Annotated in this window: 52 protein-coding genes and 1 pseudogene (1 of these 53 running past the window's edge); 24 read left to right on the forward strand and 29 right to left on the reverse strand. The window is 63.4% G+C overall.

What is annotated here, in order from left to right; translation table 11 throughout:
- The 3 genes and pseudogenes from ACCD03_RS16140 to mltG all read right to left on the reverse strand — a co-directional run.
- Window positions 1–353: pseudogene (locus ACCD03_RS16140) on the reverse strand (DNA polymerase III subunit delta'); the annotation flags it as partial.
- An 81-nt stretch (window positions 354–434) separates the two neighbouring features.
- Complete coding sequence (tmk, locus tag ACCD03_RS16145; protein WP_325649856.1) at window positions 435–1052, reverse strand: dTMP kinase; 618 nt, start codon at window positions 1050–1052, stop codon at window positions 435–437.
- Complete coding sequence (gene mltG / locus ACCD03_RS16150) at window positions 1049–2047, reverse strand: endolytic transglycosylase MltG (RefSeq protein ID WP_325649858.1); 999 nt, start codon at window positions 2045–2047, stop codon at window positions 1049–1051. Before mltG ends, tmk begins: the two co-directional genes overlap by 4 nt.
- A 133-nt stretch (window positions 2048–2180) precedes the next feature.
- Here mltG and ACCD03_RS16155 point away from each other — a divergent pair, with 133 nt between their 5' ends.
- From ACCD03_RS16155 to ACCD03_RS16165, 3 genes are all read left to right on the forward strand, one after another.
- Window positions 2181–3221, forward strand: a complete 1041-nt coding sequence (locus ACCD03_RS16155; protein WP_325649860.1) for a folate-binding protein YgfZ — start codon at window positions 2181–2183, stop codon at window positions 3219–3221.
- 14 nt (window positions 3222–3235) lie between these two features.
- Window positions 3236–3526: a DUF4936 family protein gene (locus ACCD03_RS16160; protein ID WP_260802457.1), complete on the forward strand. Its 291-nt coding sequence runs from the start codon at window positions 3236–3238 to the stop codon at window positions 3524–3526.
- A gap of 128 nt (window positions 3527–3654) precedes the next feature.
- Window positions 3655–4470, forward strand: coding sequence for an NRDE family protein (locus tag ACCD03_RS16165; RefSeq protein ID WP_325649863.1), 816 nt, complete (start codon window positions 3655–3657; stop codon window positions 4468–4470).
- Window positions 4471–4482: 12 nt separating this feature from the next.
- Here ACCD03_RS16165 and ACCD03_RS16170 read toward each other — a convergent pair whose 3' ends face one another.
- The gene (locus tag ACCD03_RS16170) at window positions 4483–5391 is read right to left on the reverse strand and encodes a sterol desaturase family protein (protein ID WP_413412279.1); all 909 of its coding nucleotides are present in this window, start codon (window positions 5389–5391) and stop codon (window positions 4483–4485) included.
- Window positions 5392–5491: 100 nt separating this feature from the next.
- Here ACCD03_RS16170 and ACCD03_RS16175 point away from each other — a divergent pair, with 100 nt between their 5' ends.
- The gene (locus tag ACCD03_RS16175) at window positions 5492–6397 is read left to right on the forward strand and encodes a LysR family transcriptional regulator (RefSeq protein ID WP_325649867.1); all 906 of its coding nucleotides are present in this window, start codon (window positions 5492–5494) and stop codon (window positions 6395–6397) included.
- Here ACCD03_RS16175 and ACCD03_RS16180 read toward each other — a convergent pair.
- The 3 genes from ACCD03_RS16180 to ACCD03_RS16190 are packed head-to-tail and all read right to left on the reverse strand — an operon-like array spanning window position 6387 to window position 8289.
- Window positions 6387–6839: a GNAT family N-acetyltransferase gene (locus ACCD03_RS16180; protein ID WP_325649869.1), complete on the reverse strand. Its 453-nt coding sequence runs from the start codon at window positions 6837–6839 to the stop codon at window positions 6387–6389. The genes ACCD03_RS16175 and ACCD03_RS16180 overlap by 11 nt on opposite strands.
- Window positions 6840–6848: 9 nt before the next feature.
- Window positions 6849–7286: an acyl-CoA thioesterase gene (locus ACCD03_RS16185; protein WP_024975656.1), complete on the reverse strand. Its 438-nt coding sequence runs from the start codon at window positions 7284–7286 to the stop codon at window positions 6849–6851.
- 22 nt (window positions 7287–7308) lie between these two features.
- Window positions 7309–8289, reverse strand: coding sequence for an alpha/beta hydrolase (locus tag ACCD03_RS16190; RefSeq protein WP_045206330.1), 981 nt, complete (start codon window positions 8287–8289; stop codon window positions 7309–7311).
- 109 nt (window positions 8290–8398) lie between these two features.
- Between ACCD03_RS16190 and ACCD03_RS16195 the strand changes: the two genes are divergently transcribed.
- The gene (locus ACCD03_RS16195) at window positions 8399–9547 is read left to right on the forward strand and encodes an iron-containing alcohol dehydrogenase (RefSeq protein ID WP_325649873.1); all 1149 of its coding nucleotides are present in this window, start codon (window positions 8399–8401) and stop codon (window positions 9545–9547) included.
- A 13-nt stretch (window positions 9548–9560) separates the two neighbouring features.
- On the opposite strand, the gene ACCD03_RS16200 is transcribed toward ACCD03_RS16195, so the two are convergent.
- The 12 genes from ACCD03_RS16200 to ACCD03_RS16255 form a co-directional block, all read right to left on the reverse strand.
- A complete protein-coding gene (locus ACCD03_RS16200) occupies window positions 9561–10487 on the reverse strand; it encodes an alpha/beta hydrolase (protein ID WP_325649875.1) in 927 nt (308 codons plus the stop codon).
- A 36-nt stretch (window positions 10488–10523) separates the two neighbouring features.
- The gene (locus tag ACCD03_RS16205) at window positions 10524–11426 is read right to left on the reverse strand and encodes an SDR family oxidoreductase (protein ID WP_413412280.1); all 903 of its coding nucleotides are present in this window, start codon (window positions 11424–11426) and stop codon (window positions 10524–10526) included.
- A gap of 56 nt (window positions 11427–11482) precedes the next feature.
- Window positions 11483–12439: a glutathione S-transferase family protein gene (locus tag ACCD03_RS16210; protein ID WP_413412281.1), complete on the reverse strand. Its 957-nt coding sequence runs from the start codon at window positions 12437–12439 to the stop codon at window positions 11483–11485.
- Between the two features lie 27 nt (window positions 12440–12466).
- Window positions 12467–13315, reverse strand: a complete 849-nt coding sequence (locus ACCD03_RS16215) for a class II aldolase/adducin family protein (RefSeq protein WP_045206325.1) — start codon at window positions 13313–13315, stop codon at window positions 12467–12469.
- A gap of 97 nt (window positions 13316–13412) precedes the next feature.
- Window positions 13413–14423, reverse strand: a complete 1011-nt coding sequence (locus ACCD03_RS16220; protein WP_413412282.1) for an NADP-dependent oxidoreductase — start codon at window positions 14421–14423, stop codon at window positions 13413–13415.
- A 45-nt stretch (window positions 14424–14468) separates the two neighbouring features.
- Window positions 14469–15872 carry a serine hydrolase gene (locus ACCD03_RS16225; RefSeq protein WP_325649884.1) on the reverse strand — a complete coding sequence of 468 codons (1404 nt, stop codon included), beginning with the start codon at window positions 15870–15872 and terminating at the stop codon, window positions 14469–14471.
- Window positions 15873–15953: 81 nt separating this feature from the next.
- Window positions 15954–16388, reverse strand: a complete 435-nt coding sequence (locus ACCD03_RS16230; RefSeq protein ID WP_413412283.1) for a PaaI family thioesterase — start codon at window positions 16386–16388, stop codon at window positions 15954–15956.
- A 32-nt stretch (window positions 16389–16420) separates the two neighbouring features.
- Window positions 16421–17203, reverse strand: coding sequence for an SDR family oxidoreductase (locus ACCD03_RS16235; protein ID WP_024975647.1), 783 nt, complete (start codon window positions 17201–17203; stop codon window positions 16421–16423).
- 25 nt (window positions 17204–17228) lie between these two features.
- Window positions 17229–19097: an acyl-CoA dehydrogenase gene (locus ACCD03_RS16240; RefSeq protein WP_413412284.1), complete on the reverse strand. Its 1869-nt coding sequence runs from the start codon at window positions 19095–19097 to the stop codon at window positions 17229–17231.
- 307 nt (window positions 19098–19404) lie between these two features.
- A complete protein-coding gene (locus ACCD03_RS16245) occupies window positions 19405–20583 on the reverse strand; it encodes an acetyl-CoA C-acyltransferase (RefSeq protein WP_045206319.1) in 1179 nt (392 codons plus the stop codon).
- A gap of 66 nt (window positions 20584–20649) precedes the next feature.
- Complete coding sequence (gene pncA / locus ACCD03_RS16250) at window positions 20650–21288, reverse strand: bifunctional nicotinamidase/pyrazinamidase (RefSeq protein WP_316675148.1); 639 nt, start codon at window positions 21286–21288, stop codon at window positions 20650–20652.
- 36 nt (window positions 21289–21324) lie between these two features.
- Window positions 21325–23406 (reverse strand): 3-hydroxyacyl-CoA dehydrogenase NAD-binding domain-containing protein, encoded by a 2082-nt coding sequence (locus ACCD03_RS16255; RefSeq protein ID WP_045206317.1) that lies wholly within the window; start codon window positions 23404–23406, stop codon window positions 21325–21327.
- Between the two features lie 359 nt (window positions 23407–23765).
- Here ACCD03_RS16255 and ACCD03_RS16260 point away from each other — a divergent pair, with 359 nt between their 5' ends.
- Both ACCD03_RS16260 and ACCD03_RS16265 read left to right on the forward strand, forming a co-directional pair.
- Window positions 23766–25301 carry an amino acid permease gene (locus ACCD03_RS16260; RefSeq protein ID WP_045206316.1) on the forward strand — a complete coding sequence of 512 codons (1536 nt, stop codon included), beginning with the start codon at window positions 23766–23768 and terminating at the stop codon, window positions 25299–25301.
- A gap of 77 nt (window positions 25302–25378) precedes the next feature.
- Window positions 25379–26905 carry an amino acid permease gene (locus ACCD03_RS16265; protein ID WP_045206315.1) on the forward strand — a complete coding sequence of 509 codons (1527 nt, stop codon included), beginning with the start codon at window positions 25379–25381 and terminating at the stop codon, window positions 26903–26905.
- A 68-nt stretch (window positions 26906–26973) separates the two neighbouring features.
- On the opposite strand, the gene ACCD03_RS16270 is transcribed toward ACCD03_RS16265, so the two are convergent.
- From ACCD03_RS16270 to ACCD03_RS16295, 6 genes are all read right to left on the reverse strand, one after another.
- Window positions 26974–27693, reverse strand: coding sequence for an ABC transporter ATP-binding protein (locus ACCD03_RS16270; RefSeq protein ID WP_045206314.1), 720 nt, complete (start codon window positions 27691–27693; stop codon window positions 26974–26976).
- Window positions 27693–28481: an ABC transporter ATP-binding protein gene (locus tag ACCD03_RS16275; RefSeq protein ID WP_045206313.1), complete on the reverse strand. Its 789-nt coding sequence runs from the start codon at window positions 28479–28481 to the stop codon at window positions 27693–27695. Before ACCD03_RS16275 ends, ACCD03_RS16270 begins: the two co-directional genes overlap by 1 nt.
- On the reverse strand, window positions 28478–29812 hold the full coding sequence (locus tag ACCD03_RS16280; RefSeq protein ID WP_413412285.1) for a branched-chain amino acid ABC transporter permease: 1335 nt from the start codon (window positions 29810–29812) through the stop codon (window positions 28478–28480). The genes ACCD03_RS16275 and ACCD03_RS16280 overlap by 4 nt, the downstream gene beginning before the upstream one ends.
- On the reverse strand, window positions 29813–30760 hold the full coding sequence (locus ACCD03_RS16285; protein WP_045206413.1) for a branched-chain amino acid ABC transporter permease: 948 nt from the start codon (window positions 30758–30760) through the stop codon (window positions 29813–29815). It abuts the gene before it with no gap.
- 126 nt (window positions 30761–30886) lie between these two features.
- Entirely contained in the window at window positions 30887–32143 is a 1257-nt protein-coding gene (locus ACCD03_RS16290; RefSeq protein WP_413412286.1) for a branched-chain amino acid ABC transporter substrate-binding protein, read from the reverse strand.
- Window positions 32144–32361: 218 nt separating this feature from the next.
- The gene (locus ACCD03_RS16295) at window positions 32362–33990 is read right to left on the reverse strand and encodes a 3-(methylthio)propionyl-CoA ligase (RefSeq protein ID WP_413412287.1); all 1629 of its coding nucleotides are present in this window, start codon (window positions 33988–33990) and stop codon (window positions 32362–32364) included.
- 344 nt (window positions 33991–34334) lie between these two features.
- On the opposite strand from ACCD03_RS16295, the gene ACCD03_RS16300 reads away from it, so the two are divergent.
- The 9 genes from ACCD03_RS16300 (at window position 34335) to ACCD03_RS16340 (ending at window position 42537) form a co-directional block, all read left to right on the forward strand.
- On the forward strand, window positions 34335–35924 hold the full coding sequence (locus ACCD03_RS16300) for a protein adenylyltransferase SelO (RefSeq protein ID WP_413412288.1): 1590 nt from the start codon (window positions 34335–34337) through the stop codon (window positions 35922–35924).
- Window positions 35925–36082: 158 nt separating this feature from the next.
- Entirely contained in the window at window positions 36083–36469 is a 387-nt protein-coding gene (gene msrB / locus ACCD03_RS16305) for a peptide-methionine (R)-S-oxide reductase MsrB (protein WP_045206308.1), read from the forward strand.
- Between the two features lie 34 nt (window positions 36470–36503).
- A complete protein-coding gene (locus ACCD03_RS16310) occupies window positions 36504–37076 on the forward strand; it encodes a septation protein A (protein WP_045206307.1) in 573 nt (190 codons plus the stop codon).
- Window positions 37076–37348 carry a BolA family protein gene (locus ACCD03_RS16315; protein WP_045206306.1) on the forward strand — a complete coding sequence of 91 codons (273 nt, stop codon included), beginning with the start codon at window positions 37076–37078 and terminating at the stop codon, window positions 37346–37348. Before ACCD03_RS16310 ends, ACCD03_RS16315 begins: the two co-directional genes overlap by 1 nt.
- A gap of 42 nt (window positions 37349–37390) precedes the next feature.
- Window positions 37391–38188, forward strand: a complete 798-nt coding sequence (locus tag ACCD03_RS16320; RefSeq protein WP_045206305.1) for a peptidylprolyl isomerase — start codon at window positions 37391–37393, stop codon at window positions 38186–38188.
- 288 nt (window positions 38189–38476) lie between these two features.
- Entirely contained in the window at window positions 38477–39457 is a 981-nt protein-coding gene (locus tag ACCD03_RS16325; protein ID WP_413412289.1) for an ABC transporter substrate-binding protein, read from the forward strand.
- 175 nt (window positions 39458–39632) lie between these two features.
- A complete protein-coding gene (locus ACCD03_RS16330; RefSeq protein WP_316675125.1) occupies window positions 39633–40541 on the forward strand; it encodes an ABC transporter permease in 909 nt (302 codons plus the stop codon).
- 1 nt (window position 40542) lies between these two features.
- The gene (locus tag ACCD03_RS16335; RefSeq protein ID WP_413412290.1) at window positions 40543–41337 is read left to right on the forward strand and encodes an ABC transporter ATP-binding protein; all 795 of its coding nucleotides are present in this window, start codon (window positions 40543–40545) and stop codon (window positions 41335–41337) included.
- 99 nt (window positions 41338–41436) lie between these two features.
- Window positions 41437–42537 (forward strand): J domain-containing protein, encoded by a 1101-nt coding sequence (locus ACCD03_RS16340; protein WP_413412291.1) that lies wholly within the window; start codon window positions 41437–41439, stop codon window positions 42535–42537.
- An 84-nt stretch (window positions 42538–42621) separates the two neighbouring features.
- Here ACCD03_RS16340 and ACCD03_RS16345 read toward each other — a convergent pair whose 3' ends face one another.
- Entirely contained in the window at window positions 42622–43686 is a 1065-nt protein-coding gene (locus tag ACCD03_RS16345) for a porin (protein ID WP_413412292.1), read from the reverse strand.
- A gap of 207 nt (window positions 43687–43893) precedes the next feature.
- Between ACCD03_RS16345 and ACCD03_RS16350 the strand changes: the two genes are divergently transcribed.
- The 6 genes from ACCD03_RS16350 (at window position 43894) to ACCD03_RS16375 (ending at window position 50866) form a co-directional block, all read left to right on the forward strand.
- The gene (locus tag ACCD03_RS16350; RefSeq protein WP_024975617.1) at window positions 43894–44586 is read left to right on the forward strand and encodes a response regulator; all 693 of its coding nucleotides are present in this window, start codon (window positions 43894–43896) and stop codon (window positions 44584–44586) included.
- On the forward strand, window positions 44583–46001 hold the full coding sequence (locus ACCD03_RS16355) for a sensor histidine kinase (RefSeq protein WP_045206298.1): 1419 nt from the start codon (window positions 44583–44585) through the stop codon (window positions 45999–46001). Before ACCD03_RS16350 ends, ACCD03_RS16355 begins: the two co-directional genes overlap by 4 nt.
- A 440-nt stretch (window positions 46002–46441) precedes the next feature.
- Window positions 46442–47530 carry an ABC transporter ATP-binding protein gene (locus ACCD03_RS16360; RefSeq protein ID WP_413412293.1) on the forward strand — a complete coding sequence of 363 codons (1089 nt, stop codon included), beginning with the start codon at window positions 46442–46444 and terminating at the stop codon, window positions 47528–47530.
- 71 nt (window positions 47531–47601) lie between these two features.
- On the forward strand, window positions 47602–48642 hold the full coding sequence (locus ACCD03_RS16365) for an ABC transporter substrate-binding protein (RefSeq protein WP_092970280.1): 1041 nt from the start codon (window positions 47602–47604) through the stop codon (window positions 48640–48642).
- Between the two features lie 103 nt (window positions 48643–48745).
- Window positions 48746–50014 carry an ABC transporter permease gene (locus tag ACCD03_RS16370; protein WP_413412294.1) on the forward strand — a complete coding sequence of 423 codons (1269 nt, stop codon included), beginning with the start codon at window positions 48746–48748 and terminating at the stop codon, window positions 50012–50014.
- Between the two features lie 15 nt (window positions 50015–50029).
- On the forward strand, window positions 50030–50866 hold the full coding sequence (locus ACCD03_RS16375) for an ABC transporter permease (RefSeq protein WP_045206296.1): 837 nt from the start codon (window positions 50030–50032) through the stop codon (window positions 50864–50866).
- A gap of 631 nt (window positions 50867–51497) precedes the next feature.
- Here the strand turns inward: ACCD03_RS16375 and ACCD03_RS16380 are convergent.
- Window positions 51498–52589, reverse strand: a complete 1092-nt coding sequence (locus ACCD03_RS16380) for an ABC transporter substrate-binding protein (protein ID WP_413412295.1) — start codon at window positions 52587–52589, stop codon at window positions 51498–51500.
- A gap of 283 nt (window positions 52590–52872) precedes the next feature.
- Between ACCD03_RS16380 and ACCD03_RS16385 the strand changes: the two genes are divergently transcribed.
- The gene (locus ACCD03_RS16385; protein ID WP_253542070.1) at window positions 52873–53670 is read left to right on the forward strand and encodes an AraC family transcriptional regulator; all 798 of its coding nucleotides are present in this window, start codon (window positions 52873–52875) and stop codon (window positions 53668–53670) included.
- A gap of 30 nt (window positions 53671–53700) precedes the next feature.
- Here the strand turns inward: ACCD03_RS16385 and ACCD03_RS16390 are convergent, their stop codons facing one another.
- On the reverse strand, window positions 53701–55008 hold the full coding sequence (locus ACCD03_RS16390) for an ATP-binding protein (protein WP_325653265.1): 1308 nt from the start codon (window positions 55006–55008) through the stop codon (window positions 53701–53703).
- A gap of 3 nt (window positions 55009–55011) precedes the next feature.
- Window positions 55012–55743, reverse strand: coding sequence for a response regulator transcription factor (locus ACCD03_RS16395; protein ID WP_045206826.1), 732 nt, complete (start codon window positions 55741–55743; stop codon window positions 55012–55014).
- A gap of 202 nt (window positions 55744–55945) precedes the next feature.
- On the opposite strand from ACCD03_RS16395, the gene ACCD03_RS16400 reads away from it, so the two are divergent.
- A protein-coding gene (locus ACCD03_RS16400; RefSeq protein ID WP_413412296.1) for a MipA/OmpV family protein crosses the window boundary here: on the forward strand, window positions 55946–56138 show its beginning. Its footprint extends 605 nt past the window's final position; only the first 193 of its 798 coding nucleotides appear in the window; it begins with the start codon at window positions 55946–55948; the stop codon falls past the right edge of the window.

Raw genomic sequence — 56138 nt, forward strand, 5'->3', positions numbered from 1 at the left:
ACCCCCACCCCCTCGATCAGGTTGCGGACCTGCTCCATGCGGATGATCTTGCTCGGTGCCTTTTTCTTGCCGTCGGCGTCTTTCTCGGTCTCGGGCGCGTCCTCCATCGCTTCAGGGCGCACGAGGTGGAAATCCGGATGATTGCCCTGCGCAAACCAGTTGCAGGCCGCGCATGTGCCACATGGCTGGCCGTCAGCGACGGGCGTATCGCATAAGAGGCCTTGCGCGAAATGCATGGCGAAATCGCGCTTGCCGGTGCCTGCCTGGCCGTTGAGCAGAATCGCGTGCGGCAACTTGGCCCGCATGGCCTGCAGGCGGGACCAATCAGCGGATTGCCAGGGATAAAGCATCATGAATCAATAGGTTGCGTCAGATTGTTGATGCAAAAACTTGCCGTGAAACCATTATTTCCGTATCCGAAATTGCCTGCAAAATCAGAGCGTTGCAAGCAGATTCTCTAAGTTTTTCTGGATATCGGTCCGCTCCCGGTTGGCATTGAGCACCACAAATCGATCCGGCTCGGCTGCCGCGCGGCGCAGGTATTCGGCACGCGTGCGCAGGAAGAACTGTGCGGACTCGGCTTCGAACTTGTCTGGCGTGCGGGCATCGGCCAAGCGCGCGGCGGCAATCTCAGGGGCCAGATCGAACAGGATGGTCTTTGTCGGCTGCAGACCCTGCTGCACCCAGCGCTCCAACGCCTCCAGCCGGTCGATTGCCAAGCCCCTGCCCCCGCCCTGATAGGCGAACGTGGCGTCGGTAAAACGGTCGGAAATGACCCAGTCACCCGCGTCAAGCGCGGGTTGAATCACCTCGGCGATGTGCTCGCGACGGGCGGCGAACATCAGCAGCGCTTCAGTTTCCAGGTGCATGCGCTCGTGCAGGAGCACTTCGCGCAGTCGCTCACCCAGCGGCGTGCCGCCCGGCTCACGGGTGATGACCAGCTTTTTGCCCTGGGGAGCGAGCTTCGCTTGCAGCTGCTGGGCAAACCACGCCAGGTGCGTGCTCTTGCCCGCCCCGTCGATCCCTTCGAATGTGATGAACTTGCCGGTCATGGTTGGCCGCGCTGATATTTGTTGACGGCCCGGTTGTGGTCCGTCAGGTTGGTCGAAAACTGGCTGCTGCCGTCGCCGCGCGCCACGAAATACAGCGCATCCGACGGTGCCGGGTTCAGCGCCGCCTGCAGCGACGCCATGCCCGGCAACGCGATCGGCGTGGGCGGCAGGCCCGTGCGCGTGTACGTGTTGTACGGCGTGTCGGTCTGCAAGTCGCGCTTGCGCAAATTGCCGTCAAAGCTGGCACCAAGGCCATAGATGACCGTCGGATCGGTCTGCAGCAGCATGTTCTTTCGCAGCCGGTTGACGAACACGGCGGCAATCATTGAGCGCTCCAGCTTCTGGCCAGTCTCTTTCTCAATGATGGAGGCCATGGTCAGCGCTTCGTACGGCGTCTTGTAGGGCAGATCCAGCGAGCGCTTCGCCCAGGCGTCATTCAGGCGCTTCTGCATCGCCTGGTAGGCGTGGCGGTATAGCTCCACATCGCTGCTGCCGCGCGCAAAAAGATAGGTGTCTGGAAAGAACAGGCCTTCCGGGTTGGTTTCGGGCGCGCCGATCTTGCGCATCAGGTCTGCGTCAGACATGCCGGCCGTGTCGTGCTTGAGCGCAGGTTCTGCGTCAACCACTGCCCGCATCTGCCGCATCGACCAGCCCTCGATGACGGTAACGACGTAATGCGTCACCTCGCCACGCGCCATCTTGTCGAGAATGGACATGGGCGTTGCGCCGGTTTCCAGCGCATAACCGCCGGCTTTGAGGCTCTTAGCGTTGCCCGTGGCGCGCGCCAGCACCGAAAACAACTGCGGCTGCACGCCGACGCCGGCGTTGGCAAGCTGCTTGCCGACCGAGATCACGCTCGAGTTCGGTTTGATCACCACCTCCAGCGGCGAGGCCGATAGGCTCACCGGTTGCTGGGCCCACCACACCACACCGCCTACTGCTGCCAGCACAATCAGGATCGCCAGCAGGATCAAGCGTTTGAGAAAAGAGAACATTCTGTTGCGAATCTGCGTGCGGAGCCGGCCGACACCGGCGATTTCCGCACTCTTGAAATGGATAGACAGGGCACAAGCTGCCCTTTAGACAGCCCAATATAATACCGGTCTATCCAAGGCCGCCCCGCACACCATGAACGATGTCTTCCACGATTTTGTCGATACGCTGAGCTTTCCGCCGCTCGACGTGCAATTTGACGCTGCCACGCGCGGCAGCGTGCTCTGCGCACCTACCGATCTTGCGCGCATCGCCGTCGAAGGCGCAGATGCGGCCGAGTTCCTGCATAACCAACTCACCAACGCCGTTACAGGCCTTGGTTTGAACCAGGCACGTCTGGCCGGATATTGCTCGCCCAAGGGCCGGCTGCTTGCCACGCTGTTGATGTGGCGTCAGGCCGATACGATCGTGCTGCAGACAGACAAGGCGATCGCTCCGGCGTTGACCAAGCGCCTGTCGATGTTCGTGCTGCGCGCCAAGGCCAAGCTGCGCCCGATGGACGAGTTCATCGCCATCGGCGTCGCCGGGCCCGATGCGGCGGAAGCGCTGCGCGAGGCCGGTGCCGTGTTGCCTGAACCGGACACCGTCAACGCGGTGGCGCAGCAGCCCGCCACGGTGGGCCAGCAATTCGGCGCGGTCGTCCGCCTGCCGGATGCTGGCGGACGCCCACGCTATCAATGGATGGTCCATGCCGAGCATTTTCAGGAGGCCTGGAAGACGCTGTCGTTGCGCCTGTCGTTGGTCGGCACCGAAGTGTGGGACTGGCTGAGCCTGCAAGCAGGTGTGCCGCACATCACCCTGCCCACGCAGGAACAGTTCGTCCCGCAGATGGTCAACCTGGAATTGCTGGGCGGCGTCGATTTCCGCAAGGGCTGCTACCCGGGGCAGGAAATCGTGGCGCGCAGCCAGTATCGCGGCACGCTCAAGCGGCGCATGCAGCGCGCGCACGTGAATGCACCCACGTCGGCCGGTGCCGAGGTCTACAGCGCAACCGACCCGAACCAACCGTGCGGCATGGTGGTCAACGCAGCCATGGCGCCGGATGGCGGCACCGATCTGCTGGTCGAGCTGAAGCTGGACGCGCTCGACACCGTTATCCACCTGGCCACGCCGGACGGCCCAGTGCTGACGTTGCAAAACCTGCCGTACGTCATTCCCGTTTCGGAAAACGCCTGACACCGGACCCCATCATGGCCGACCACCTGTTCGTCTACTTCCGCATCGCTGAGCATGACGCTGCCGCTGCGCTACCGCGCTGGCAACGTTGGCTCGATACCGTGGAAGAAGCGACAGGCGTCGCAGGCGCCTTGATGCGCCGCCCCGAAACACGCGACGGCCAAGCCACGTGGATGGAGTCTTACGACGACGTCCCGCCCGCCTTTGCGGCCACGCTGGCGGCCCTGTGGGAAACCGGCGGCCCGCGTGAATTCGTCGCGGGCGAACGCCATGCAGAGCTGTTTGTCGATCTAGAAAACAGCTGACGGCGCCCTGCCGCAATCGCCATCGCAAAAATCCGGCAGGCTGCTATGCTTGGCCGAAGCCCGCGCCACACAGGTCGTCACATTGACTATTGGACGTTCGTTGCGCGGCATGTTCAAAGGAAGTGCTCATGTGTTTGATTCTCACGGCCTGGCACGCCCACCCCGACTACGCGCTGGTGGTGGCCGCCAACCGGGACGAATTCTATGACCGCCCTGCCGCGCCGCTGGCGTGGTGGAGCGACGCGCCCAACGTGCTGGCCGGGCGTGACATGGCCCAGGTGGTCGGTCACGCAGGCACGTGGATGGGCATGACGCGCGATGGCCGTTTTGCCGCGCTGACGAATTACCGTGCGCCGTCCGAGCGCCGACCCGATGCGCGCTCGCGCGGGGAACTCGTCTCGAGTTTCCTGACGGCGGACGATATGTCGGTGCCCGCCTATCTCGATAGCCTCACCGCCCGCGACCGGGCATACAACGGCTACAACCTGCTGACCGCCACACGCGACGAACTCTGGTGGACGAGCAACCGCGCCGAAGCGCCGCGCAAGCTCGCGCCCGGCCTGTACGGACTGTCCAACGCATTGCTCGATACGCCGTGGTTCAAGGTGCGGCATCGCATGGCCGCCTTTGCCGAGGCCCTGGCCGCAGATACGGGCCGGCACGGCAATGCGCTGGATGTGGCGCGCTATCTCGATCTGCTCTCTGAAACGCGTGAAGCACCGACCGCCTCCCTGCCCGCCACGGGCGTGGCGCCGGAGTGGGAGAAACTGCTTTCTGCCGCCTTCATCCGTTCGCCGCGCTATGGCACGCGCGCCAGCACCATCGTGCGCATCCGCCACGACGGCTGCTTTGATGTGACCGAGCGCCGCTTCAACGCGGAAGGCCAGATTGGTGAGACGCGCTACCTCGGCGTGCTCGATACCGTCACGCACGCCGATACGTAAGCGCCGCCCCGTTCAGGCCGCTTCCTGCTTGGCGCTCGCGGCCTGATCCCTTGCCATCTCCATTTCGGTGACGGCGGCGCCGCCCGGGCGCAATGCCGAATGTTCGCGCTTGGACTGCACCAGCGGATAGAACATTTGCGCCGTCCAGGGTTCGGCGCCGAACAGCACGTCATCCTGCAAACCGATCTTCGCGGGATATTTGCGCGTGATATGCGCCGTGCCAAACAGCACATCCCAGAAAAACAGCAGGTTGCCGAAGTTGCCCTTGTAGTGGCCGATGCCATCGGCGTTTGTGAGCGCGTGATGCGCCCAGTGCGTGGCGGGCGTGGAAATCGTCCGCTCGATCACCCACATCAACGGACGCAGCGCGCGGATGCGATACAGTGGTGCATCCCACGGCCAGGCGCAATGCGCGCCAACAATGACGGCCAGCTTGACGACCAGGTACGCCGCATAGACGGGTCCAAAGCCCAGGTACACCGCCACACCGCCAATCCACAGGCCCGGCATCATCAGGTAGTAGAAGAAGTTGTTGCGGTACGTAATGCGCACGCTCATGTACGACGCGCTGTGATGCGCGCGGTGCAGCGGCCACAGCAGCGGCGTGTGCGAGGCGCGGTGCCAGAGGTATTGCGTGAGGTCGTCACCGATGAGCAGCAACCCGATCATCGCCCACCAGGGCAGATCCGCCCACGCGTTGTGCTGCGCCGGAATGAGCCACTTGCACAGGGCGTTGCTCCCCAGCAGCGCGATCGGCTGCGTAACGGCGACGAGGCTGATGAACATCAGCACCTCGAGCCAGGCATCGTTGGCGGTCGCGCGGCCGCGCACGTTGGCTTGGTAGCGCCGCGTCACGAACTCCATGACGGCAAATCCAAGGATGCAGGCGACGATCAGCGCGTGCTCCATGTGTGAACTCATCGGTGTCTCCTCGCTTTTGTTGTGGAGACAAGCCTAGGAGTGCGCCCTCAATGCGTCCAATGCATAATGAACATCTATTTAATGCACAAGACGCAATGCCATGGATTTGCGCCGCCTGAGTCACGTCGTAGCCCTTGCCGACACGCTGCACTTCGCGCGTGCCGCGCAAGCGGTGCATCTGAGCCAGCCCGCATTCAGCCGGAGCATCCAGACTATTGAAGACGATCTCGGCATCCGCCTGTTCGATCGCGAAACCGGTGACGTGCGCCCCACGCCCGCCGGCGAATTCGTCATCGAACGCGCGCGGCGCCTGCTGTTCGAGGCACGCTGCCTGCAACGCGACGTTGATCTGTATCGCGACAGCCAACTTGGCGACACGGCCTTCGGTGTCGGCCCGCTGCTGACAGCCACGCTTATGCCCCAGGCACTGCAGGAATTGCGGCATAAGCATCCCCAAGTCGCACTGCGCATGGAGGTCGGCAATTGGGTGCAACTGCTGGAGAGCCTGCGCAGCGAGAACATCGAATTCTTCGCCGCAGACGTGCGCGACATGCCGAAAGATGCCGCGCTCGATATCCAATTGATTGGAGGGCAGCCCCCTCACCTTTACGTACGGGCTGGCCACCCGCTTGCGGGGCGCACGTGCACGCTGCGTGAAGTCTGGGAATACGGCATTGCCGTACCGAAACTCCTGAGCCCGTCGAAGGTGGAGTTGGCGATGCTGCTTGGCCTGCCGGCGGGTCAGGAGGCCAGCATCGCGCTGGAGTGCGACAACTACGGCGTATTGAAGACGGTTGCGCTCACGACGGACACCGTGCTGGGTGCCACGGACGCCGCCGTGCGGGAGGAGCTGGAAAGCGGCGCGCTGGTGCGGCTGGCGGTGAAGGGTTGGCTATCGCCGCCATCCACGACGGGGATTGTGCGGCTGCACGGCAGAACCGCGTCGCCGGCAGCGCAGGCGGCCATCGCAGCCATTGTGCGGGCCGCCCAGGATATCAACGTGTAAGCACGCGACGCATGGTCCGGTGCGGAATGCCGGCCTCTTCAAACTCTTCGCCCTCGGCCGTAAAGCCTGCGCGCGTGTAGAACGGCATGGCGTGGGTTTGCGCGTTCAGGATCAGCTCGGGGTAGCCCAGCGACTGCGCCTTGTCGATCAAGGCTTCCAGCACGCGCGCGCCAACGCCCGTGCCGCGCGCCTCCTTGCGCACCGCCATCCGGCCGATATGGCCATCGGGCAGCAGGCGGCCGGTGGCGACAGCGCGCCCGGCCGTGTCGTGTGCCAGCGCGTGCCAGCACTGGTCGTCCCACGCGTCCCATTCCAGTTCAACAGGCACACCTTGTTCGGTGACGAACACGTCGTAGCGGATGGCGCGGGCTTCTTCGCGCACGGCGTCCCAGCGGGCAACTTCAACACCGGCAAGCGGGCGGACAGATTCAGGGGCAGTCATGCTCAGTTCTCACACTTCAGGCTTCAGAACTTCAAAGTTGAGGATGCGTTCGCGCAGCGTATCGGGAATCGGCGCGGAGGTCTGCGTGGCAGGGTCGGCACACACGTAGATGACTTCGCCGGTGACGAGGTGTTCGTCTGCGCGATACATCTCAATGATAAAGCGCATGCTCGAGCGGCCCAGACGCGCCACACGGCAGCGCAGGTCCAGCTCATCGTCAAAGCGCGCGGAGGCATGATATTCGAGCGTGGATTTGACCACGTAGAAATCCACGCCAAAGGTGTCGACCACATCCACGGGATACCGCACGCCGATGCTGCGCCAGTATTCGGTGATGCACACATCGGCGTACAGCAGATAGTGGCCATTGAAGACGATGCTCTGCGCATCGACTTCGGCCCAGCGTACGCGCAGCGGCGTGCTGTGGCGGAAATCCTCGATCGCCATGTGGTCCTCTCTCTTGCGCTCGTTATGTGGATTCGGTTTCGGTGCCGAAGGCGCGGCGTAGCGCGTTGGCAGCATCGCGGTGCGCGTCTTCCACAGCCGGCACGAAGCGCCCGATCTTGAAGAAGTCGTGAATCATGCCTTCGTACAGTTTCAGCTCGACCGGCACCTCCGCTGCGCGCAGCTTGTTGGCATAGCCGATGCCGGCATCGCGGATTGGGTCGAAGCCCGCCACGGCAATCCACGCGGGGCACACGCCGGTGACGTCCGCGCCGTGGCCACCGGCATCGAGCGGGGCGAAACGCCAGTCGTCGCGATCAGCGTCGCTGCGCAGGTATTGCGAGAAGAACCAGTGAATCATCTCCTGCGTGAGCAAATAGCCCTCGGCAAACTCGCGGTGCGACGGTGTGGATTCACGCGCGGTGGTGCCGGGGTAGATCAGCAGTTGCAGCACCGGTGCCAAGCCGCGATTGCGTGCCTCAATGGCACTCACAGCAGCCAGCGTACCGCCCGCGCTGTCGCCGCCGAAAGCGATGCGTGCCGGGTCGGCGCCGATGGTGGCGGCTTCATCGAACACCCATTGCAGTACGTCGAACGCGTCGTTCGCTGCGGTTGGAAATTTCCAGTCGGGCCCAAGCCGGTAATCCACCGACAACACCATCGCCCCCGATTTGGCCGCCAGCGACCGGCAAAGCTGGTCGTGTGTCTTGATGCTGCCCACGGTAAAACCGCCGCCATGGAAATACACTAGCAGCGGCAATGGATCTGCCCAGCTGGCTTCGCGCGCCGCGTATGTCCGAATGGGAATGACATGGCCATCACGCGCAGTTACCGTCAGGTCGTGCACGGCTTCCAGCGGGATGGGCGGGATATCGACAATGGGGCTGCTCTTTTCGTAGGCGATCTTGGCGTCGGCGGGGTCCAGTGCATTCAGCGGCGGACGCTTGGCACGCGCAACCAGATCGAGTAACTGGGCGACGTGCGAGTCGAGAGACGGGTGCTGCATGAGGGCAAGAACTGAACGATCGTTCTAATTTGGCTATCATCGGAGTATCCATTGAACCACGCCCGCACGGCAAGACGGGCGACGCCGACAATCACCATACGGAGACAGCATGGCCCTCATCTTCTACCTCACCCACGTTCACCTTGGTTTTGGCACCGTCAACGAACTGAAAAGCGAATGCGCACGCGTCGGCATCCGCCGGCCGATGATCGTGACCGACAAAGGAGTGGCCGCCGCCGGGCTTGCACAGCGCGCGATTGACGCCACGGGCGGCCTGCCCGTCACCGTGTTCGACGAGACGCCTTCCAACCCGACCGAGGCGATGGTGCTCAAGGCCACCGCGCAATACAAAGACGCCGGTTGCGACGGGCTGATCGCCATCGGCGGTGGTTCGTCGATCGATTTGGCCAAGGGGATTGCGATTGCGGCCACGCACCCGGAGCCGCTCACCACCTACGCGACCATCGAGGGCGGCAGCACGAAGATCACCGAAGCGGCGGCGCCGCTGATTGCGATCCCCACCACGGCCGGTACCGGCAGCGAGGTGGCGCGCGGCGCGATCATCATCCTGGAAGACGGCCGCAAGCTTGGTTTCCACTCGTGGCACCTGCTGCCCAAGTCAGCCATCTGCGATGCCGAGCTGACGCTGGGTCTGCCGCCTGCGTTGACGGCCGCCACCGGCATGGATGCGATTGCGCATTGCATCGAAACCTTTCTCGCACCCGCGTTCAACCCGCCTGCGGACGGCATTGCGCTGGATGGCCTCGAGCGTGCGTGGGCCAACATCGAGCGCGCCACGCGCGATGGCGCTGACCGCGATGCGCGGCTGAACATGATGAGCGCATCAATGCAGGGTGCGATGGCGTTCCAAAAAGGCCTGGGGTGCGTGCACTCGTTGTCGCACCCGCTGGGCGGCGTCAAGGTCAATGGCAAAACGGGGCTGCACCACGGCACGCTCAACGCGGTGGTGCTGCCGGCGGTGCTGCGCTTCAACGAGACGGCCGAGACGGTGGTGCGAGACAACCGCTACGCGCGCATGCGCCGCGTGATGAATCTTCCGGCCGGCGCGGACCTCGCCCAGGCGGTGCATGACCTGACGGCGCGCCTCGGCCTGCCAACGGGCCTGCGCCAGATGGGCGTGCCGGAAGATGCGCTGGAACATGTGGTGGAAGGCGCCCTGCTCGACCACTGCCACAAGAGCAACCCGCGCATCGCCACGGCGGACGACTACCGCCGCATGCTGGCGGAGTCGATGTAACTAACGCAGGCGCTCAGGAAACGAACGACCGGATCAGCGCGGTAATGCGCTCCGGTTGTTCGTGCACGACCCAGTGCGTGCCGTCGGGAATGCGCTCCAGGCGCATGTCGGGAATGAAGCGCTCCAGCCCATTGAGCAGGCTTTTCGGCAGCGCCATGTCCATCTCGCCCCAGATCACGAGCGTAGGCACCTTCACGACAAACGCCTCGGGCGGCATCTGGTCAATGCGCAACGGCGCAACGCCCTCGGTGGGCGGATGCAACGGTGAGGCACGGTAGTAGTTCACGCCACCGGTCAGGCCGTGGGAACCGCCCTCGCCGGGCTGGCTCCAGGCAGCGTGATAGCGCGCTCGCACCTCGGGCGTGAACCATTCGGCCACCGGCTGCCCCATGCCGTGAAAGAAACCTTCGAGCTTTTCAAAATCGTTAGCGGCCAGCGCGTCTTCCGAACCCGGCTGGCGCAACCAGTTCATATACGCCGATGAGGCCTGCTGCGCCGGATCGCTCAGCAGCGCATTCGCAAACACCCACGGATGCGGCGAATTGACGATCACCAACCGCTCGACCGCCTCCGGATGCTGGATGGCGAGGTTCCAGCAGATTGCCCCGCCCCAGTCGTGCGCCACCACGATGGCGCGCTCGTAGCCCAGCGCCGTGATGAACTGCGTCAGATCCTGCACCAGGAACTTCGGACGATACGCATCCACCGCCGCCGGCTTGCTCGACAGGTTGTAGCCGCGCATGTCGGGCGCAACGGCAAAGTGCGTGTCGCCAAACGCAGCAAGCTGTGCTTCCCACTCGTACCAGAACTCCGGAAAGCCGTGAACGAACAGCAACAGCGGCGCGCCACGCTTGCCGGCGCTGGCGTAATGCAGCCGCGTGCCGTTAGGCAGATCGGCGAATTGCGATTCCGTGATAGCGGCAGCCGTTGCAGTGTTCATGGCGATCTCGGAGTAGTGGCAGTCGTAGAGGTGGAATTACCCGCGCAGCGCATCGACCAGACGCGCGCGCACGTCGGGCTTGCCTTCAAACGGATCAGACGGATTGCGCTGCGAGATGATGTCTTCAAAGCGATGTTGCACAGGCGCCAGCGCATGCGGGTGCGAGTAGATATAGAAGCCCGCGTTGCGGATCGCGTCGAAGGTCATCTGGCCGACTTGCTCGGCGGTGACCTTGCCGGAACTGACAGCCTTTTCCGACATAGCCCGTGAAACCAGCTGCGACTTTGTGGGCGGCGCCGTGTTGGCCAGATCCTGCGGGCGGTTGCGGTCAGACTGCGTAATGCCGGTCGGCACAAAGTACGGGCACAGCACCGAGCAATGGATCTGCTCGGTCACCAGGCTCAAGTCTTGATACAGCGATTCGGACAGCGCCACCACCGCGTGCTTGGACACGTTATAGATGCCCATGGCCGGCGCATTCAGCAGCCCCGCCATCGACGCCGTATTGACGATATGGCCCTCGTATGACGGATCTTTCTTGGCGGCTTCCAGCATCAGCGGCGTGAAGATGCGCACACCGTGAATGACGCCGTGCAGGTTCACACCGAGCACCCAATCCCAGTCGCGCTCGGTGTTCTCCCAGATCAGGCCACCGGCGCCCACGCCGGCGTTGTTGAACAGCAGGTTGACCTTGCCGAACGCCTTGATGGCCGCATCGGCCAGCGCCTGCACGTCTTCCACTTTCGACACGTCGACGCGCAGGCCAATCACGTCCACGCCCTGCGCCGAGAATTCGGCTACCGCGGCATCCAGCGCATCCTGCTGGATATCGGCCAGCACCAGCTTCATGCCCAACCCGGCAGCGTTCTTGGCGAACTCCTTGCCGAAACCCGACGCACCGCCCGTGATGACGGCCACACCGCCTGCGAATTGCTTCATACGTGTCTCACTGATGTCGTTGTAATAGGAAAAGCGATCGAGATGGCCAAGCCGTGTCAGCCTGCCGCCTCAACCTTGCGCACGGCATAACCGACGCGCGGAAAATGCACCACCACCTGGCCGATGCGCGGGTCTTCGCGCAGCACGCCGACGCTGTCGCGTGTGGAGACCACGAGGTCCCCTTCAACAGGATCGACGCCGTAGTCAACCGCGGCCACTGTCACGCGCGTGCCTTTGGGTAGGCCGTGGCTGTCGTCGAAGGTGGCGTTCGTTTCAGTCAGCGCGCGCGGTGTGGCGGCCTTGGCAATGTCCAGCGCTTCGGCAGGCGTCATCGGTTGCGCTTGCGAGTGACCGAATGCCGCAACGCGATGCATCCATGCGACGACTTCCGGGTGCGCATCAAGGATGCCGGCCACCGCCGTTGCGCGGCGGATGAACCACAGGCAGTGGTAGACGGAAAAATCGGCCACGGTCGGCTGCTCGCCAAACAGGAAGATGCGTTCGCCTGTTGCAAACTGCCGCTCCAGTTGCGCGAGGAACACCTGCAGCGTGGAGGTGGCTTCCGGCAGCGGCGTGCGCAAGCCAGTGCCGCCCACACGCATTGCCTTGCGGTCTTCCACGAAGGCTTTGACGAAGGCTTCCGGTGCATCACCGAACAGGCTCTGGAAGCCCGCCGGCTGCGTCACGAAAGTTGCGGTGGCCCAGAACAGCGTCGTATCGGCCCACTGCGCCATCGAAAACACCGCTGCGGCATGGTCTGAGGGATACAGCGTCGGTGCGGGATGAATCGACTCCAGCACCTGCGCGATCAGCGCGGTATCGCAATAAATGTCCGCGCCGATCTGCAGGAACGGCGTGCGCCGGTAGCCGCCGGTAAGCGGCATCACATCCGGCTTGGGCAGGATCACAGGCACCGTGACGGACTTCCACGGCTGGTCCTTGTAGCCAAGGATCAAGCGCACCTTCTCAGAAAACGGCGAGGTGGCGTAGTGATGCAGGATCAGGTCCGTCATGCGTGCTCCAGGGATTTGCAATGCCGATCAGTCGAGCAGATCGGGTTGTTCTTTGACGATGCGCGCATATAGCGGCTGGAATTGGAACCACCCCGCCTGCGCCGACCCGACGATCGAATACGCCTGACGGGCAGCGGCATCGGAAATCGTGCGCGGTGCGCCACCGGTGCGGGCAGCGGCGGCTTCGGCCAGCAACTGCACCTGGCAGGAGCGCTCCATCGTGATGAACCACCATGCTGCTTCGTCGACCGTCTTGCCGACCGTCAGCAGGCCGTGGTTCTGCAGGATGGCGGCCTTGTTGTTGCCGAGTGCTTCTGCAATGCGCTGGCCTTCGTCCAGCTCGACCACCACGCCGCCGAAATCGTCATACAGCGCGTGGTCTTCGTAGAACGCACACACGTCCTGCGTGAGCGGATCGAGCTTGCGGCCGAGCGTGGACCACGCGCGCCCATATGTGCTGTGCGAGTGCGCAGCGGCGACTGCATCCGGTCGTGCCTGATGCACGCGCGAGTGAATCGCAAACGCTGCAGCGTTGACCGGGTAATCGCCTTCAACCACGTTGCCGTGGTGATCGCAGCGGATGAGGTTCGACACCGTCACTTGGCTGAAATGCACACCGAACGGGTTCACCCAGAAGCTGTCCTGGTGTTCCGGATCGCGCGCCGTGATGTGCCCGGCCACGCCTTCGTCGAAACCGAATTTCGAGAACAGGCGGAACGCTGCAGCCAGGCGCTGTTTGCGGTGCAGGCGCTCTTCGGCCACGGTGGCAAATTGCGGCGGACGTGGCAGGTTGCGATAGCGGGCAGCTGCCTCGGGGCTGAGGCTGGCGGCCATGCTGTCGGGCCGCTTGGCTTGCGTCGTTTCAGGTGCGTTCATGGTGTCTCCTTCACGCGTTCGTTGTGGGTGGGGCCATTCTGTGGCGGCCCTCGCCCGGCGGACTGTCAAGCGATTGACAGTCCGCGTGCGGCACAACTTAAACCAGCTTGACAAGTTGCTTGCCGAAGTTCTTGCCCTTGAGCAGGCCCATGAACGCTTCCGGTGCGCTCGCCAAGCCCTCTGCCACGCTCTCGCGGAACTTCAGCTTGCCTTGCGCCACGAAACCGCCCAGTTCGCGCAGTGCTTCCGGCCATACGTCCATGTGTTCGGAGACGATGAAGCCCTCGATGGTCAGGCGCGATACCAGGATCAATTGCGGGTTCTGCAGCGGCAGCGGCTGGCCATCGTAGCCGGCGATCATGCCGCACATAGCGATGCGGCCGAACGGGTTCATGCGCGACAGCACGGCATCCAGGATCGAGCCACCCACGTTCTCGAAGTACGAATCGATGCCATCGGGCGTAGCCTCTTTGAGCATCTTGTACAGCTCCTTCGGATCCTTGGCGGCCTTGTAGTCGATGCAGGCATCAAAGCCCAGTTCGTTGACCACGTAATCGCACTTGTCCTTGCCGCCGGCAAAGCCCACGGCGCGGCAGCCCTTGAGCTTGGCAAGCTGCCCCACCACGCTGCCCACTGCGCCGGAAGCAGCACTCACCGCCACGGTCTGGCCGGGCTTGGGCAGCATGATCTTGTTCAGGCCATACCACGCCGTCACGCCCGGCATACCGACCGAGCCGAGATACGCCGACAGCGGAATGTGGCGCGTATCCACCTTCTGGATGCCGCGGCCGTCCGACACGCCCACTTCTTGCCAGCCGAACATGCCAACGACGTTGTCGCCCACGGCAAACGACGGGTTCTTGGACGCTTCCACCACGCCAACGGTGCCGCCGATCATCACTTCATCAAGCGGCTGCGGCTGCGCATACGACTTGCTGTCGTTCATGCGTCCGCGCATGTACGGATCGAGCGAGAGGAAATGGTTGCGCACCAGCACTTGGCCGTCCTGCAGTTCCGGAATCTCCACCGTCTCCAGGCGGAAGTTGTCGGGCGTCACGGCCCCTTGCGGGCGCGAAGCCAGAACGATGCGCTGATAGGTCTTCGACATAAAAAAACGCTCCTGAATATCGGATATCGGTGTTGGGTCGGGTTGTTACTTGTGTTGCATGAAATACTCGGCCAGCGCCGCATATGCGCGGTGCGTGACCGGATCGTTGGCAGCATTGGCTGCGATCGGGTGCGAGGCATAGCGCACGATCGTCATCTGGGCCACCGGATCAATATAGATGCGCTGGCCATGGATGCCGCGCGCTTCGAACGTGCGGTGGTCGTTGCTCGAAACCCACCACATGTTGCGATACGAATAGCCGGGCAGCGTCGTGTAGCCTGCCTTGGCAAACTTGGCCGGGTCACCACCGCGGCGGATGTCTTCGATCACGCTCTTGGGCAGGATCTGCTTGCCGTTGAAGCGGCCGTCGTTGCGGATCATCTCGCCAAAGCGCGCCAGATCGCGCAGCGTGGTGTTCAGCCCGCCGCCGCCCGATTCCGTACCGATGCTGTCGACCGAGAAGTACGCGTCATCCTGTGCGCCCATCGGTTGCCAGATGCGCTCGGACAGCAGCGCCGCCAGCGACTTGTTTGACGCACGGCGCACGATCCACGCCAGCGTTTCAGCGTTGACGGTCTTGTACGAAAACTCCGCGTCGTGCTCACCTTCCTTGCGCAGCGTCGTCAGGTAATCGTAGAAATTGTCGGGGCCTTTGTAACCAGCCGGACGCGGCAGCATGCCGCCGGCGCGGGCGTACGCCCAGACATCGGCGTTCGGGTCGGCATAGTTTTCGGAGTAATGCACACCCACGGTCATGTCCATGACCTGGCGCACGGTGGCGTCGCCGTAGGCGGTGTCCTTCAGTTCCGGCACGTACTGCGTAACAGGCGCGGCCGGATCGAGCTTGCCGTCGGCCACCAGCATGGCGGCCAGAGTGCCGACAAACGATTTCGTGACCGACATGGCGATGTGCTGCGTATGCGCATCGAGCGCGCCAAAGTAGCGCTCGTACACCACCTTGCCCTTGTGCATGACGAGGATGCCGTCGGTGTAGGTGAGCTTGAGCGCTTCGGCAAACGTACGGCGCGTGCCGTTCGGATCGGTAAACAGCACGCCGCTGATGTCACGCTCTGCGCGTGGCAGCTTGCTGACGGGACCGTCGCCGTGCCACACCACACGCGTCGGCACAAACTCGCGCACGTGGCTGTAACCATAGCGCGTGCGTGGGAACATGTTGCCCGCCAGGTCAAAGCGGATGATGCGATCGGGCGGCGGCGGGAAGCCTTGCATCCAGCCCATCTTGTTCGGATCAGATTCGTCGGCCGTAAGCGGCTTCTGCATCGGCGGATTGGGCGCGGGCGGCGGCTGCACGGCGGTCGATGCACTGGCAGCCGGTGCGTCGGCCGGCGCGGGGTTGGAGGCGCATCCTTCCAGGGTCATGGTCAGTCCGGTGCAGCAAAGCAGAGTGATGGCAAGGGCAGACGCCGTCCGCCGCGCAGGGTGTTGCATGCTTGTCTCCGTGGTTGCTCTTTTTGTGTGTCGGACGCTGTCCGGCGTGCAACTGGGTACTGCAACTGCGGTGTTGTCTGGTCAGCCGTCCGCGCCGGGTTCGGGGGGGCGCGGCGACGGCATACGCTTGACGAACTTGAACGTGCCCGAGCCGCGCGCGACCAGCTTGTCATCTGTGTCGCGCACCTCGCCTTCGCAAAACGCCATGGTGGTGGACTGGTGCACACAACGGGCGCTGGCCTTGAGCGTGCCGCGCCCGGGCTGCATGAACGCCGTCTTCATCTCGATCGTCACCACGCCGCGGCCGTGCACGTCGGCCGAGCGGCCGGCCATGGCCATGGCGACGTCGAGCATCGTCATGGTCACGCCGCCGTGGGCCATTTCCCAGCTGTTCATGTGCTGCGCTTCGAGGGCAAGCTCGACCACGCCCTCGCCATCGGCCACCTTCAGGCAGCGCATGCCGAGAAGCTTCAGGAAAGGGATGTCGATCGGAAAACCGTTGTTGTCTGCGTTCATGCTGCGTCAGAAAGAGTGAGAAGCAGCCGAAATTAGACCACGCTCACGCCACCGTCGACGGCGAGGATCTGGCCGGTGATGTGCTTGGAGGCATCCGACGCGAACAGGGCGGCCACGCCTTTGAGGTCTTCGTCGTCGCCAATGCGATGCAGCGGCGAGCGCTCGGCCAGCTTGTCCACACCAAGCTTTTCCAGCGACCCGCGCGTCATCTTCGACGGAAAGAAGCCCGGCGCAATCGCGTTGACGGTGATGTTGTGCTCGCCCCACTCACCGGCCAGCGCGCGCGTGAAGTTGACCACCGCGCCCTTGCTGGTGTTGTAGGCAATCGTGTCCAGCGAGCCCGGCGGATTGCCCTTCAGGCCCGCAATCGACGCCACATTGACGATCTTTCCGTACTTGCGCGGGATCATCGAACGCTTGCCGATCTGCTGCGTGAGCAGGAACAGGCCGCGGATGTTCAGATTCATCACCTTGTCCCAGGCTTCGACCGGGTGGTCTTCCGCCGGCGAGCCCCACGTCGCACCCGCGTTGTTGACGAGAATGTCGATGTGGCCGAGCTTGGCAAGCGCCTCGTCGGCTAGGCGCTGGATGTCGGCTTCGATGGCGCCGTCGGCCGCAATCCAGTCGGCCTCGATGCCGAGCGACTTCAGGTGTGCCTGCGCTTCCTTCAGCTCATCGGCCTTGCGGGCAGACAAAACGATGCGCGCGCCCTGCTCGCCCAGTGCTTCGGCAATCTGCAGGCCGAGCCCGCGCGAGCCGCCCGTGATGAGCGCCGTCTTGCCGGAAAGATCAAACAGATGCTTGAGCGTACCCATGGTGTCTCCTGTGTCGTTATCGTAGTTAGAACCAAGCGTCCTGCATGTCCAGCGTTGTGGTGTCGAGCGAGCCCAGCAGTGCGATCTGCGGGTCGATCTTCGGCAGTTCCCACTGGAAGAAGTAGCGCGCGGCCTGCAGCTTGCCGCGATAGAAGTCAGCGTCTTCGCCCTGCGCGTTCGGCAGCGCCTTTGCGGCAGACAGGGCCTGTTCCAGCCAGATCCACGCGACAACAACATGGCCGAACGCTTCCAGATAGACCGAGGCGTTCGCCAGCGTCACGCGCGGGTCGCCAGCGGCCCACAGCGTTTGCGTGACCTTGGCCAATTTCTGTATGGCCATGCCAAGCGCGCGGCCGTAGCCGACCAGCGTTTCATCGTCGGTTTCCAACGCGCGGCCGACGGTGGCCTGCACGCGCTCACCCAATGCAGTGAAGGCGGCGCCATCCTGCATCACGACCTTGCGGCCCAGCAGGTCCAGGCCCTGGATGCCATGCGTGCCCTCGTGAATCGGGTTCAGTCGGTTGTCGCGGTAGAACTGTTCTACGTTGTATTCGCGCGTGTAGCCGTAGCCGCCATGCACCTGGATCGCCAGGCTGTTGGCTTCCAGGCACCACTGCGACGGCCAGCTTTTCGCAATCGGCGTGAGGATGTCGAGCAGCAGGCCGAGCTTTGCGCGCTTGGCCGCGTCGGTTTCCCCGCGCTCTTCATCGACGAGCTTGGCGCAATACAGGTTCAGACCAAGCGCGCCTTCCACGTACGCCTTCTGCGCCAGCAGCATGCGACGCACATCAGCGTGATCGACGATGCGGATTTGCGCAGACGCTGCATCCTTGCCCGACGGCCCGACCGGACGGCCCTGCGGGCGATTGCGCGCGTAGTCCACCGCATGCAGATAACCCGTGTAGCCGAGCATCGTTGCGCCCATGCCGACGCCGATGCGCGCCTCGTTCATCATGTGGAACATGCACGCGAGGCCCTTGTGCGGCTCGCCGACGAGGTAACCGATGGCACCGGCGCGCGGCTGGCCGTCTGCACCTTTCGGGCGAAACTGCGTGCCCTCGCCAAAGTTCAGCAGGCAGTTGGTCGTGCCGCGATAGCCCATCTTGTGGTTCAGGCCGGCCAGCACCACGTCATTGCGCTCACCGAGCGAGCCATCGGCATTGACGAGGAACTTCGGCACGATGAAGAGCGAAATGCCCTTCACGCCCGGAATCAGCTTGCCGTCCGGGCCGGGAATCTTCGCCAGCACGAGGTGGACGATGTTTTCCGACAGTTCGTGTTCACCAGCGGAGATCCACATCTTGTTGCCGGTCAGACGGTATTGCGCGCCAAGTGGCGACTCGCCTTCGTATTCGGCTCGCGTGACGATGTCCGACAGCGACGAGCCTGCCTGCGGCTCCGACAGGCACATCGTGCCGTAGAAGCGGCCTTCCATCTCGGGCTGCACGAAGGTCTCGATTTGCGCGGGCGTGCCGTGCGCGAGCAGCAGATTCGCGTTGCCGATGGTGAGAAACGGATACGAGCTGGTGCCGACGTTGGCGGCCTTGAAGAAGCCGAAGCCGGCTTTCTCGACTACGGTGGGCAGTTGCATGCCGCCGCGTTCAAAGTCCTGCCCGGCAGCCATCAGGCCCGCTTTGTTGAAGGCGTCCAGCGCGACCTTCACTTCGGGGATGATGTGGACCTTGTTGCCGTCGAAGTGCGGTTCTTCCTGGTCGTTTTTCTTGTTGTGTGGGGCAAACAAGTCCGTTGCGATGCGCTCGCACGTATCGAGTGCGGCGTCGAAGGTTTCGCGGGAGTGATCAGCGTAACGGGGGATGCTTGTGAGTGACTCGACGTTGAGCCATTCGTAGAGCAGGAAGCTCAGGTCGCGGCGGGATAGCAGTTTCGAGGACATGATGTTGGTGCATCCTGTGTTTCGTCCCCTGCCGGGGCCGACTTACTTTCTTTGTCTTGCCAAAGAAAGTAAGCAAAGAAAGGCGCGCCCGAGATGGCGACCCATCCCTTGAATTTCCGTAACCGAGCGGAGACGGGAAAAACTCGCTGCGCTCAGACAGTTTCCCGTCTTGTTTCCGCCCACTTACGAAAATTCAAGGCGCCATCAAGGGCAAGAAAGGCCAAACCGTCTCGGTGCACGCGCTGGTGATCAAGCAAGTCCAGTGGAAACAAAACAGGCTCCCGTTTTTATGCGGGAGCCTGTCTGTTTAGAGCACCTCGAACAGCCCGGCTGCGCCTTGGCCGCCGCCGATGCACATGGTCACGACCACATACTTGACGCCGCGGCGCTTGCCTTCGATCAGCGCGTGGCCGACCAAGCGTGCACCCGACACACCATACGGGTGGCCCACGGCGATGGCGCCGCCGTTGACGTTCAGGCGGTCCATCGGAATGCCCAGCTTGTCTGCGCAGTACAGCACCTGCACGGCAAATGCTTCGTTCAGTTCCCACAGGCCGATGTCGTCAACCTTCAAGCCGGCTTTCTTCAGCAGCTTGGGCACGGCAAACACCGGGCCGATACCCATTTCATCCGGCTCGCAACCTGCCACGGCAAAGCCGCGGAACACGCCCAGCGGCTGCAGGCCCTTGGCGGCAGCCACCTTGCCATTCATCACCACAGCGGCGGATGCGCCGTCGGAGAACTGGCTGGCATTGCCAGCAGTGACCACGCCGCCCGGCACTGCGGAGCGAATTTTTGCCACACCCTCAAGCGTCGTGTCGGGGCGAATCCCTTCGTCAGCGGAGATCGTGACTTCGCGGGTCATGAGCTGGCCGGTCTTGGCATCGGCCACGCCCATCACGGTCGTCATCGGGACGATTTCGTCGTTGAACTTGCCGGCAGCAGCAGCGGCGGCGGCGCGCTGCTGGCTTTGCACGCCGTACTCGTCCATGCGGTCCTTGGCGATGTTGTAGCGCTTGGCGACGTTCTCGGCGGTCTGGAGCATGTTCCAGTAGATTTCCGGCTTGTGCTTGGTGAGCCAGCCTTCGGTCATCATGTGGCGGTTCATTTCCTGTTGCACGCACGAGATGGATTCCACACCGCCAGCCACGAAGATATCGCCTTCATCGGCGATCACGCGCTGCGCGGCCATGGCGATGGTCTGCAAGCCCGACGAGCAGAAGCGGTTGACGGTTGCGCCCGGCACGGTCACGGGGCAGCCGGCACGCAGGGCGATCTGGCGCGCAATGTTGGCGCCCGTTGCACCTTCCGGGTTCGCGCAACCCATCAGGATGTCTTCCACTTCGCCCGGCTCGATCTTGGCGCGCTCAATGGCGTGCTGAACAGCGTGGCCGCCCAGCGTAGCGCCGTGCGTCATGTTGAAGGCGCCCTTCCAGCTCTTGGCCAGGCCGGTACGTGCGGTGGAAACGATGACTGCTTCGGTCATGGTGTTGCTCCTCGTATCTGGTGGCGGGCGCAGCTTCGGCAGCGCCCGATGTATTCAGTTATCCGTTCAAGACAAGGTGTTCAAAACGTCCGGCGACTGCAACCGCGCGATGCCCGCCTCCGTCATGTGCTGCCACGCCTGCGCGAGCGATCCGTTCAGGTCGATCGCGCGGCACGCATCCTCGATGACGGCAACTTCCAGCCCGGCGGCACGTGCATCCAGTGCTGACCACGCCACGCAAAAATCCGTGGCAAGCCCAACGCAGAACACGCGCTTGATTTCAAGCTCGCGCAGGTAGCCCAGCAGGCCGGTCGGCGTCTTGCGATCCGCTTCAAAGAATGCGGAGTAGCTGTCGATGTGCGGGTGATAGCCCTTGCGAACCATCAACTGCGCATGCGGCACGTCCAGGTCGTCAGCCAGCGCGGCGCCTGCGCTGTGCTGCACGCAGTGCACTGGCCACAGCACTTGCTGACCGTAAGGCAGCTCGATCGTGCCGAATGGCTGCGTTCCCGCATGGTTGGCTGCGAACGACACGTGCTCGTGTGGGTGCCAGTCCTGCGTCAGCACCACGCGCCCGAATGCCCTGGAGAGCTGGTTGACGACCGGGATAACCTGATCGCCTTCCGGCACGGCCAGCGCGCCGCCGGGCAGAAAGTCGTTCTGCACGTCGATGATCAGCAGGCAATCGGTGGGCGTGAGTTGCATGGCGGTTGCTTAGTTGCTTGGTGCGTTAGCCGCGCATCAGCCGTTGAAGCCCTTGCCTTCGTCGGCCAGCTTCTGCAGCAGCGGCGCGACCTTCCAGGCTTCGCCGTGGTAACCCTTGCTGTAGCGGTGCATGGTTTGCGCGACGTTGTACAGGCCGACGGTGTCTGCGTAGAGCATCGGGCCGCCGCGGAACAGCGGGAAGCCGTAGCCGGTCAGGTAGACCATGTCGATGTCCGACGCCTTGGAGGCAATGCCCTCTTCCAGGATCTTTGCGCCTTCGTTGACCAGCGCAAACACCAGACGCTCGACGATTTCCTCGTCCGAAATCTTGCGGCGCGTGATGCCCAGATCCTTCGAATGCTGGACGATCATGTCGTTGACCTGCTGGTTCGGATACGGCTTGCGGTCGCCCGCCTTGTAGTCGTACCAGCCGCCGCCGGTCTTCTGGCCAAAGCGGCCCATCTCGCACAGCAGATCGGCGGTCTTCGAATAGACGATGTCCGGCTTGTCCACGGCGCGGCGCTTGCGGATAGCCCAGCCGATGTCGTTGCCGGCCAGGTCGCCCATGCGGAACGGGCCCATCGCAAAGCCGAACTTCTCGATGGCCTTGTCGACCTGCTCGGGCAGCGCGCCTTCGTCGAGCAGATAGCCGGCCTGGCGGCTGTATTGCTCGATCATGCGGTTGCCGATGAAGCCGTCACACACGCCGGACACGACGGCCGTCTTCTTGATGGCCTTGGCCAGCTTCATGACGGTGGCCAGCACGTCCTTGGCGGTCTCTTTGCCGCGAACGACTTCCAGCAGCTTCATCACGTTGGCCGGGCTGAAGAAGTGCATGCCGACCACGTCTTGCGGGCGCTTGGTGAAGCTGGCGATCTTGTCGACATCCAGCGTGGACGTGTTCGACGCCAGGATCGCACCCTGCTTGACGACTTCGTCCAGCTTCTTGAACACGACTTCCTTGACGCCCATTTCTTCGAACACGGCCTCGATGACGAGGTCGGCGTCCTTGATGTCGTCGTAGGAAAGCGTCGGGGTCAGCAGGGCCATGCGCTGCTCGACCTTCTCTTGCGTGAGCTTGCCCTTCTTGGCGCTGTTCTCGTAGTTCTTGCGGATGGTGGCAACGCCGCGGTCCAACGCTTCCTGCTTGGTTTCCAGCATCGTGACCGGAATGCCTGCGTTCAGGAAGTTCATCGAGATACCGCCGCCCATCGTGCCGGCGCCGATCACAGCAACCTTCTCCACCTTGCGCACCTGCGTGTCTTCCGGCACATCGGGGATCTTGCTGGCAGCGCGTTCGCCAAAGAAAGCGTGACGCAGCGCGCGCGATTCCGACGTATTCACCAGTTCGATGAACAAGTCGCGCTCGAACTTGATGCCGTCGTCAAAGCGCTTTTCCACTGCGGCCTGCACAGCGTCGACGCACTTGCCCGGCGCCGGGAAGTTCTTGGCAACCGCGGCCACGGTGTTGCGCGCGAATTGCAGGAAACCTTGCGGGTTGTCGTGCTCGACCTTGCGATCGCGCAGCTTGGGGAGCTTGCCTTCGGCAGCGGCCTTCAGGGCGAAATCGATGGCGCCGGCCATCAGGTCGCCTTCGATCATCTGGTCGAACAGGCCACTCTTGGCCAGCTTTTCCGACGGAATGGCGTTGCCGGACACAATCATGTTCAAGGCCGGCTCCAGGCCGATGGCGCGCGGCAGACGCTGCGTGCCGCCTGCGCCCGGCAGAATGCCCAGCTTCACTTCCGGCAGCGCGATCTGCGCGCCCGGTGCTGCCACGCGGTAGTGACAGCCCATCGCCAGTTCCAGCCCACCGCCCATCGCCACCGAATGGATGGCCGCCACGACCGGCTTGTTGCTCGACTCAACGGCTTTGATGACGGCGTGCAGCGTCGGCTCTTGCGTCGCCTTGGGCGTATTGAATTCGCGAATATCGGCGCCGCCCGAGAAGGCTTTGCCCGCACCGGTGATCACGATGGCCTTGACGTTGGCGTCATCGCCAGCTTTGACCATGCCTTCGACAATGCCCAGGCGCGTGGAGTGGCCAAGGCCGTTGACGGGCGGGTTGCTGAGCGTAATGACGGCAACGCCGTCCTGGACCTTGTACTCCGCAGTCATGCTGGTTCCTTTGGTGATGCGAGGGCCGGCAGATCAGGCGCACCGTGCCTCGCGGTTGAACTGTCTCTCAACTATCGTTTTTTTAACGCGCGGTAAGGCCGCGACTCGACACAGAATACACAAAATAGCACGGTCGTTCAATTTTTATTTTTGCGCTGCACGGCGCCGTCTGGCGGGCGATGCGGCGGGCCCCGACGGGTTCAAACGCGTGTGCCGCAGCATGGATTTTTTGCCCGCTACGTGACGGTTTTGATAGAGTCGCGCATTTCGTTCGCCGGACGCCTACCAGGCGCGGGAACGTCTCGTCACATTTCGTCGGTTTGATTCGCGATCCGAGCAAAATCGACCACTCTGTATCCATGTCAGAACACGCTACCCCGTCCTCAGAGACGCCGGGCTTGCGCCGCACCTTGCGCGCGCGCCATCTCACCATGATCGCCATCGGCGGGTCGATCGGTACCGGGCTTTTCGTCGCCTCGGGCGCGTCGGTCTCGCAGGCCGGCCCCGGAGGCGCGCTTGCCGCCTATATCCTCATCGGGGCAATGGTTTATTTCCTGATGACCAGCCTGGGCGAGCTTGCCGCCTACATGCCGGTTTCCGGGTCGTTTGCCACCTACGGCGCCCTTTATGTGGACGAAGGCTTCGGCTTCGCGCTTGGCTGGAACTATTGGTACAACTGGGCCGTGACGATTGCCGTTGAGCTGGCGGCCGCGCAGCTCGTCATGCATTACTGGTTCCCCGATGTGCCGGGCGTGCTGTGGAGCGCTGTGTTTCTCGCAATCATGTTCCTGCTCAACGCCATCTCGGTGCGCGGTTTTGGCGAGGCGGAATACTGGTTCGCACTCATCAAGGTCGTCACCGTCATCCTTTTTATCGGCATTGGCCTGGCGATGATCTTCGGGATCCTGAAGGGTGGTCCGCAATCGGGCCTGCAGAACCTGACGATGGGCGATGCGCCGTTTGTGGGTGGGCTGCCGGCGATGATCGGCGTGGCGATGATCGCGGGGTTCTCGTTCCAGGGGACAGAGCTGATTGGCGTGGCGGCCGGCGAATCGGCCGACCCGGCGCGCACCATTCCGCGTGCGGTCAAGCAGGTGTTCTGGCGGATCCTGCTGTTCTACGTGCTGGCGATCTTCATCATCGGCGTGCTGGTGCCGTACACCGATCCGAATCTGCTGTCGACGGAAGTGACGAACATTGGCGTGAGCCCCTTCACGCTCGTCTTTAAGCACGCAGGCCTAGCGTTTGCCGCAGGCCTGATGAACGCGGTGATCCTGACGGCTGTGCTGTCGGCCGGCAACTCGGGCATGTATGCGTCCACGCGGATGCTCTACAACTTGGCCACCGAGGGCCGCGCACCGCGCATCTTTGCGCAACTCACCCGCAACGGTGTGCCACGCAATGCGCTGCTGGCCACGACCGCCGTCGGCGCGCTCTGCTTCCTGAGTTCGTTGTATGGCGACAAGACGGTCTACTTGTGGCTGCTGAACACCTCGGGCATGACCGGCTTCGTGGCATGGCTCGGCATTGCCATCAGTCACTATCGCTTCCGCAAGGGGCTCGTAGCGCAGGGGCATGATCCGGCGCAGTTGCCGTACCGCTCTAAGTTCTTCCCATATGGCCCGTTGTTCGCGTTTGGGCTGTGCCTGGTCATCACGCTCGGCCAGAACTACCAGGCGTTCACCACAGGCACCGTTGATTGGCCGGCGGTGATCGCCACGTACATCGGCATCCCAGTGTTCTTCCTGATCTGGATCGGCTACCGGCTCGTGCGTGGCGGCGGCATTGTCCGTTACCAGGACATGCACTTCCCGCGCCCGCCCGTGCTGCGCGATTCGCTGGCCGGCCAAGACCCCGGCCCTGAATTGCCAACCGTCGCGAACTCTACGCAGTAATCACACCCGCTCCGCCGCCGTTTGCGCAGCATCCGGCGGGCGTTTTCATTGGGCCGCCCACTCCGGCGCCACCGGCTATGCACACATCCATCACCCCCACCGGCCTCGAAGCCCAATCCGAACTGCGCCGACGCCTGCGCTCGCGCCACCTGATGATGATCGCCCTGGGCGGCGCCATCGGCACGGGGCTGTTCGTCGCGTCCGGCGCATCCATTGCGCAGGCCGGCCCCGGCGGCGCACTGCTGACCTACACGCTCATCGGCGTGATGGTCTATTGCCTGATGACGAGTCTTGGCGAGCTGGCGGTGCATCTACCCGTCTCAGGCTCGTTCGTAACTTACAGCCGCTTGTATGTGGAAGAAGGCTTCGGCTTTGCGCTGGGATGGAACTATTGGTTTGCACTGGCCGTGTCCGTTGCCGTGGAACTGGCCGCCGCACAGCTGGTGATGAAGTATTGGTTTCCGGGCCTATCGGGCATGGTCTGGAGCGCCGCGTTCCTGCTGCTCATGTTCGGCCTCAACGCCTTCTCCGTGCGCGGCTTTGGTGAGGCGGAATACTGGTTTTCGATGATCAAAGTGGTGACGATCATCGTGTTCCTGCTGATCGGTCTGGCGATGATCTTCGGCATCATGCACGGCGGGCCGCAGTCGGGTTGGCAGAACTTCACCGTGGGCGATGCGCCGTTCGTGGGCGGCGTGCCGGCCATGGTCGGTGTGGCGATGATTGCCGGGTTCTCGTTCCAGGGCGTCGAAACCATTGGCGTTGCCGCCGGCGAGGCGGAGAACCCCTCCCGCACGATCCCGCGAGCCATCCGCCAGACGTTCTGGCGCATTTTGCTGTTCTATGTGCTGGCCATCCTGATCATCGGCGTGCTGCTGCCGTACACCGACCCGAACCTGCTGCGCAATGAAGCGACGGACGTCGGCGTCAGCCCGTTTGCGCTGGTGTTCCAGCATGCGGGCCTCGCGTTTGCCGCCGGGATGATGAATGCGGTGGTGCTGACCGCGCTGCTGTCTTCCGGCACGTCGAGCCTCTATGTGTCGACGCGGATTCTGTACGACCTGTCGCTCGAAGGCCAGGCGCCGCGCTGGTTTGCCAAGGTGTCGGCCAACGGCGTGCCGCACCGCGCGCTGCTGGCCACATCCGCCGTTGGCGCGCTGTGCTTCTTCAGTTCATTGTTTGGCGACCAAGTGGTCTACCTGTGGCTGCTGAATACGTCTGCGGTAACGTGCTTCATCGCGTGGTTCGGCATTGCGCTGGCGCACTACCGGTTCCGCAAGGGGTTCACGAGCCAGGGGCATTCTGTGGAGCAACTGGCGTATCGGTCGCCGTTCTTCCCGTTCGGGCCAATCATGGTGGCGATCCTGTGCGTGGTGATCATTCTTGGGCAGAACACCAAAGCGCTGTTTGCACCCGTGGAAAACTTTGGCGCCTTCATCGCAACGTACTGCGGTGTGATCCTGTTTGTCGCGATCTGGCTGGCTTACCGCTGGAAATTCAAGACGCGGTTCGTGAAGTACTCGGAGATGCAGTTCAGCGGGGAGCATCTGCAGCAAGCCGGAAGCGCCACCAAAGCCACTGCAGCAGGCACGGTTGTCAACTGACCGCCCGAAAAAAGCCCGCACGGATGTCCATGCGGGCTTTCGGTGCAGCGTGGTTTGACCTACAGCGTTTAAACCTCCAACCACTCCTGCCGGACTTTCGCATCGGCTTTCAACTGCTGGGGCGTTCCTTCAAACACAATCTGCCCGTGCCCCATCACATAGACGCGTTGTGAAATGTCCAGGGCAATGGCCAGCTTCTGCTCCACCAGCAGCACGGAAATCCCCCGCTCCTTGAGCGTCTTCAGGTACTCGCCCACGAGTGTCACGATCAGCGGCGCAAGACCTTCGGTCGGCTCGTCGATGATGATGAAATCGGGGTCACCCATCAGCGTGCGGCACAGCGTCAGCATCTGCTGCTCGCCGCCCGACAGCACACCTGCAGCCGTGTTCTCCCGCTCCTTCAAACGCGGGAACATCTGATACATGTCTTCCACCTGCCAGCGCGGCTTGGGCTGACTCGGGTTGCGTTTCTCACCAAGCAGCAGGTTCTGCCGGACAGTCAGCGTGGGGAAGATGTCTCGGTTCTCGGGCACATAGCCGATGCCCTTGTGCGCCACTTCAAAGGTTCGCAGGCCGCTCACGCTCTTGCCGCGCAGCAGGATTTCGCCTTCGTGCCGGACCATGCCCATGATGGATTTGGCCAGGGTCGAACGCCCCACCCCATTGCGCCCGAGTAGCGCAACGATCTCGCCCTCGCCTACGTGCATGTCGACGCCGTGCAGGATGTGGCTCTTGCCGTAGTACGCGTGCAGGTCGCGCACCTCCAACATTGGAGTATTTGTTGCCATCAATGCGCTCCTGCAGGTTCGTCCAGCGTGGTGCCGAGGTAGGCCTCTTTCACGCGGCGGTTATTGCGAATGGCTTCGGGCGTGTCGGTGGCAATTACTTCGCCATAGACGAGCACCGAGATGCGGTCGGCCAAGCCAAACACAACGCTCATGTCGTGCTCGACCATCACCAGCGTCTTGCCGACCGTGACTTTGCGGATGAGGTCCACCGCGTGGTCGGATTCGGAGCGGCTCATGCCGGCGGTCGGCTCATCCAGCAGGATCACGTCGGCACCGCCCGCAATGGTGACGCCGATTTCCAGCGCCCGTTGCTCGGCGTAGGTCAGCAGGCCTGCGGCGGCGTCTCGCCGATGGGTCATGCCGATCTGCTCGAGCACTTCTTCAGCGCGCTCGCGTGCGTCACGCAGCTCGGCCAGCTTGTGCCAGAACGAATACTTGTAGCCGAGCGACCAGAGCACCGCGCAGCGCAGGTTCTCGAACACCGACAACCGATGAAAGATGTTGGTGATCTGGAAGCTGCGCGACAGGCCCTTGCGGTTGATCTCAAACGGCGCCAGGCCGCTGATCTCTTCACCGTTCAGGCGCACGCTTCCGGAGCTGGCCGGGAAGCGGCCCGAGATCAGGTTGAACGTGGTCGACTTGCCAGCGCCGTTCGGGCCGATGAGTGCATGGCGCTCGCCCTTGCCAATGGTGAGGTTGACCCCTCGAATGATTTCAGTTGCGCCAAAGCGCTTGCGAACATCGCGCAACTCGAGCGCAGCGGTCGGCCCAGATATCGGTTGGCTCATGGTTGCGGCTCCTGCAATGCGTTGTCCCAAGCGGTGCGCAGCTTGCCGGCCGCGGCACGCAGGCCGAAAGCGCCCACCAACCACAGCACGGCGGTGACAATCCACGGCTTGAGGGTATTCGGTTCGACAGACAAGCCAAACAGCGTGGCAACGCCACCCGAGGCGTCGTCCTGCACTGCGTAGATCATTTCCACGGTGGAGATCAACGCAACCAGCAGAATGACAGCCGGCACGATCGCCACGCCATAAGCCGGCAGCAGCGTCTTGAGCTTGCCGCGCCGCATGATCGGCAGGTGCATGACCAGAAGGCTGGCAATGCCGCCCGGCGCATACATGACCATCAGCACAAAGAACAAGCCCAGGTACAGCAGCCACGCCTTGGTGATGCCCGACAGCGCCACGGTAAAGAACACGGTGAGCACCGCGCCGATGATCGGCCCGAAAAAGCTGCCCATGCCGCCAATGAAGGCCGCCAGCAGCACCGAGCCCGAACGCACTGCCGACACGTTCTCCGCGGTCACGATCTCAAAGTTGATGCACGACAGCGCGCCGGCAATGCCCGCGAAGAACGCAGACAGGATCACCACCAGGAAGCGCACGCGCTGCGTGTTGTAGCCGATGAACTCAACGCGCTCGGGGTTGTCGCGCACGGCGTTGGCGATGCGGCCAAGCGGCGTCTGCGTCCACGCATACATCAGCGCCATCGAAATCAGGCACCACGCGGCAATCAGGTAATACACCTGGCGCCCAGGCCCGAACGTCACGCCAAACAGCGCATCGCCAATGCTGCGGTTCGTGGAGACACCGCCCTCGCCACCAAAGAAGTCCGGAAACATCAACGCACTGGCAAACACCATCTCGCCGATACCGAGCGTGATCATGGCGAACGTCGTGCCGGCCTTCTTGGTGGTGACGTAGCCGAAGATCACGCCGAACAGCGCGCCGCCCAGGCCGCCAGCAATGGGCAATAGTGCAACGGCGAGCGGCCCACCGATGCCCAGCGTCTGCATGGCGCCGATCTTGTTGAGCACGTGCACAGCCATGAAGGCGCCCAGGCCGGCGTACACCGCGTGCCCGAACGACAACATGCCGGACTGGCCAAGCAGCATGTTGTACGAGAGCGCGAAGATGATCATGATGCCCATCTGCGAGAGCAGCGTGATGGCAAAGCCCTGCGGCCAGATAAGCGGCAGCGCGATCATCACCAGCGCGGTGGTGCCCCAGAGCAGCCAGCGGGCAAGATTGACTGGCTTGAATTTCATCGTCCGCGCTCGATCGTTGGCCGGCAGCGCGGCTTGTTGTTGCGCTTGTTGGTGCATGGTGCGTTCCATTTAGCTCTCCCGCGTACCCATCAGCCCACGCGGGCGGAAGATCAGCATCAGCACCAGTAGCAGATACGGCAGCACCGGTGCGACTTGCGCAATCGTCAGGTTCCAGACAGAGATGAGCGGCACGTCCGGATTGAGCGTGACGCCGATGTTCTCCAGCACGCTGGTTACCGAGATATCAAGCGTGACGGCAAAGGTCTGGATGCAGCCGATCAGCAGCGACGCGATGAACGCGCCCACCAGAGACCCCATGCCGCCCACGACCGCTACCACGAAGACGATGGAGCCGACCGCTGCCGCCATCGATGGCTCGGTCACGAAGGCATTGCCGCCAATCACGCCCGCCAAGCCGGCCAGCGCACAGCCGCCGCCGAACACCAGCATGAACACGCGCGGCACGTTGTGGCCCAGCGCTTCGACCATGTCCGGATGCGTGAGCGCGGCTTGAATGACAAGCCCGATACGCGTGCGTGTGAGCAGCAGGAAGATGCCCACCAGCATCAGCAGCGACACCAGCATCATGAAGGCGCGGTACTTGGGGAACGACGAGGTGAACAGCGTGAACAGCGGGCCGTCCAGTGCGTCCGGCACGCGATACGCCACGGCGGGCAGGCCCCACACCAGCTTCACGCCTTCTTCAATCAGATAGGCCAGACCGAAGGTAAACAGCAGTTCGGCGACGTGGCCATAGCGGTGCACCGTGCGCAGGCCGTAGCGCTCGACCACGGCGCCCAGCGCACCCACGAGCAGCGGCGCCACGATCAGCGCGGCCCAGAAGCCCAGATAACCGCTGACGACATAGGCGAAATACGCGCCGAGCATGTAGAAGCTGGCATGCGCAAAATTGAGAACGCCCATCATGCTGAAGATCAGCGTCAGGCCCGAAGACAACATGAACAGCAACAGCCCGTAGCTGATGCCATTCAAGAGATTGATGACTAGAAATTCCACGCTGCAGCCCTTCCAGCAGATTCGGCGGAGCATGGGACGCACGCATCAATGCGTGGCCCATGGACTCCGTTTAAAACATCGCCGCACGATAGCATCGGGCAGCCCTTCGGCACACCACCCGCGACCTTACTGCGGACGCTTCATCTGGCAGGAGGTCGGCTGCGACGCGACGTACTGATCGAGCACAGCGTCGGTCTTCCAGCCGTAGCCGGTGTTTTCCTGGTCGAACTTGACGTTCTTGCCGTTCGTCTTTTCCCAGGTGGCGATGTAGAGCGGCTGCTGGCCTTGGTGGTCAGACGCGCGCATCTCGAAGGTGCCGTTCAGACTGTCGACCTTCATGCCTTCAAAGGCCTTGGCAACCTTGGCAGGCTCGACGGACTTGGTCTGCTTGATGGCCTTGGCCAGCATGGCAATGCCGGTATAAGAGGCCATGAGGTAGTAATCGTCGTTGTACTTCTTCTTGTAGCCCTCGACGATATCGGCGCCCTTGAAGCCGTCGTTGTTGACGTTCCAGTAGCCCACGTATTTCACGTGATCTGCGCCGGCAGAGCCCATCGCTGTCGGCACGCCCGTGGTCGAGGCGTAGTACGTATAGAAGTTCGCGTTCAGGCCTGCATCCTTGCCGGCCTTGATGAGCAGCGCCAGGTCGCTGCCCCAGTTGCCGGTGATGACGGTATCGGCACCCGACGACTTGATCTTCGACACGTACGGCGAGAAGTCCTTCACCTGCGCCAGCGGGTGCAGGTCTTCCCCCACGATCTCGATATCTGGACGCTTGCGCTTGAGATATTCCTTGGCCGCACGCGCTACCTGATGACCGAACGAATAATTCTGGTTGATCAGGTAGACCTTCTTGACCTTCGGATCCTTCGCCAGAAAGCTGGTCAGCGCTTCCATCTTCATATCGGAGTTGGCGTCCAGGCGGAAGTGCCAGTAATTGCACTTGCTGTTCGTCATGTCCGGGTCCACCGCGGCGTAGTTCAGGTAGACGATTTCCTTGCCCGGATGACGTTCGTTGTACTTGGCCACGGCGTCTTCCAGCGCCATGCCGACGCTCGAGCCGTTACCCTGCACGATGTAGTGGATGCCCTGATCGGCCGCCTGCCTGAGCGCCGTCAGGCTCTCCTGCGGCGAGAGCTTGTTGTCAAAGCCCACCACTTCGAACTTTGTGCCGTCGCCGGCCCAGTTCTTCTGCGTGGCGAGATCGGCGATGTACTGCCAACTGCGCAACTGGTTCTGGCCCAGAGCGCCCATCAGGCCGGACAACGGATCGATCCAGGCGATCTTCACGGTTTCGGCGGCGGACGATGCAGTGGGCAGGACTGCCCCACCGATTGCCGCAACACATGCAACAGCCACAACCAACGGACGGAACTTCGTCATGCGTGTCTCCTTCATGTGGTGGAGCCGCCGGCGAGTCACTCTCCGCGTGCCACTGGTGGGCGTGCGGCTGCTTGCGTCTCCAGGTTGCAACGCGCCCGGGCTTCATTCCACCGCGTCGACGTGTCTGTCGCGCGGCGGCCGGCCCTGATCCGGTTGTCTTACGTCCGCCGTCCTCGTGCCGGGGTGACCCATGCACGGGCGGCGGTTTCTATATGTCGCTAAGCCTGTACAGCGGGAAACTGATAATCCTTGAACTGCTCGCGCAGTTTCAGCTTCTGCATCTTGCCGGTAGCGGTGAGCGGAATTTCGGTGACGAACACCACGTCGTCCGGAATCCACCACTTGGCGACCTTGCCTTCGAAGAACTTGAGCATCTCCTCGCGCGTGAGTTCCACACCGGGCTTCTTCATCACCACCAGCAACGGGCGTTCGTCCCACTTCGGGTGATGGCACGCGATGCACGCGGCCATGTGCACGCCGGGGTGCGCGGCGGCCACGTTTTCCACATCGATGGACGAAATCCATTCGCCGCCTGACTTGATCACGTCCTTGCTGCGATCGGTGATCTGCATGTAGCCGTCGGCATCGATGTTCGCCACGTCGCCCGTGGGGAACCAGCCGTCGACCAGCGGCGACTTGTCGTTGCGGTAATAGCTCTGGATCGTCCACGGCCCGCGCACGTAGAGATCGCCAAAGGCCTTGCCGTCCCACGGCAGCTCTTGACCTTCAGCATCGACGATCTTCATTTCAACGCCGTAGATGGCGCGACCCTGACGCTCGAGCACGTGCTGCTTGGCCTCATCCGACAGGTCAGCATGCTTGCCCATCAGCTTGCACGTGGTGCCCAGCGGTGACATCTCGGTCATGCCCCACGCGTGGATGACTTCCACGTCCAGTTCCTTGAGCGTGCGAATCATGGCCGGCGGCGCAGCCGAACCGCCAATCACGGTCTTGCGGAACGTCGAGAATTGAAGCTTGTTGACCTGCACGTGTTGCAGCAAGCCCAGCCACACGGTCGGCACGCCGGCAGAGAACGTCACCTTCTCCTGCTCGAACAGCTCGTACAGCGAAGCGCCATCCAATTTTGGGCCGGGGAAGACCAGCTTGGCGCCCACCAGCGGCACCGAATACGGCAGCCCCCAGGCGTTGACGTGGAACATCGGCACCACCGGCAGGATCACGTCCTGCGCCGAGCACCCAAGCGCATCCGGCAACGCAGACGCATACGAATGCAGTACCGTCGATCGATGCGAATACAACGCGCCTTTCGGGTTGCCCGTGGTGCCCGACGTGTAGCACAGGCCGGCTGCGGTGTTCTCGTCGAACTGCGGCCAGGTGTAGTCGGCGCTCTGCGCCTCCAGCAGCTCTTCATAGCAGAGCATCGGCACGCTGGAGGTGGGCATGTGCGCGCGATCGGTCATCGCCACCCAACCCTTCACGTTGGGGCAATGCGGTGCAATGCCCTCGATGAGCGGCACGAACGTCAGGTCGAAGAAAACGTACTGATCGTCAGCGTGATTGACGATGTAGGCGATCTGGTCCGGAAACAGCCGCGGATTGATGGTGTGGCATACGGAACCCGAGCCAGACACGCCGTAATAAATCTCAAGGTGGCGATAGCCGTTCCAGGCCAGCGTACCGACACGCTCGCCGGGCTGCACACCGAGTGCGGCCAGCGCATTTGCCAGTTGCTTGGAGCGGTCTCGCACTTGCCGGTACGTGGTGCGATGGATATCGCCCTCGACGCGGCGCGACACGACTTCAGTCGAACCGGAATTGCGCGCGGCGTGTTCGATGATGGTCGAGATGAGCAAAGGGGCGCTCATCATTTGTCCCATCAGGGCCATGGTGTCTCCTAGAAAAAACTGAACAACCGTTCTATTTTTTGGCCGATTGTTCCCGTGATCGCCAACCACGTCAACGGGATATTGTTGTGCGCTGCCACATCGGCCCCCATGTTTACCCGGCCATCTGAAAAACCCTGTGAATCGTTGTGGTGCAAGGGTTCGCAGGCTGCAGCTTTCTTTACTCGCAAGTACAATACGCGATAGCGTTGCTGCGTCTCAACATGGCGTTTTCCCCTACGTAAAGCGTATTTTGCTGCGCTGCAAAGCGCACAACATTTGAAGGTTCGGCACTGTTTTTGCGCCGTTTCCTGTGCTATCCGCCGCATGCCCTGCCGCCCCATCCCATGACTGCCTCCCCCCCCGCCTTGCCTGACGATTCCCTTGCGAGCTCTTTCGACTGGCGTGGCCGTCCCACCGCAGCCCCCGGTTTTTCCGCGCTGGGCGAACACTTTCTGACGCGCCTGCCGCCGATGCCCATGCCTTCCGGACCGATTGGCCAGCCCTATCTGGTGGGCTTCTCGCCGGACGCCGCAGCGTCGCTCGGCCTTGCGCGAGCAGAACTTGACACCCCCGCCGGGCTGGCCGTCTTTACCGGGAACGCCGTCGCCCCCTGGAGCGATCCGTTCGCCACCGTGTATTCGGGCCACCAGTTCGGCGTGTGGGCCGGGCAGTTGGGCGATGGGCGCGCCCTGTTGCTGGCCGAGCTGCAGACCGCCGAAGGCCCCTGCGAAGTCCAGCTCAAAGGTGCCGGCCGTACGCCGTATTCGCGCATGGGTGACGGGCGGGCTGTGCTGCGCTCGTCCATCCGCGAATTTTTGTGCTCGGAAGCCATGGCCGGCCTCGGCATTCCAACCACCCGCGCCCTGTGCGTGACCGGCGCTGACGCCCCCGTTCGCCGCGAAGAGCTCGAAACCGCCGCCGTTGTCACGCGCCTCGCACCGTCGTTCGTGCGCTTTGGCCACTTCGAGCACTTTGCGGCGAGCGAACAACTGCCCCAGCTGCGCGCACTTGCCGATTACGTCGTCGACCGTTTCTACCCCGCCTGCCGCAGCGAGCCGCAACCGTATCTGGCCCTGCTGCGTGAACTCGCCCGCCGCACCGCTGAACTGATGGCCGACTGGCAAGCCGTTGGCTTCTGCCACGGCGTGATGAACACCGACAACATGTCGATCCTCGGCCTCACGCTCGACTACGGCCCGTTCGGCTTCCTGGATGGCTTCAACGCCAACCACATCTGCAACCACTCCGACACCGGCGGCCGTTACGCCTATGCCCAGCAGCCACAGATCGGCTACTGGAACCTCTTCTGCCTGGCGCAGGCGTTGCTGCCGCTGTTTGGCGAAGATCCCGACGTTTTCGTCAACTTGAGCGACGAAGCGCAGGCTCAACCCGCCATCGACGCCGCGCAAAAGGTGCTGCTGACGTACCGCGACGTGTACGGCGCAGCCTTCTACGCACGTTATCGCGCCAAGCTGGGCCTCTCCACCGCGCAGGACGAAGACGAAACGCTGTTCGGCGACCTGTTCAAGCTGCTGCACACCCAGCGCACCGATTACACGTTGTTCTTCCGCCACCTTGCCGAGGTGCGCCGCGACGACACGCCCGCCGCGGCAGAAGCGCGCACCGTGCGCGATTTCTTCTTCGATCGCGCAGCCGCAGACGCGTGGCTGGCCGCCTATCGCCAGCGCCTGCAAGCCGAGCCGCAATCCGACGACGAGCGCGCCGCCGCCATGCACCGCGTCAACCCGAAATACGTGCTGCGCAACCATCTGGCTGAAATCGCCATCCGCCTCGCCAAGGAAAAGGATTTCTCCGAAGTCGAAAACCTGCGCGCCGTGCTGGCCCGCCCGTATGACGATCACCCCGGCTTCGAGCACTACGCGCAGCCTGCGCCCGATTGGGCGTCTTCACTGGAAGTGAGCTGCTCGTCGTGATCCGGCATGCCGACATGCGGGCAGGCGTGATGCGCCGGAACTGACACCATGCTCTAATCCGCGCCTGTCAGGATTGCCGCAGCAGCACGACAAACAACGTCAGCCGCCCGATCGCTTCCATTGCGCGGTTGCCGAATCCAACAAGGAGTCTCATCACCATGACCGTCACGAAATCCGACGCCGAATGGCGCGACCAACTCTCCGACATCGAATACCGCGTCACCCGCGAAGCCGCCACCGAACGTCCCTTCACGGGCAAGTACTGGGACCACTGGGACCGGGGCGTCTACAACTGCGTCTGCTGCGGCACGCCGCTGTTTGAATCGTCGACCAAGTTTGATGCCGGCTGCGGCTGGCCGAGCTATTTCCAGCCCATCAACGGCGAGGTGATCGCCGAGAAAACCGACCGCTCGCACGGCATGCTGCGCATCGAAGTGCAGTGCAAGAACTGCGGCGCGCACCTCGGCCACGTGTTCGAAGATGGCCCCGCACCCACCGGCTTGCGGTATTGCATCAACTCGGCTGCGCTAAAATTCGGCGCTTGATCTTCCGCACCTGCCCACCTAAGCGCGTTCCCGCATGAAATTCCTGTTCGATCTGTTCCCGGTCATCCTGTTCTTTGCTGCCTTCAAGGTGGCCGGTATTTATGTGGCGACCACCGTCGCAATGGTCGCCACCGTGCTGCAGATCGCCTGGGTGTGGTTCAAGCACCGCAAGGTCGACGCCATGCAGTGGCTGTCGCTGCTCATCATCGGCGTGTTTGGCGGCGCGACGCTCATCTTCCACAACGAAACCTTCATCAAGTGGAAGCCGACGGTGCTGTACTGGCTGTTTGGCGTTGTGCTGCTGGGCAGCGTGGTGTTCGTTCGCAAGAACCTCATCCGCGCCATGATGGAGCAGCAGGTATCGCTGCCCGAGTCGATGTGGGGGCGCCTGAACCTCGTGTGGGCCCTGTTCTTCCTCGCCATGGGCTGCCTGAACCTCTACGTGGCCTACAACTTCGACACCGACGTGTGGGTCAACTTCAAGCTGTTCGGTTCGATGGGGCTGATGGTGGTGTTCATCCTCGTGCAAAGTGTCTGGCTGGCGCGCCATATGCAGGAGCGCCCTGCCAACGCGGCCAACGACGCCAACATCGGAGACGACCGCTGATGGCCGCCGACCCGCGTGAAATCGAACGCCTCCTGCGCGAGGCATTCCTGCCCGTCCACCTCGTCGTAGAAGACGACAGTGCCAAGCACGCCGGACACGCCGGCGCGGCCTCCGGCGGCGGACATTACAACGTCGAAATTGTCAGCCCTGCCTTTGCTGGCAAGAACCGTTTGGCGCGTCATCGCATGGTGTATGATGCGCTGCACACGCTGTGGCCGGCGGCAATCCATGCGCTGGCGATCCGCGCGGTCACTCCCGAAGAAAACACGTAAGCGCATTCCACGCTCACTCGTCCTTCCCTCGAACGCAATCCCATGAAGATTTCCAGCCTCACTGCCAGCCTGCTGGCTGTTGCCTTTGCTGCGACCGTTGCTCCGGCCATGGCGCAAAATGCCGCGGTGGTCAACGGCAAAGCCATCCCGAGCGCCAAGGTGGACGCGCTGATCAAGAAGTCGGGCCAGCCCGAATCGCCCGAGCTGCGTGCCAAGGCCCGCGACATGCTGGTCGACCGTGAACTGATCGAGCAGGACGCCGCCAAGCGCGGTCTGCTGGAGCGCGACGACATTCAGGAACAGCTGGCATCGGCCCGCCTGAACGTGCTCGTGGCCGCCGAGTTCGAGGACTACGTCAAGAACAGCCCCGCCACCGAAGACGAACTGCACAAGCAGTACGAAAAGATCAAGGCGCAGTTCGGCAACGGCAAGGAATACCACGCCCATCACATCCTGGTGGACAAGGAAGCCGACGCAAAGGCCATCATTGCCAAGCTGAAGGCCGGCGCGAAGTTTGAAGACATCGCCAAGGCGCAATCGAAGGACAAGGGATCGGGCGCCAACGGCGGCGATCTGGACTGGGCGAACCCGGGCACCTACGTGCCGGAATTCTCGGCAGCTCTTACCGGCCTGAAGAAGGGCCAGATCACGCAGACGCCGGTCAAGACGCAATTCGGCTGGCACGTGATCCGCCTGGACGACACGCGCGACGCAAAGATCCCGTCGTACGAAGACGTCAAGCCGCAACTGCTTGAGATGATGATGGGCGACCAGAACTGGCAACGCAGCAAGTTCCAGGCGATGCTGAAAGACCTGCGCGAAAAAGCGAAGATCCAGTAAGCAGCAGCCCGTTGGGGCAGTGAAAAAAGGGGCCTCGTGCCCCTTTTTGATTTGATGGCTGCGTTGCATCGCACACAACCGGAATCCCCCTTCTGCCCACCGAGTTCTTTTGAAGTGTTTGCTGAAAAGCATTGCGATTTGTCCCATAATGTGCGCCCACGTGCGCCAGCGTTGCACTGCTTCGGTGCACTCAAGAATCAAGAGAGTCTGAAAAACCAACCACGCCGGCACGGGCATATCCCGCTCGCCGCCAGAGCGAAACCACCCAAAAGGAAACAGGAGATCCTTATGTCCACGTTCAAGCACGCCTTCCGCCTTGCAGCGCTTGCAGCCATTCCGATGGCACTGCTGCAAGCCGCGCCGGCACTGGCCCAGGCCACCAAGTCGGTCGAAGTGCTCGCGATCGTTGAGCACCCGGCGCTCGACGCCATCCGCGACGGCGCCAAGGAACAACTCAAGGCCGAAGGTTTTGACGCAGGCAAGAACCTGAAGTGGGAATACCAGAGCGCACAAGGCAGCACTGCCACCGCCGCGCAGATCGCCCGCAAGTTCATCGGCGACAAGCCGGACGCCATCGTCGCCATCGCTACCCCGTCGGCGCAGGCTGTTGTGGCAGCCACCAAGTCGATCCCCGTTGTGTATTCGGGCGTGACCGATCCGGTTGCCGCGCAACTGGTCAAGAGCTGGGCGCCGACCGGCACCAACGTGACCGGCGTGTCCGACAAGCTTCCGCTGGACAAGCAGATCGACCTGATCAAGCGCGTGGTGCCGAATGCCAAGCGTATCGGCATGGTCTACAACCCGGGCGAAGCCAACTCGGTCGTGGTCGTCACTGAGCTGAAGAAACTGCTGTCGGCGCAAGGCATGACGCTGGTCGAATCGGCTGCACCGCGTACCGTGGATATCGCCCCGGCCGCCAAGAACCTGATCGGCAAGGTCGACGTGATTTACACGAACACCGACAACAACGTGGTGTCGGCGTACGAATCGCTGGTGAAGGTGGCCAACGAAGCGAAGATTCCGCTGGTTGCCGGCGACACTGACAGCGTGAAGCGTGGCGCCATCGCCGCGCTGGGCATCAACTACTACAAGCTGGGCCAGCAGACCGGCAAGGTCGTCGCCCGCATCCTGAAGGGTGAGAAGCCGGGCGCGATTGCTTCGGCCGGCAGCACCGACCTGGAGCTGTTCGTGAACGAAGGCGCGGCCAAGAAGCAAGGCGTGACGCTGTCGGCGGGCCTGCTGAAGGACGCCAAGGAAGTCATCAAGTAACTCGCAAGGCGCCGGGTCGGCCTCCGCCTGACGGAGCCGGCCTCGCGCGGGTCTGGCTGCCCGAGCCGCAACGTGGCTATCCGCCGCATAATGGCCGGGCGCTTGCGCTGCTACCCACAAGCGTCCCCGTTCATTGCACACAGGCCGGTGCCCAACCACTGCGCCCTACTCTGTCATGTCACTGTTTTCATTGCTCGGCGCCCTGGAGATCGGTCTGATCTTCAGTCTCGTGGCGCTCGGGGTGCTGATCTCCTTCCGCATCCTCAACTTCCCTGACCTCACTGTCGACGGCAGCTTCCCGATGGGCGGGGCTGTGGCGGCCACGCTCATCGCCGGCGGACACGATCCGTTCGTGTCGACGCTGGGTGGCACCCTGGCTGGTGCCGCTGCCGGCTTCATCACGGGCTGGCTCAACGTGCGCCTGAAAATCATGGACCTGCTCGCCAGTATCCTGATGATGATCGCGCTGTACTCGGTCAACCTGCGCATCATGGGCAAGCCCAACGTGCCGCTCATTTCCGAGCCGACGGTCTTCTCACTGCTGCAACCTGACTGGATGCCCGACTACGTGTTCCGCCCCGTGCTGCTGGGTGTGGTCGTGGTGGTCGTCAAGCTGCTGGTGGACTGGTTCTTCTCCACGCAGATCGGCCTGTCGCTGCGCGCCACGGGTGCCAACCCGCGCATGGCGCGCGCCCAGGGCATCGCCACCGGCGCTGCCACGCTGGCCGGCATGGCGCTGTCGAACGCACTGGTGGCCCTCGCCGGCGCGCTGTACGCGCAAACGCAAGGCGGCGCCGATGTGTCGATGGGTATCGGCACCATCGTGATCGGCCTGGCCGCCGTCATCATCGGCGAGACCGTGCTGCCGGCACGCCGCCTGGTGCTGACCACGCTGGCCGTGGTGGTCGGCGCGATCCTGTATCGCTTCTTCATCGCCTTGGCGCTCAACAGCGATTTCATTGGCCTGCAGGCGCAGGATCTGAACATGGTGACCGCCGCGCTGGTGGTGATCGCCCTCGTGCTGCCCGGCATGCGTCGCAAAGTGTTTGGCAAGTTCGCCAAGACTGCTGCCAAGGGGAACTGACATGCTGAGCGCACAAGGACTCACCCTCACCTTCAACCCCGGCACGCCCATCGAGACGCGCGCGCTGCGCGGTCTGTCGCTGGAGATCCCGTCAGGCCAGTTCGTGGCTGTGATCGGCTCGAACGGCGCCGGAAAGTCGACGTTCCTGAACTCCATCAGCGGTGACTACATCGTCGATTCGGGCAGCATCACCATCGACGGCGAAGACGTCACGCGCAAGACCGCGTGGCAACGCGCCGACAAGGTCGCCCGCGTGTTCCAGGACCCGATGGCCGGCACCTGCGAAAACCTGACCATCGAAGAGAACATGTCGCTGGCCATGTGCCGCGGGCAGCGTCGTGGTTTCAAGTTCGCGACCAACCGCAAGTGGCGCGAGACCTTCCGCGAGCAACTGCGCCGGCTGGACTTGGGCCTCGAAAACCGCCTGACCGACCGCATTGGTCTGCTCTCCGGCGGCCAGCGCCAGGCCGTAAGTCTGCTGATGGCATCGCTGCAGCCGTCGCGCATCCTGCTGCTGGACGAGCACACCGCCGCGCTGGACCCGAAAACGGCCGCCTTCGTGCTGGAGTTGACCGCCAAGATCGTCTCGGAAAGCAAGCTCACGACGATGATGGTGACCCACTCCATGCGCCAGGCGCTCGACTACGGCGATCGCACGGTGATGCTGCATCAGGGCAACGTGATCCTCGATGTGCAAGGCGAGGAACGCCGCGGCCTGGACGTGCCGCACTTGCTGCAGAAGTTCGAGGAAACGCGCGGCGCCAAGGTGGACGACGACGCGCTGTTGCTCGACTGATCCTGTTTCTGAGTGCCAACGTGGCGCTCGGGGTCGGCAACGCCGCTACATGACACACAAGCCGGGCTCCCTTAGCGGAGCCCGCGACATTTCCGCTCCATGACCAAGGCACACCGCCCAGCCATCAGCATTGCGCCCAATCAGCACGCGGACGACGCACCAACGCTGTCGAAGGGCCAGAAAGCATTCAACGCGCTGATCAAGCAAATTGAGAATCGGCGCAAGCGGCTGGCGGACTGGGAGGCGGCCACCGTCCAGTTCCAGCGTCGATATGCCAGCGAGTTCCTGCCGCTGGAGCGAACCCGCGACGAGCTGCAGATCCGCTTTGTGCGCAGCCTCGACCAGGTCTATGAGCACGACGGCTTTACCAAAGCCGAGCGCCGCAAGATATCCGCGCTCATCGTCGATCTGGCGCGCGATCTGATTGATGAAGACACCAGCCTGAAGGCGCTTTACAACAAATACAGCGGCACAGACTTCGACCGCGAAGTCGCACTGCAAGCCGCAGCGATGAAGTCGAGGCTGGAAGCAGCGCTCGGGGTCGACCTGGGCGACGAGACGGATGACCATTCAGAGGAAGCGCTGCTGCAACGCGCCCGCGCGCACATCGAGCAACGGGCCGAGAAAAAGGCTGCCGCCGCAAGCAAGCGTGAAGCGCGCCGGGCCGCCCGGCAGAAATCTCCCAAGCAACTGGCCGCAGAAGCACGGGAAGAAGACGAACAGGCGAAGATCAGCCTGTCGATCCGAGAGGTCTATCGCAAGCTCGCCAGCGCCCTGCACCCTGACCGAGAGAGCGATCCGCAGGAGCGAGAGCGGAAGACACGCCTCATGCAGCGCGTCAACGAGGCTTACGACAAGAACAACCTGCTGCAACTGCTGGAGTTGCAGCTTGAGCTTGAACACATCGACCAGCGCTCAATCAACCACATCAGCGAAGCGCGGCTGACGCATTACAACCAGATCCTGAAGGACCAGGTGCGCGAGCTGGACCGGCAAATCCATCGCGTCGAGACGACGTTTCGATACACGTACGGGTATCAGCAGTTCGGGGCGCTGCCGCCGGACGCCGTTTTGCAAAAGCTCGACATCGACATTGCTACGCTCCGCCAACACGTCCGCAATATCGAGCAAGACCTTGCCGCCTTTGACGATTTCAAAGACGTGCGGCGGATGCTGAAATCCCGCCCGGCGCTCGACTGATGGCCTGCTGAACAGCGCGCCGATCCAACAAAACGGGCACCCGAAGGTGCCCGTGTTCGTTACAGCGATCGGGCGATCGGCCGATCAGAAGCGGTGCTGCAGGCCCATCGTCACGCCAACCTGGTTGTTGGCGTAGCCGATCACGTCGCGCGACAGGCTCACGTTCTGGCCGTTCTTGGCCTTTGCATAACCGGCAGACAGGTACGCCGTGGTGCGCTTGGACAGCGCGTACTGGCCGCGCACAGAGAACAGGATCGGATCGGCATCCGTGCCGTCCTTGATGTTCTGCTTGTACACCGCGCCGTACAGCGTGAAGGCCGGCGTCACGTCGTAGCTGGCGCCCGCCCAGTACATATCGCTGCGCAGGCTGGCGGCGGCCGTGGTAAAGGCGCGCTTGTAGTTGCGATAGCCCGCAAATAGCTTCAGTGCACCGAAGTCGTAGCTGGCACCGGCGTGAATGCCCTGGATGTAATCGGTCGTGTCTGCCGGCGTGGTGCTCGTGCCTGCACCGTTCTGGCGATCCCACGTGACTGCGGCCGAGAAGCCGCCCACGCTGTAGCCGACGCCCAGGTCGTACTTGGAGCTGCTCTTGAAGTTGCCGGCCGCCTCGCCAAAGCCCACGGTGGCACCCAGCTTCAGACCGCCAAACTTGCCGTCATAGCGCACGGCGTTGGAGGCGCGCGAGAACAGGCCATCCTTGCGATCGCCCGTTGCCGTGGACGACGTGGCCCACGAGTAGTTCGGCGCGTAGCCCATCGGGTCGTACGGCAGCATGAAGTCGTACGTGGTCGTGAACGTGCGACCTGCCACCACCTGCCCGAAACCGCCAGCCAGACCGACCACGGCGCGGCGGTCGAACAGCGTGTTGTCGGTGTCGAGCTTGCCGGTGTCGATGGCGATGCCGCTTTCCAGGTTGAACACGGCCTTCAGGCCGCCGCCCAGGTCTTCCGTGCCGCGCATGCCCCAGCGCGACGTGTTCTTGCCGCCCGAGACGAGGCGCGTGGCGCTGCCGCCGTTCGGGCCAGCGTGGTTCACATACTCGATACCCGAATCCATGATCCCGTACAGGGTCACGTTGGAGGATTGAGCGGCGGCCGTGGTGGCGGTGGCAAGCGCAACCACTGCCAGCGCCATCGAAGTCTTGTTCATCAGGTCTCCCTTATTCGTTGTCCTTGCGCAAGAGCCCCAGTCACAGGGGCTTTGGGCGGGACGGATCGTATGAGGGGCGCACTTTCAGTTCACTTTCGATTGGCGGGAAATTGCCGGTGTGTGTCGCGGCGTTCTCGGGGGTTTCCCTAGCTTCAAAACATGCGGCGATGTCTGTATTCCTCTGCGGCTGATTGAGAGACGTCCGATATGCGCATCCTGTTGGTGGAAGACAACCTGAAGCTGGCCAGCACGCTGGAAGAAGCCCTGAGCCAGGCCGGCTTCACGGTCGATTGCGTGCATGACGGCCACGCGGCCGACTTGCTGCTCACCACGCAGGACTACGCGCTCGCCATTCTCGACATTGGTCTGCCGCGCATGGACGGGCTGGAAGTGCTGCGCCGCCTGCGCGCGCGCAAGAACCCGCTGCCGGTGATGATCCTGACCGCACACGGCGCCGTGGAAGAGCGCGTGCGCGGCCTGAACCTCGGGGCTGACGATTACCTTGCGAAACCGTTCGACCTGACCGAAGTGGAGGCCCGCGCCCGAGCGCTCATCCGACGCAGCCACGGCCACGAAAGCACGCAGCTGCAATGCGGCCCGCTGCACTACGACGGCATCAGCGGCGCCTTCACGCTTCATGGCGAACTGCTCGCCCTCACCGGCCGCGAGCGTGCCGTGCTGGAAGTGCTGATGCTGCGCGATGGCCGCGCTGTCAACAAAGCCGCCATCTCGGAAAAAATCTTCAGCATCAATGAATCGGTCAACGCCGATGCCATCGAGATCTACGTGCACCGCCTGCGCAAGAAGCTCGACGGCAGCGGCGTGGCCATCGTCATGCTGCGCGGGCTCGGCTATCTGCTGGAAGCCACGCCCAGCACGCCGGCGAACGCAGGCCGATGAGCCCGCCCACGCTGCGCCGGCAGCTTTCGTTCTGGCTGCTGCTACCGCTCATGGGGCTGCTCGCGCTCGACGCGTGGCTCACGTATGCGCGGGCCATGACGGCTGCAAACGCCGCGTTCGACCGTACGCTCGAAGCGTCGCTCAAGGCCATGCGCGAGGGCGTGCGCCTTCGCGACAAGCAGTTCGCCATCGACCTGCCTTACCTCGCGCTGGACGTTCTCCAATCGGAAACCGGCAGCAGCGTCTTCTATCGCCTGACCGATGCCAACGGCAAGACGCTGACCGGTTATGACGACCTGCCCATGCCAACCGGGCGGCGGCCGGCGCCATATCGCTCCGTCTTTTACGACAGCCAATTCCAGGGCATGCCCGTGCGCCTGGCCGCGCAGGCCGTGCCGGTGCGCGACGCCCAGTCTGCCCAGATTCAGCTCGTGTGGCTATTGGTAGGCGAGACCCTGGAGCCGCGCGAAGCGCTGGCGCACGAGATCCTTGCGGGCTCGCTGCAGCAAGAGGGCCTGCTGGTGGTGCTGGCGGTCGGCATTGTCTGGCTGGGCATCAGGCGGGGTCTGCGGCCACTGCGCCAACTGAGCGAAACCGTTGCCGGACGCGGCACCGATGAGCTTGCCCCGCTACCGCAGCAGGGCTTGCCCGCGGAAGTCGCTCCGCTGGTCGAGGCCATCAATCAGTATGTGGCGCGCCTGCTGCGCATGGTGCAAGCCCGCAAGCGCTTCTTTGCCGATGCCGCACATCAGTTGAAGACGCCGCTGGCCGTGATCCAGGCGCAATCCGAACTCGCGCTGCGCGAACCCGATGGAGACCGCATCCGCCGCCATCTTGAGCCGTTGCACGGTACCGTACGAGAGGCCGCGCGGGGCGTGCAGCAACTGCTGTCGCTGTCCCGCCTGGAGACCGACAGCGGCTACGCACCGCAACTCCAGCCGCTGCGCCTCGACACGCTGGCCGGGGATGTCGCGCTGGAACTGGCGCCCGTCGCGCGCAAATCCGGCGTCGATCTCGGCTTTGAAGGCGAACCCGTGACGGTGGCCGGCGAGCCGCAATGGCTGCAGGAGCTGATCGGCAACCTGCTCGACAACGCCATCCTCTACGCCGGAAACGGCGCGCGCGTCACGCTGCGAGTCAAACGGCAGGCGATGGCGATGCTCGGCGAGCAGGCCGTGCTGCAAGTGGAAGACGATGGCCCCGGCATTGCCGTACCCGAGCGCGATGCGGTATTCGGCCGCTTCTATCGCGGTGCGGCATCGGAAGGCCACGACGGGAGCGGGCTGGGTTTGGCGATCGTGCGCGAGATCGCTCGCCTGCACGGCGGCACGGTCGCGCTGTCGGAAACGCCCGGTGGGGGCCTGACCGTAAGCGTCTACCTGGCGCTGGCATTGGCTGAAGAGCCGGCCGCCTGAACGCAGGTTGCTGCACGACAACATTGTCTTCCTAGCGCTCCACACACCTCCCCAACGCCGTGCACCATTTGCGTGACGACGCGGCGCACCATTTCCACGCGCCCCGAGCGGCTCGCTGTTCCGCCAAAATTGGTTCCATCCGCGCTCTGTTATGCCCGCCGCACGTGGGCTGGCGTACGACCTAAACTCAAACACGTCGACGCGACGGCACGATCGGCCGCCGAGCTTGCTCGGGCAAGGCATCCGGGGTTTTCCCTATTGTGGTGCCACGGGCCGCACGCCCGTAGGCCGCGCGTGAGGTGCCGCCAAAAATGGCTCCATCAAATAACCAGGATTGGGTCCACTTTGCAGAACAATGAGCCGCTATAGTCCATCAACAATTCGTCACAACACGGCATGTTGACCGACCCGGAAGGATCGGAGAACGGCAGGAGGCAGCAATGAAGACCGACGACGTGATCGTCAGCTTTCGCGGTGTACGCAAGACGTATGACGGCGAGACCCTCGTGGTCAAGCATCTGGACCTGGACATCTACCAGGGTGAGTTCCTGACCCTGCTCGGCCCCTCCGGCTCGGGCAAGACCACGTGCCTGATGATGCTGGCGGGGTTCGAATTCCCGACCGGCGGTGAGATCCGGCTGGAAGGCGCCCTGCTCAACAACGTGCCGCCGCACAAGCGCAACATCGGCATGGTGTTCCAGAACTACGCGCTGTTTCCGCACCTGACGGTGGCGCAGAACGTGGAATACCCGCTGACGGTGCGCAAGATCTCCGCTAGCGAGCGTGCAGACCGCGTGCACAAGGCCCTGCAGATGGTTCGCATGGAAGGCTTTGCCAAGCGCTACCCGGCGCAGCTCTCGGGCGGCCAGCAGCAGCGCATTGCACTGGCGCGCGCGCTGGTGTTCGAGCCCAAGCTTGTGCTGATGGACGAACCGCTGGGCGCACTCGACAAGCAACTGCGTGAACACATGCAGTACGAGCTGAAATCGCTGCACGAAAAACTCGGCGTGACCTTCGTCTACGTGACGCACGACCAGGGCGAGGCGCTCACCATGTCCGACCGCGTGGCCGTGTTCGACAAGGGCATCGTGCAGCAGCTCGACACGGTGGACAGCCTCTACGAACGCCCCTGCAACGAGTTCGTCGCCAACTTCATCGGCGACAGCAACACGCTGCGCGGCACCGTCACCCGCGTCGAAGGCGACTACTGCGAACTGCAACTGAACGACGGCGCCCGCATCATGGGCCGCAATATCGCCGGCGCCAATGTGGGCGCCACCGCCACTGGCTGCATCCGCCCCGAGCGCATGCGCCTGGCCGAGGGCGCCTCCGCTGCCGGCAATGCGCTGCTGGGCCAGACACGCGGCCTCGTCTACTTTGGCGACCACGTGCGCATGCGCTGCGCCCTGCCCGATCAGCCCGAATGTTTCGTGAAGGTGCCGCTGGGCACGCGCGCGCTCGAAGGCTTCGCGCCGGGCGCACCGATCCAGCTTGAGTTCGCACCCGAACACCTGCGCGTTTTTGCATGACGCACGCGGGCAACCCTGCCCGCATGCCAAGACCACACGTTGTACCCACACGCCAATAAGAGGAGCCAGGAATGAAACACATCGCAAAGACGCGTTTGAGCATGCTTGCCGGCGCGTTCGCCATTGCATTCGGCGCGCATGCTGCGGAAATCACCGTCGTCAACTTCGGCGGCGCCAATGGTGACGCGCAGAAGGCCGCCTTCAACAAGCCTTTCGAAGCGCAGACCGGCAACAAGGTCACCGTGGTCGAGTACAACGGCGAGCAGGCCAAGATCAAGGCCATGGTCGAAGCCAAGCACGTCAACTGGGACGTGGTGGAAGTCGAATCGGGCGACATCGGCCGCGGCTGCGATGAAGGCCTGTTCGAGAAGCTCGACTGGAGCAAGATCGCCAAGAAGAGCGATCTGATCCCCGAGTCGCCGAGCACCTGCGGCGTGGGCTTCTTCGTGTGGTCGACCGCGATGGCGTACAACGCCGACAAGCTCAAGACTGCCCCCACCGGCTGGGCCGATTTCTGGGACGTGAAGAAATTCCCGGGCAAGCGCGGCATGCGCAAGGGTGCACGCGGCAACCTGGAATTCGCATTGATGGCCGACGGCGTGCCCGTGAAGGACGTCTACAAGGTGCTCGCCACCAAGGACGGCCAGAACCGCGCGTTCAAGAAGCTCGACCAGCTCAAGGCGAACATCCAGTGGTGGGAAGCTGGCGCGCAGCCGCCGCAGTTCCTGGTGGCGGGTGACGTGGTGATGTCCACCGCCTTCAACGGCCGCATCGACGCCGCGCAGCGCGAAGGCAAGAACCTGAAGGTGGTCTGGAACGGCAGCATCTACGACCTGGACTACTGGGCCATCCCCAAGGGCACGCCCAACAAGGCGCTGGCCGAGCAGTACATCGCCTACACGCTGTCGCAGAAGCCGCAGCAGGAATACGCCAAGCACATCGCGTATGGCCCGGCCAACGTAGCGGCCATCAAGGCGCTGGACGCGAAGACGCAGGCCAACATGCCGAACTCGCCGGAGAACGCCAAGAACGCCGTGCTGCAGAACCTGCAATTCTGGACCGACCACGGTGACGAGCTGGAACAGCGCTTCGCCTCGTGGGCTTCGAAGTAACCGCATAGCGGTGTAACGCAGTGACCGCGCGGATGCCCTCGCCCTATGGCAAGGCATCCGCCGGACGAATTCCCGTAGCGATGGCGAGGCAGCATTGAACACCATGACGATCGCGGCTGAATCGGTTCCTGATTCGACGGCCAAACTCAAACGCGAGTTGAAGAGCGCTGAGGCGCGCAGGCGTGCCATGGCGCTGGCGCTGGTGGCGCCGCTCGCCATCTTCCTGCTGCTCATCTTTGTCGTGCCGATCGGCGCCCTGCTCACGCGCGCCGTGCAGAACCCCGAGGTGGCCGATGCGCTGCCCAAGACGGTCATCGCCCTCAAAGACTGGGACCGCAAGAGCCCGCCGGCCGACGCCGCCTATGCCGCGCTTGCCGCAGACCTCACGATCGTGAGCGAAGGTGAAGCGATGGGCGCACTGGCCCGCCGCCTCAACACTGAAATCCCGGGCTTCCGCTCGCTGGTTGCCAAGACGGCGCGCGCCATGCCGCTGGCTGACGACCAAGGCAAGCCATTGGCGCTGACGCCTGCCCAGACCCGCGCCAAGCTCCTCGAACTCGACGACCGCTGGGGCGATGTCACGTACTGGCAGGCCATCGCCAAGAACAGCAGCCGCACGTCGCCGTTCTACCTGCTAGCCGCGCTGGACCACCGGCAAGATGCCTTCGGCCATATTGAAGCGACCGACCCCGACGAGCAGATCTACGTGACGGTGTTCATCCGCACCTTCGTCATCAGCGCGATGGTCACGTTGTTCGCACTGCTGCTGGGCTACCCGCTGTCGTACTGGATCGCCTCGCTGCCGGAGCGCCGTGCCAATCTGGTCATGGTGATGGTGCTGATCCCGTTCTGGACGTCCATCCTCGTGCGCGTGGCAGCGTGGATCGTGCTGCTGCAGACCGAAGGCCTCATCAACCACGGGCTGATGGACCTCGGCATCATCAAGGAGCCGCTTGCGCTGCTGTTCAACCGCGTGGGCGTGTACATCTCGATGACGCACATCCTGCTGCCGTTCATGATCCTGCCGCTGTACAGCGTGATGAAGTCGATCCCGCCCACGTACCAGCGCGCTGCGGTGTCGCTGGGCAGCCATCCGTTTGCCGCGTTCTGGCGCGTGTACGTGCCGCAGACGTATCCGGGCATCGGGGCCGGCGCGCTGCTGGTGTTCATCCTCGCGCTGGGCTACTACATCACGCCGGCGCTGTTGGGCGGCCCGAACGATCAGATGGTCAGCTATTACGTGGCCTACTTCACCAACGTCACCATCAACTGGGGCATGGCCTGCGCGCTGGGCGCCCTGCTCTTGCTGGCCACACTCGTGCTGTACGCGGTGTACGGGCGCTTTACGCGGCCCAAGGTTCGTGTCGGCTAACGGAGAACATCGACCATGAAACTCGCCAAACCGATGTTTGCCCCGCACACCTCGCTCACTGAGCGCATCTGGTACTTCACGCTGCGTGGCCTGGCCGTGCTGACGTTGCTCTACCTTGTGCTGCCGGTGCTGGTGATCGTGCCGCTGTCGTTCTCGTCGAGCACGTTCCTCTCGTACCCGATCCCGAGCTATTCGCTGCGCTGGTATCAGAACCTCGTCACGTCTGACGAATGGCGCATGGCGGCCAAGAACAGCTTCATCGTCGCGCCCGCAGCCACGATCGTGGCAACGGTGCTGGGCACGCTGGCCGCCATCGGGCTGAACAAGGCCGACTTCCGTGGCAAGGGCTTGCTGATGGCGGTGCTGGTGTCACCGATGATCGTGCCGGTGGTGGTGGTCGGCGTGGGCATGTATCTGTTCTTCGCGCCGCTGGGCCTGGCCAACACGTATATCGGGCTGATCCTCGCGCATGCAGCGCTGGGCGTGCCGTTTGTGGTGACGACGGTGCTGGCGACGCTGCAAGGGTTCAACCACAACCTCGTGCGGGCGAGCTTGTCGCTGGGTGCCAACCCGGTCATGACGTTCTTCCGCATCACGCTGCCCGTCATCGCACCGGGCGTGATTTCCGGGGCGCTGTTTGCGTTTGCCACGTCGTTTGATGAAGTGGTGGTCACGCTCTTCCTTGCGGGGGCGGATCAGGTGACGCTGCCGCGTCAGATGTTTACCGGTATTCGCGAGAACATCTCGCCGACGATTGCGGCGCTGGCGACGATTCTGATTGTGTTCTCGACGGGTCTGCTGCTGACGTTTGAGTGGTTGCGGGGGCGGGCTGCGGCTAAGGCGGTGGCGTAAGTTTTTTTCGGTTTTTGGTTGTTTGGGCTTCTGGCCGGCGTTTGTTTCTTGTGGTGCATCCCCTGTTTCATCCCCTGCCGGGGCTGACTCACTTTCTTTGTCTTGCCAAAGAAAGTAAGCAAAGAAAGGCGCGCCCGATGCGGCGAAAGACTCCTTGAATTTATGTCGCAAGGAGGGGAAGGGAAAAACTCGCTGCGCTCAAACAGTTTCCCTTCCTTTTTCCTCCTTGCAACAGAAATTCAAGGCGCCGCATAGGGCTGGGAAAGTCAAAGACAAAAGCCAAACATTCTGGGCGCCCGCCTAAACGAAAAGGCCAACCGCGCGATGGGTTGGCCTTTTTCTTTTGACGTTGAGCCCTTGATGGCGCCTTGAATTTTTGTGAGCGGGCGGATAAAGGAAGGAGGCTTGTCTGAGCGAAGCGAGTTTGCCTCCTTCCCCGCACGGTCACACAAATTCAAGGGGATGTCGCCATCTCGGGCGCGCCTTTCTTTTGCTTACTTTTCTTTGGCAAGACAAAGAAAAGTAAGTCGGTCCCGGCAGGGAACGAAAGGGGGATGGACCACCAACAAAAAAATCCCCCCTCCGAGTCCCAAACTCCGAATTCGCCATAACAAACCGTGCAGACCCAGCCTTACTGAATCACCAGCCCATTCGGCCCCACCACCCCCAGTTCCACATAGTTCGAACCGGGCCGCGTGCGGTCGGAAAAGTCCACCATAAACCCGCCACCCACATCGAAATTGCGCAAGTGGGCCAGCTCGCGGCGCACCTGGTCACGCGTGGGCTTGGGGCCCGCGCGGCGCACGGCTTCGGCCAGCACCTTGGCGGCCACAAAACCTTCCACCGCCCGGAATGAAAGTTCGACATCTCTCGCACCCACGGCGGCGCGTGCGCGGTTGAATTCGCGGATGAGGGGGTTGACGCCCTTGCTCGGGTTCGGCACCACAAGCGCCAGCGAATAGCCGCGCACCGCATCGATGCCGGCCACCTTGAGCAGAATGCCCGGGTCGATGGACGACAGCCCCAGGAGTTGCGCACCGCCGCCGCGCGCGCGGTATTGCTTGATGAACTGCGCGGCAGGCTCCGCCGTGGCGCCCAGGAAAATGGCCTGCACATCGGTGCCGAGCAGCTTGTCGACAGCGGCGCTCACCGAGGCCGTATTGCGCGGGTACGAGGCGGTGGCAGCAATCGTGAGCTTGTACGGCTTGAGCGTGCGCTCCACGCCGGCCAGCACTTCCTTGCCCAGCGCATCGTCCTGATGCAGCACGCCGATGCGCGTAACGCCGATTGTGACCAGCGCCCCCACCATCTTGTCCATCTCCTGCTGGTAGCTGGCCTTGATGGGGAAGACCAACGGATCGCCGGTCATGCTGGAGGCCCCCGTGGCGGGCCCGACCAGCGGCAGGTTGGCTTCAGCCAGCACGCCGCTGCGCATGAGCGCTTCCACGTTGGCAGTGCCGACCACGGTGAGCGCCGCCACGGGGTTGTCGATCTTGGCCATGTCGCGCACGTTGCGCAGCGTCTGCTCGACTTTCTGCTCGTCGTCGCGGGCGACCAGGCGGATGGTCTCGCCGTTGATGCCGCCGTCGAGGTTGAGCCAGTCGAAATACAGGCGTGCCCCGGCATTGAGCGCCCGCCCCGTCGCGGCTTGTGTACCGGACAGCGGCAAGGACTGGATGATGCTGATGTCGGCGCGGGCGGCCGGCGCTGTCAACGCAGCCATGCATGCCACACACGTGGCAAGCGCGGCCCACGGCCGCAACCATCCCATCGCCCCGCGCGCCCCCCGGCTACGCGTGTGATTTCCCGTTTGCATTGTTCGCACCCATGTCGCCGCGTGCCTCGTGGGCAACGGCGTTTTTTGTCGAGACCGCTTGAGCGATCCGCTTTGTTGTGTGGCGCCAGACATCTCCAGCGCCGGGCGATAGCCTGCCATCGACATCTGGCTTCGACAAGTCCTGTCGGCGCATTTACACTGGCCCGACCGTTTCTGTCGCAAACCCGCCATGCCACAGCGCATCCTGCCAACCGATATTGAAGGCCGCACGCCGCCGTCAGCGGCGCATCCGGTGCGGCTTTACACGCGGCAGATGGACGCCAACACGCGGTTTCCGCGCCACACGCATCCGTGGGCGCAGGTGGCGTATAGCCACAACAGTGTGCTGCGCGTGCAGGCCGGCGACACCGCCTGGGTGGTGCCGCCCTCGCGGGCGATCTGGATTCCGCCCGGCATCGAGCATGAGGTGTGGGTGGTCGAAGCCGCCTTCCTGCGCACGCTGTATGCCGACCCGTCCGTGGTGACCGGCGCGCTGGCGCAATGCCGCGTGATGGAGGTGTCGCCGCTGCTGCGCGAGCTGATTGCCGCGATGGACGTGCGCCAGCCGCTGCCGGCCGCGCGCGAGCAGGCGCTGGCCATGCTCATCCTCGACGAGCTGCGCCGCAGCGCCCCGCTGCCGCTGGATTTGCCCATGCCCGCCGACAAGCGCCTGCGCGCCCTGTGCGAACGCGTAATGGCCGACCCGGGCACCCCGCTCACCTTCGACGCGCTCGCCCGCGATGTAGGCGCCAGCGCCCGCACGCTGGCGCGGCGCTTCCGAGACGAGCTGGGCGTGAGCTTTTCACAGTGGCGCCAGCAGGCCGTGCTGGCCAGCGCCATCCCGATGATGTCGCAGGGCATGCCGCTGTCGCGCGTGGCGCAGGAGCTTGGCTACAACAGCCAGAGCGCGTTCTCTGCGATGTTCCGCCGGGCGTTCGGCAGCAGCCCGAGCGCGTTTCTGCATCGACCGGGCGGCGATGACGCCTAGCCCCCCAAAATGGAGACGGTCCTGCCGCGCCTACAGCGGCGGAATTTCCATCGCAGGCAGCAGCACAGCAAACCGCGCACCGCCTGCCGCTGCCGCATCGAGGCGGACCTCGCCACCATGCACCAGCGCAATACGCCGCACGATCGCCAGCCCTAGGCCGAAGCCCCCGGTGTGGCGGTCGCGGCTGGCATCCAAGCGCAGGAACGGCTCGAACACGCGCGCGCGATCCGGCTCGGGAATGCCGGGGCCGTCGTCTTCCACCGTCAGGCGCAGCGCACCGGCGGAGCCCGCTTCGGCACGGATGGTGATGGTGTTGCTGGCATAGCGCGCGGCATTGCGGATCAGGTTGAGCAGCGCACGCGCCAGCAGGCGGGGGTCGCACACGTGGTGGGCGGGGGCGGCATCGGCATGCACGGCCAGGGTGAGTTGGCGATCGGCCACGTCGTTGGCGACGCTGGCGACCACGCTGTCGAGCCATTCTCCCAGGGCCACGCGCATCAGCACGAGGTGCGTGGCGCCCTGCTCCAGACGGCTCAACGCGAGCAGCTCGCTAACCAGTTCATCAAGTTCGCGCACGTCACGGCGCAGCGCATCGAGCCGCACGTTGCGCTGTGCTTCCGACTCGGGCGACTGCAGCAGCGCGATGCCGAATTCCAGCCGTGCAATCGGCGTCTTCAGCTCGTGCGAGATGCCGTTCATCATCTCGCGCTGGTGCTGGATTGAGCCCTGGATGCGCTCGGCCATCTCATCGAACTGGCGCGCCAGTGCATACACGTTCGAGCGCTTGCGCAAATTGGCGCGTGTCGCCAGCTTTCCAGCGCCGAAGCCGCGCGCCGCATCTTCCAGCACGCGCAGGTCACGCCAATGCATCCAGACCCAGAGCAGCAGCGGCAGCAGCGCGGCAATGGCGATCAGCGAATAGGCGATCAACTGGATGCCGAGGTAGTCCATGTCCTCGCTGTGGGCGTGCAGCACCGTGCCGTCGCGCAGCGGCAAGTAGTAATCCTTGCCGTTGGTCATCAGCACGAGCTTGTGCTCAGCCAGATCACGCCGCTGCTGCGCCGAGAAATCCGGCACGGTATCCGCATCGATGATGTCGAACGTCTCCCACGCGTTCTTGTTCAAGCGCGCGATGGCGGCATCGCGGCTGGCAGGATCGGCGCGATCGGCGTGGTCGAGGTACTCCTGCAGGACGAAGGCGTAACCCTTGCGCACTTCGCGCTCGCCGTGCGTAAGCGTGTCGTGGAACATCCACACGAACGACTTGTTCACGCCGATCAGCGCGAGCGCGGCCGCCACAACAACCATTGCGTACAGCTTCAGTAACGACTTGAGCATGGTTCAGTCCTCCCACGCCGACGGGCTGAACAGATAGCCGCGTCCCCAGATCGTCTTGATCTTGTGCGGCTCGGGCGAGGCATCGCCAAAGCGGCGGCGCAGGCGCGAGATGCCCGAGTCGACGGTACGGTCCAACCCGTCGAACTCGATGCCGCGCAACTGCTTGAGGATGTCGTCGCGGCTGAGCACGGTGCCGGCGGCGCGCGCCAGGATCAGCAGCAGGTTGAACTCCGCCGTCTTGAGGTCGACCGGCTGGCCGCGCCAGGTGACGGCGCGGTTGGGTGGCGAGATGGCGAGTTCGCCAAAGACAAGCGTGTCGTCGCGCGGCGCCACCGGCTCGGACGTCGACATGGCCGGCACCGAACGGCGAAGCAGCGCGCGGGCCCGGGCAACGAGCAGGCGCGGCTCGATCGGCTTGAGCACGTAGTCGTCGGCGCCGATCTCCAGCCCGGCCACCTGGTCGTACGTATCCACACGCGCGGTCAGGATCAGCACCGGCACGCGCGAGAACGCGCGGATACGCCGGCACACTTCCATGCCGTCCATGTGCGGCAGCATCAGGTCCAGGATCACCAGCGCAGGCTGGTGTTCGCGCACGGCGGCCACGGCGATGTCGCCACGGCGCACCACTTCGACTGCAAATTCATAGTTGCCCAGGTATTCGCTGACCAGCTGCGCGAGGCGGTCGTCGTCTTCGATCAGCAGCACCTTGGTCTTGAGCGGCGCGTCGGTCATCGCGGTCATCGCCCGTACCCCCGTTTCTTCTTGTGTTGGCGCGCAGTGTACGGCGATGGCCTTGCGAGCGGATGGGGCGGAGAAACTTGCAGACACTCACGCACAATTGCGCACAACTTCCCGGCAATTTCCAGACAGACGTGCGCGTGGCATCTCGCCAGACTGCGGGCTCTCTCTCAAGAGGTCCAACAAGAGGTCCTACGTGCTCACTCGTCTCTCCCCTCGATTCTCCATCGCCTATCTGGCCGTGCTCTCGGGCATGTGGCTGTCGCCGTCTTCGGTGTATGCCGACGATGCGTCGTATTCGCTGTCGCTCAACGCCGGCGTGGCGCCGCGCTACCAAGGCAGCAAGCAGTACGCCATGACGGCCGGCCCCGGCTTGCGGGCAGATTTCG

Source organism: Ralstonia sp. Ralssp135, from assembly GCF_047304345.1.
GTDB lineage: Bacteria > Pseudomonadota > Gammaproteobacteria > Burkholderiales > Burkholderiaceae > Ralstonia > Ralstonia chuxiongensis.

What these genes read in the sequence shown, in the direction of transcription:
- tmk (WP_325649856.1), bottom strand. Translation starts at nt 1,052, where the DNA reads ATGACCGGCAAGTTCATCACATTCGAAGGGATCGACGGGGCGGGCAAG.
- mltG (WP_325649858.1), bottom strand. Translation starts at nt 2,047, where the DNA reads ATGTTCTCTTTTCTCAAACGCTTGATCCTGCTGGCGATCCTGATTGTG.
- ACCD03_RS16155 (WP_325649860.1), top strand. Translation starts at nt 2,181, where the DNA reads ATGAACGATGTCTTCCACGATTTTGTCGATACGCTGAGCTTTCCGCCG.
- ACCD03_RS16160 (WP_260802457.1), top strand. Translation starts at nt 3,236, where the DNA reads ATGGCCGACCACCTGTTCGTCTACTTCCGCATCGCTGAGCATGACGCT.
- ACCD03_RS16165 (WP_325649863.1), top strand. Translation starts at nt 3,655, where the DNA reads ATGTGTTTGATTCTCACGGCCTGGCACGCCCACCCCGACTACGCGCTG.
- ACCD03_RS16170 (WP_413412279.1), bottom strand. Translation starts at nt 5,391, where the DNA reads ATGAGTTCACACATGGAGCACGCGCTGATCGTCGCCTGCATCCTTGGA.
- ACCD03_RS16175 (WP_325649867.1), top strand. Translation starts at nt 5,492, where the DNA reads ATGGATTTGCGCCGCCTGAGTCACGTCGTAGCCCTTGCCGACACGCTG.
- ACCD03_RS16180 (WP_325649869.1), bottom strand. Translation starts at nt 6,839, where the DNA reads ATGACTGCCCCTGAATCTGTCCGCCCGCTTGCCGGTGTTGAAGTTGCC.
- ACCD03_RS16185 (WP_024975656.1), bottom strand. Translation starts at nt 7,286, where the DNA reads ATGGCGATCGAGGATTTCCGCCACAGCACGCCGCTGCGCGTACGCTGG.
- ACCD03_RS16190 (WP_045206330.1), bottom strand. Translation starts at nt 8,289, where the DNA reads ATGCAGCACCCGTCTCTCGACTCGCACGTCGCCCAGTTACTCGATCTG.
- ACCD03_RS16195 (WP_325649873.1), top strand. Translation starts at nt 8,399, where the DNA reads ATGGCCCTCATCTTCTACCTCACCCACGTTCACCTTGGTTTTGGCACC.
- ACCD03_RS16200 (WP_325649875.1), bottom strand. Translation starts at nt 10,487, where the DNA reads ATGAACACTGCAACGGCTGCCGCTATCACGGAATCGCAATTCGCCGAT.
- ACCD03_RS16205 (WP_413412280.1), bottom strand. Translation starts at nt 11,426, where the DNA reads ATGAAGCAATTCGCAGGCGGTGTGGCCGTCATCACGGGCGGTGCGTCG.
- ACCD03_RS16210 (WP_413412281.1), bottom strand. Translation starts at nt 12,439, where the DNA reads ATGACGGACCTGATCCTGCATCACTACGCCACCTCGCCGTTTTCTGAG.
- ACCD03_RS16215 (WP_045206325.1), bottom strand. Translation starts at nt 13,315, where the DNA reads ATGAACGCACCTGAAACGACGCAAGCCAAGCGGCCCGACAGCATGGCC.
- ACCD03_RS16220 (WP_413412282.1), bottom strand. Translation starts at nt 14,423, where the DNA reads ATGTCGAAGACCTATCAGCGCATCGTTCTGGCTTCGCGCCCGCAAGGG.
- ACCD03_RS16225 (WP_325649884.1), bottom strand. Translation starts at nt 15,872, where the DNA reads ATGCAACACCCTGCGCGGCGGACGGCGTCTGCCCTTGCCATCACTCTG.
- ACCD03_RS16230 (WP_413412283.1), bottom strand. Translation starts at nt 16,388, where the DNA reads ATGAACGCAGACAACAACGGTTTTCCGATCGACATCCCTTTCCTGAAG.
- ACCD03_RS16235 (WP_024975647.1), bottom strand. Translation starts at nt 17,203, where the DNA reads ATGGGTACGCTCAAGCATCTGTTTGATCTTTCCGGCAAGACGGCGCTC.
- ACCD03_RS16240 (WP_413412284.1), bottom strand. Translation starts at nt 19,097, where the DNA reads ATGTCCTCGAAACTGCTATCCCGCCGCGACCTGAGCTTCCTGCTCTAC.
- ACCD03_RS16245 (WP_045206319.1), bottom strand. Translation starts at nt 20,583, where the DNA reads ATGACCGAAGCAGTCATCGTTTCCACCGCACGTACCGGCCTGGCCAAG.
- pncA (WP_316675148.1), bottom strand. Translation starts at nt 21,288, where the DNA reads ATGCAACTCACGCCCACCGATTGCCTGCTGATCATCGACGTGCAGAAC.
- ACCD03_RS16255 (WP_045206317.1), bottom strand. Translation starts at nt 23,406, where the DNA reads ATGACTGCGGAGTACAAGGTCCAGGACGGCGTTGCCGTCATTACGCTC.
- ACCD03_RS16260 (WP_045206316.1), top strand. Translation starts at nt 23,766, where the DNA reads ATGTCAGAACACGCTACCCCGTCCTCAGAGACGCCGGGCTTGCGCCGC.
- ACCD03_RS16265 (WP_045206315.1), top strand. Translation starts at nt 25,379, where the DNA reads ATGCACACATCCATCACCCCCACCGGCCTCGAAGCCCAATCCGAACTG.
- ACCD03_RS16270 (WP_045206314.1), bottom strand. Translation starts at nt 27,693, where the DNA reads ATGGCAACAAATACTCCAATGTTGGAGGTGCGCGACCTGCACGCGTAC.
- ACCD03_RS16275 (WP_045206313.1), bottom strand. Translation starts at nt 28,481, where the DNA reads ATGAGCCAACCGATATCTGGGCCGACCGCTGCGCTCGAGTTGCGCGAT.
- ACCD03_RS16280 (WP_413412285.1), bottom strand. Translation starts at nt 29,812, where the DNA reads ATGGAACGCACCATGCACCAACAAGCGCAACAACAAGCCGCGCTGCCG.
- ACCD03_RS16290 (WP_413412286.1), bottom strand. Translation starts at nt 32,143, where the DNA reads ATGACGAAGTTCCGTCCGTTGGTTGTGGCTGTTGCATGTGTTGCGGCA.
- ACCD03_RS16295 (WP_413412287.1), bottom strand. Translation starts at nt 33,990, where the DNA reads ATGGCCCTGATGGGACAAATGATGAGCGCCCCTTTGCTCATCTCGACC.
- ACCD03_RS16300 (WP_413412288.1), top strand. Translation starts at nt 34,335, where the DNA reads ATGACTGCCTCCCCCCCCGCCTTGCCTGACGATTCCCTTGCGAGCTCT.
- msrB (WP_045206308.1), top strand. Translation starts at nt 36,083, where the DNA reads ATGACCGTCACGAAATCCGACGCCGAATGGCGCGACCAACTCTCCGAC.
- ACCD03_RS16310 (WP_045206307.1), top strand. Translation starts at nt 36,504, where the DNA reads ATGAAATTCCTGTTCGATCTGTTCCCGGTCATCCTGTTCTTTGCTGCC.
- ACCD03_RS16315 (WP_045206306.1), top strand. Translation starts at nt 37,076, where the DNA reads ATGGCCGCCGACCCGCGTGAAATCGAACGCCTCCTGCGCGAGGCATTC.
- ACCD03_RS16320 (WP_045206305.1), top strand. Translation starts at nt 37,391, where the DNA reads ATGAAGATTTCCAGCCTCACTGCCAGCCTGCTGGCTGTTGCCTTTGCT.
- ACCD03_RS16325 (WP_413412289.1), top strand. Translation starts at nt 38,477, where the DNA reads ATGTCCACGTTCAAGCACGCCTTCCGCCTTGCAGCGCTTGCAGCCATT.
- ACCD03_RS16330 (WP_316675125.1), top strand. Translation starts at nt 39,633, where the DNA reads ATGTCACTGTTTTCATTGCTCGGCGCCCTGGAGATCGGTCTGATCTTC.
- ACCD03_RS16335 (WP_413412290.1), top strand. Translation starts at nt 40,543, where the DNA reads ATGCTGAGCGCACAAGGACTCACCCTCACCTTCAACCCCGGCACGCCC.
- ACCD03_RS16340 (WP_413412291.1), top strand. Translation starts at nt 41,437, where the DNA reads ATGACCAAGGCACACCGCCCAGCCATCAGCATTGCGCCCAATCAGCAC.
- ACCD03_RS16345 (WP_413412292.1), bottom strand. Translation starts at nt 43,686, where the DNA reads ATGAACAAGACTTCGATGGCGCTGGCAGTGGTTGCGCTTGCCACCGCC.
- ACCD03_RS16350 (WP_024975617.1), top strand. Translation starts at nt 43,894, where the DNA reads ATGCGCATCCTGTTGGTGGAAGACAACCTGAAGCTGGCCAGCACGCTG.
- ACCD03_RS16355 (WP_045206298.1), top strand. Translation starts at nt 44,583, where the DNA reads ATGAGCCCGCCCACGCTGCGCCGGCAGCTTTCGTTCTGGCTGCTGCTA.
- ACCD03_RS16360 (WP_413412293.1), top strand. Translation starts at nt 46,442, where the DNA reads ATGAAGACCGACGACGTGATCGTCAGCTTTCGCGGTGTACGCAAGACG.
- ACCD03_RS16365 (WP_092970280.1), top strand. Translation starts at nt 47,602, where the DNA reads ATGAAACACATCGCAAAGACGCGTTTGAGCATGCTTGCCGGCGCGTTC.
- ACCD03_RS16370 (WP_413412294.1), top strand. Translation starts at nt 48,746, where the DNA reads ATGACGATCGCGGCTGAATCGGTTCCTGATTCGACGGCCAAACTCAAA.
- ACCD03_RS16375 (WP_045206296.1), top strand. Translation starts at nt 50,030, where the DNA reads ATGAAACTCGCCAAACCGATGTTTGCCCCGCACACCTCGCTCACTGAG.
- ACCD03_RS16380 (WP_413412295.1), bottom strand. Translation starts at nt 52,589, where the DNA reads ATGGCTGCGTTGACAGCGCCGGCCGCCCGCGCCGACATCAGCATCATC.
- ACCD03_RS16385 (WP_253542070.1), top strand. Translation starts at nt 52,873, where the DNA reads ATGCCACAGCGCATCCTGCCAACCGATATTGAAGGCCGCACGCCGCCG.
- ACCD03_RS16390 (WP_325653265.1), bottom strand. Translation starts at nt 55,008, where the DNA reads ATGCTCAAGTCGTTACTGAAGCTGTACGCAATGGTTGTTGTGGCGGCC.
- ACCD03_RS16395 (WP_045206826.1), bottom strand. Translation starts at nt 55,743, where the DNA reads ATGACCGACGCGCCGCTCAAGACCAAGGTGCTGCTGATCGAAGACGAC.